Source organism: Corallococcus sp. CA049B (assembly GCF_003611685.1).
GTDB lineage: Bacteria > Myxococcota > Myxococcia > Myxococcales > Myxococcaceae > Corallococcus > Corallococcus coralloides.
The window spans coordinates 1-57671 of sequence record NZ_RAWC01000009.1; the positions used below are offsets into that span (position 1 = coordinate 1).

Here is a 57671-nt window from a genome sequence, read left to right on the forward strand (position 1 = left end):
CAGCGGCCAGCCTGGGGGCGACGGGGGGCCTGCGGGTGGAGTTCGACAAGGGCAAGCCGACGCACCTGGTGAAGTCGGTGTCGTTCGAGGGCTCGGGCGCGGCGGGAGCGGCCACGGGGCTCAAGGGCAAGGCGGACCTCAACCTGGGCGGAGAGGTCAGCGGCTCGGTGAGCATCGAGACGAAGACGCCGCTGGATGCGAGCAAGCTGGACGGCAACGACGTGCTGTCGTTCCTGACGGGCTCCAAGAGCGATGCGCTCGTGGGGCCCTCGGAGACGAGCATCACCGTGGAAGGCTCGGTGGATAGGGGCAACCAGGGCCAGTACTTCACGGCGGAGGTGAGCGGGCTGACCGACAAGGAAGTGCAGTCGGTGACGGACAAGTTGAAGGCCGGCAAGTTCGAGAACGCCTTCGACGACCTGAAGAAGGAAGCAAAGGTCACCCAGGGCCGCTTCAAGGACCGTGAGCTGGGCGTGGGGGCGAAGCTGGGCGTGGTGGACTTCGAGCTCAGCGCGCGGCACCGCGACGTGACGGCGGAAGGCGGCGGCGGCGGGAATGGAAGCACCACGGTCAGTCTTGGCGGCGGCAAGCGGCGTGGGGGCAGCGACGGGCCGTCGGGGAGCCATGGCTCGACGGGAGGCCCCAACCGCTCGACGGGCAATGAAGCAACTGGCGGAACGGGACCGTCCACGAAGAAGCCTGGGAACACCTCGACGGGAGGAGATGGACAGCCCGGCTCGAAGGATGGGGAGAAGCCATCCGCGAAGCTCCCTGCGAACACGACGGAGGACCGGGAGTCGCCCACCGTGTATCGGGTGAATCCCGCGACGGGACGGCTCGGGCCCGTGCCGCCTCAGGATGGCGGGCCCTCTCGTGCAGGGAGGTCCGAAAAGCCGGGCGCCCCGGGGCCTGGTGCGGAGAGCCGTCCTCCGCGCACGGAAGAGCAGGGCGAGACGCGTCCCACCGCTGGGCGCCGCCCCGTGCCGGTCGTGAGGAACCCCGAGCTTCCCGGCCGCACCACGCACGTGCGCTACGACGACGGGAAGGTGCGCATCGAGGCCGGGCCGGATGCCACGGACAAGGACATCCAGGCGCACATGGAGACGGCGCGTGTCCTCCAGCGCTACGAGGGGGCCGTGGGGAAGGTGCGCCAGCTCATCGACAAGGTGAAGCAGGTCCTCACGGGGATGCCTGGCTACGGCAGTCAGGGCTTCGAGTCGCGGCTGGAGGTGAAGAAGCTGTCCAGCATCCTTCAGGACCTGGAGGCCACGCAGACGCAGTTCAACCGGGACATCGCAGGGGCGGCCGGAAGTGCAACGCCGCAGACGGCCGCGCAGCGCACGGAACTGGAGCAGCGTATCGCCAGCGTAGAGAGCCAGCTTCGCGAACACGCGGTGCAGGTGGACTCGCTGGCCAAGGGCAACGGCATCGTCGCAGAGCGGGATGACCGAGCGCCGACCACGACTGCCGAGGGCAAGACGCTCCCCCCGAAAGTTCAGCAGGCTGTGGAAACTGCGTGGGGCAATTTGACCAGTCCGGAGGACCGCCAGCGGTTGAGCACATTGCTCGGTAGCGACGGGTTGGCTGCGCTGGACCCAAGTGAGCAGGAGGCCATCTTCCGCATCGTAGGGGGGATGAATCCACAACTGTCACCGCCGATTCGTCGACAATTGTTTGATAATATCGATAAAGGCTATTTGGAATCGAATGAGTTCAATGACGTCAAGGACCAGGCTCAATACTTGAGACTCTTTGTTCCGCGGGCTGGAAAAGCTGTGATGGGCATGCCCACGGGCGACGACAAAGTTCCCACGGAGGTCTCACCCTACGCGGAGCGTCGAAAGAAGGCGCAGGAGGGGCCGGGGGTTCAGAAGACCGAGGTCGACGCCAACCCACCAACAAAGAAGTACATGGTGAGGGTGGGTGAGCAGGAGATTCCGGTGACGATGTGGCCAGCGGACCTTGTTCCTCAAGGACGGAAACTGCCGACCATCAAGCAAGTTGAAAATGCGATTGCTTCGCTGCCTGATTGGGCTCTTAAGGCCCTGGTTTCTGTCCAGGCGGACGTGCACCCGCATTTTCTCGACCGTCGGAACAGTGGTTCGAGTCCAGGGAAAGCTGACCCGACTCATGCGACCTTCATGGCTGCCGGTGCGGATGGAAAACTCACCATCCATCCTGTTTCAGACGTGGACGATCAGAATCGCATTGATGGAGAAATGGTTCACGAAATGGCGCACACGGTTTCCAAACAAGCCTGGTCAAAAAAGACGGACTGGGATCCTTGGAGAAAGGCGATGGGGAGCGACGCCATGAGTCCTTCGCGCTATCCCATCAGGAGGAAGGACAAGGCGATGGAACTCTCAATAGAGGACGGGCGAAAGCGTGCACTCGATGACGCGATGCAGGAGGACTTCAGCGAGGCCGTCAAGCTCTACGACCAAGCCATCAATAATCCCGATCCGCGCGTGGAGCAGGAGTTGCGCGCCCTGATGCCGATGCGGTTCGCGCTGCTTGAAGAATTCTTCAGAGAGCAGCCGTGGGTGAGCATGCAGACTGGCAAGAAGTGAAGCAGGCGCTGTCGCATCCCGAGGCGTGGGCTCACTTCCTCGTCTCCGCGACCTCCTCCCAAAGGCTTATACACTCCAGCGCCACGCCCAGCGGTGCTCGTCGTTCCGCAGTCCGGAGGAACACTGCGCGAGTTGGTGCGGTTCGTGTTCTCAATGTCTGTGCTCAGTGCGGTGTTTTTTGCGTGTGGTTCGTCCGCTGGTGTGGGATTCTGTCTATTGTCGCAGCCAGATGATAATGACCGTGCCAGCCATGGGGGGAGGCGCATCTGCGCAAAGAGCAATACGGCCAGAGCTGGAATCGTGAAGAAGTCCCTCCTGGGTGAGTTGATACGCCGGGAGCCGTTGCTCTTGTTGGAACGCCTCCAGCTTCCTTCTTGCATCGCGCATTAGAGATTGGGCTTTCCTGGCGGTCACGGCGTCCTCGAGGCGCATGGGGCGCCCTGAATGGCGGTCATACGTCACACAGGAAAGGCTGTTGTTGGCATGTGCGCCACCTGAATATTCTGAGTGGCCTGTGTATGCGGAGACGAAGCTTTCGCTTGCGTGAGCAATTTTGACCACTCGCTCCAGGCTGCCCTCTTCCTTCAGGATGTTCTTTTCATTCCGGGTGGGAGCCAGGGAGATCAGTTCGCGTCCGCTGCGGAGATCCTTCAGCCCGTCCAGGCAGGCGAGTCCCTCGCAGTGGCTCACGACCGCGACATTGTCTGTTTGCTCCCGCACCCCATCAGCAGGTTGCGAGCGCTGACGCACCATGGCTGTGCTGGGGAAGCGACTGCGGGGCGTGGGAGCGACCTCCTCGAGACTCACGAGGCCCACGTCGGCAGGAGGTGCGGGTACGCCTGCATCTGGTGGGAGCGGAGAGGGCTCCGGCACGACTTCCATCTCCGGGCTTGGGTTCTCCACCGTTATCGGGAGGCCCGCATCCATGCCTGCGTCAATTGACGGGGAGCCTGTGCCTTGAGCCGTCACGGATGGGCCGTGATTGCATCCCATGGTCCATGCAGCCATCCCCACGACGACAGCACGGAGCATATGTTGCTTGATTCGGGGAGGATTGAGCGTCGCAGTCATGAGTCACTCCAGTATGGGCAAGACCACAGCCGCGGCGGAAGTCCACTGTGCAGCGCGATGCACAAGTACGCGGCCTCATGCATACCGGGACGGCCGTCCTTCCCGCCGGGGTGGGTGCATGCGCTGGCACATGCGTTGCTCCAGACAGTTGGACATGGTCGATCTCATCGTGCTGTTCGTGTGCTTCATCGTCCTCTCAGGGCCCGTGTTTCTCGTGGCGGGAAGCGTCGACATGTCGAAGGGCTCCGGAACCCGTGGAGGCATCCTGGCGGTCCTGGGCGCCTCGACGATGGGGCTCGTGTACTGGGCCTACAGTGCAATCAGTTACATGAATTTCTCGAAGGGGCGCGTGCTGCGTCTCAAGGGGCGCGCTCGCGTGGCCCGCAGGGCCCTGGGCGGCGGCTGGGCGGACGACGCCACTCCAGGGCTGGAGGGGCTCACGCCCTGGCAGCGAACCGTGCTGGGGGAGGCTTGGCTGTACTCCGCGGGCATGGAGCACGCGTCGGTTCCAGCCTTCGCGAAGCTGTCGCTCAAGCTCTCCGCCCTGGGGGCGCCCTTGGAGCTGCTGGAGGCGTGTCACCTGGCGGCCCTGGACGAGGTCCGTCATGCCCGGCGGTGTTTCGCGCTCGCCCGGGCCTACTCGGGGCTGCCCTGGAGCGCGGGAATGATTCCGGAGCTGAGCCAGGACCGTCCCCAGCGTCCCAGTCCAGCCGAAGGGAACGACTGGTCGCGCTTGGTGCGCGGGTCGTTGCTGGATGGATGTCTGGGGGAAGGGCTTGCCGCCAGCGTCGCCGCTGAGGCGTCAAGGGGGGGCCAGCGACCCGGTCGTGCGTGAGATCCTGGCGGTCATCGCCGACGATGAGCGACGGCACGCGGAGCTGGCCTGGGACGTCATTGCCTTCGCCCTGGAGCGAGGCGGCGGCACGGCGAAGCAGGCGCTGCGTCAGGCATTGGAAGCGCTGGAGACACAACGCACGCCTTCACTCCCCAGCATCCCGGGAGTCGACGAGGCCTTCCTGGCGCGCAACGGTGTGTTGCCCCAGGCGGAGCTGGGACGGCTGATGGAGGAATGCATCCAGCGAACGCGGGCGCGGTCAGCACTGCTCCCCAGCTGAGGTATCAGCCCAGCGTCAGCAGCGCGCCGCAGACCATCATCCCCACGCCCACGACGAGCTTCCATGACATGGGCTCTCCCAGCAGGCCCCACGCCAGGACGAGCGTGAGGGCCAGGCTGAGCTTGTCGATGGGCGCCACCCGCGAGGCGGGAGCGAGCTGGAGCGCTCGGAAGTAGGCCAGCCACGACAGGCCCGTGGCCACGCCGGAGAGCGCGAGGAAGAGGAGCGTGCGGCGGCTGAGGGAGGGAAGGGCGGCGCCCTCTCCACGGGCCAGCGCGAGCGTCCAGGCGAAGACGAGCACCACCACGGTGCGCAGGGCGGTGGCGAGCGTGGACGGCACTCCCTCCACTCCCACCTTTCCCAGAATGGCGGTCAGCGCGGCGAAACCCGCGGCGGCCAGGGCGTAGATCCACCACGTCATGTGTGTGACTCCAGGGGCAGCGGCATGGACACCGAAAGCAGAAGCCCAGCAACCCGGTGGGGTTGCTGGGCCTCTGTACATCCACTTCCTGGCGGAGGACTACCGGACGACGGTCAGCGCCGTGTCATCGATGAAGAAGCTCGTCGCCAGCGACGAGTCCTCCGTGCCGTTGAAGTAGATGCGGACGGTCTGGCCCTTGTACGCGGCCAGGTTGAACGTCCGCTGGACGTAGGCCGTGCCCTTGTCCAGGTTGCTGTACGTGGCCAGCGTGGCCAGCACCGTGCCCGCGCTGTTGCGGACCTGGACGGCCAGCTTGTCGTAGGCCGTCGTGGTCGTCGTCTCGGACGAGGTGATGCGCGCCCAGAAGGTGAACGTGGCGCTGCACGCCGAGGCGGGGATGGTGACGTCCTGGTAGGCGAACTCGGTGCGCGTGGTGCCGTAGCCGTTCATGTAGGCCTTGTACGTGCCCGTGCGCGGCGCGCTGCCGGACGTGGTGCCGTCGATGACGCCGGACGACGTGGTCCAGCCCGTGTTGCCGCTCTCGAAGCCCTCGTTGACGAAGAGCTGCTCGGTGATGGAGCAGCTGCCCGTGCCGTTGTTCACCGTCACCGACACCGTGGAGGACGTGCCCACGTTGTTCGCCGCGTCATACGCCTTCGTGGTCAGCGCGTAGGTGCCGTTGGCCACCGTCGCCGTGTTCCAGGAGAGGCTGTACGGCGAGGCCGTCGCCGTGCCCAGCAGCGTGGTGCCCGCGTAGAACTCCACGCGCGACACGCCCACGTTGTCGGTGGCGCTGGCGCTCAGGCTCGCGGTGCCGCTCAGCGTGGCGCCGCCCGCGGGCGAGGTGATGGACGTCGTGGGCGGGGTGGTGTCGCTGCCGCCGCCGCCGGTGATGAAGAGCGTGTACAGCAGCTTGTTGGGAGAGCCGGTCCCCGGGCTGGTGACCTTGTTCGGCGTGGCGTTGTTCACCAGCGCGTCGCGCACCTGCGCGGGTGTCGCGGTGGGGTTGGCGCTCAGGTAGAGCGCCGCGGCGCCGGCCACGTGCGGCGACGCCATGGACGTGCCGCTCATGGACGTGCTGGACGAGTTGCCGGAGTTCGACGCGGAGGTGATGCTCGAGCCCGGCGCGAAGATGTCCACGCACGTCCCGTAGTTGGAGAACGACGAGCGGCCGTCGCTGCTGGTGGTGGAGCCCACGGTGATGGCGTTGGGCGTGCGGGCCGGCGAGTAGTTGCAGGCGTTGGCGCTGTCATTGCCGGCGGCGACCACCGTGGTGACGCCCGCGGCGATCAGCCGCTCCGTCGCATCGTCGATGGCCTGGATGCCCACATCGCCCAGGCTCATGTTGGCGACCGCGGGCTTGACGTGGTTGGCCGCCACCCAGTCGATACCGCCAATGACCTGCGCGTCGTTGCCGTAGCCCGTGCAGTCCAGCACGCGCACGCCGTGGAGGGTGACCTTCTTCGCCACGCCCCAGGTCGTGCCGCCCACCGTGCCGGACACGTGCGTGCCGTGGCCATGGCAGTCAGACGGGTCGCTGTCGTTGTCGATGAAGTCGTAGCCGTTGCCGATGCGGCCGGTGAACTCGGTGTGGGTCTGCCGGATGCCGGTGTCGATGACGTACGCGTGCACGCCGGTGCCGTCGACGTTGTACGTGTAGGAGCTGTTGCGCGGCAGGTCCCGCTGGTCGATGCGGTCAATGCCCCAGGTCGCGTTGGTCTGCGTCGCGGACACGTGGATGAGGCCGTTCTCCTGCACGTACGCCACGCGCGGGTCGGACAGGAGGCGGCGGGCCTCGGCCTCGCTCATGTTCGCCAGGAAGCCGTGGATGGAGTGCTCGTAGGTCCGCAGCACCCGGCCGCTGGTGGCGGACACCAGCTCCCGGGCGATGTTCGCCGCGCCCAGCTGCCGGACCTCCTGCGTCGAGTCGCGCAGGACGACGATGTACTCGTTGGGGATGGCCCGCTCGCGGCGGATCATCTGCGCCGTCTGACCGATCTGCTCGCTGTCGGACTCCGGGCCCTCCGGCATCGGGCCGCACGCCGCGGCCAGAAGGGAGATGGCGCTCACCGCCTGGGTCAGTTTCAGTTTCATTCGGCCTCTCAGGGAACGTGCGGGCACCGGGTCGGAAGCCCTCGCACAAGCCGCGAAATTAGCTATTCTTGAATAACGGGTCAATGCGGCTTCCGGCGCCGTGGCCCCGTGTGTGTGCCAGGCATCGTCTGGGGCCGCGCGAGGCGGCGCGAGCTGCCACACTGCGCTGCACATCGGTGCGCCCACGGGGAGGCATGGCCATGGATGACGACGTGTTTCTCGAACGATTCTCACGAGGGGAGCTGAGCGGGTTCGCCCATCTCGACCATGTGCGGGTGGTCTACCTCTACACGCTCAGGGCGGGGCGTGATGCGGCCGTCGAGCTCACCCGCGCGGGCCTGCGGGCGCTGACGGGCCGGCTCGGAGTGCCGGAGAAGTATCACGAGACCATGACGGTCGCGTGGGTCCAGCTCGTCAGTGCGCGGGCTGCGGCCGAACCGGGCAGGGACTTCAGCGCGTTCGTAGAAGACAACCCACGCTTCCAGCGCAAGGACCTCCTCGAGGACTATTACTCCCGCGAGGTCCTCTTCGGCGCCGAGGCGCGGGGCCGGTTCGTCGAGCCGGACCTGCGACCGCTCCTGGGAGAGCGGCTACCTGCCGGCCTCTGAATGGAAGGGCCCCGTGGAGCCGCACACCGTCCCCACCATCGTCTGCGAACAGCGCTGGGGAAAGGAGGGCGACCCCGGGGCCAGCGTCAGTGAATTCCGATACGCCGCGGAGCCCTGGGGCCCCGAGCTCGACGGCCTCTCCAGCGCGCACCGGTTTGGCGAGCTGTTGCACGGGATGTACCGCCTCCAGCCCCAGGGCCCACCCAAGCCAGAGCGGGTCATCCGACTGGAGGACTGGGGCGTCTGGTGGCGCGACGGCGGGTACTGAGCTCCTTGCATTGAGCGAGCGTTCATTCAAAGATTGGGGGCATGCCTCGTACGGCTGACGCCAATGCAGTCCTCCGGGAGAAGACGCGGGAGCGCGTGCTCCAGGCCGCGGTGCGGCTCTTCTCCCGGCACGGCTTTGATGGGACCTCTGTCCGCGCGCTCGCGCAGGAGGCGGACATCGCCGTGGGGCTGCTCTATTCGCACTTCGAATCGAAGGAGGCGGTGCTTTCGGCGCTGATGCAGTCGTCGATGCTGGACGTCGCGCGGACGCTGGAGGCCGCGGACCTCGAGCCCACCGCGCGGGGCTTCGTCACGGTCCTGCTCACGTCCGCCGTGGAGATGATGGACGCGCACCGGGACCTCTGGCGGCTGAGCCAGGGCCTGCGTCACCAACCGGAGGTGCTGGCGCGGCTGAAGCTGCCGTTTGAGCACTTCCTGGGGGCCACGCACCAGCGGCTGAAAGCGGCGCTGGCGGCGCGCGGGGTGCCGGAGGCCGACATCGAAGCGCGGGTGCTCTTCGCCCTGGTGGAGGGCATCTCCCAGCAGTACGTGCAGCACGAAGGCGGCTACCCCGCCGCCGCGGTGATCCGCGCCGCGGCCCGAAGGTGGCCCGCGACTCCCTCACGCAAGCGAAAGGCAGACACCCCATGAAGCGGCTGAAGGTTCCGGGCGGTGAGATGGCGTGGCATGAGGAAGGGCAGGGCACGCCGGTGGTGCTGGTGCATGGGACGCCTTCGTCGTCGCGCGAGTGGCGGGACGTGGCCCGGCGGCTCTCGCCGTCCTACCGCGTGCTCGCGCCAGAGCACCTGGGCTTCGGTGACAGCGAAAGGCCCGGGGACTGGCGCACCTATTCGCTGCCCTGGCACGTGGAGAACCTGCGCGCCTGGTTCGACCAGATGGCGCTGGGGCCGTTCCACCTGGTGGTGCATGATTTCGGCGGGCCCATCGCGCTGCCGCTCGCCATCGCGGCGCCGGAGCGGGTGCTGAGCCTCACCGTGGTGCAGAGCTGGCTGTGGGACCTGAAGGGCCCCAACGTCGACAACGCGCTGATGCGGTGGCTGTATTTGTCCTGGAACTTCTCCGCGCGGACGCTGGTGAAGATGTCCTGGGGGCGCCGCACGAAGCTGACGCGGGAGCTGCACCAGTCCTTCCTGTCGCGGTTCCCGGACCGGGCGTCGCGGATGGGGACCTGGGGCTTCGCGCGCTCCATCTCCCACGAAGGCCCGTGGATGGACGAACAGGGGCAGGGCCTGGGCCGGCTCGCGGACGTTCCATCGCTGGTCGTCTGGGGGAGGGCGGACAAGCTCGTGAAGCCCGAGCACCTGTCACGGTGGAAGCAGGTGCTGCCCCGGGCGCGAGTGCTGGAGCTGGAGGACGTGGGCCACTTCCCGCAACTGGAAGCGCCTGACGCGGTGGGTGCCGCGCTGCTGGAGCAACTGGCCCGTGTGGGTCAGCCCCGCTCCATTGACGCCGTGTCGCCAGCGCCCGTTTGATCCTCGGCGCCCGCTGCTGCCCCCCAGGAGTCACCCCGTGCCTCATCCCAATGCCGAGACGGCGCTGGACATGCTGGAGTACTGCCGCTTCGCCTACAAGGCGTACGCCCAGGGCTGTGTCTATCCGATGGATCCGTTCTACGAATCCCACGGAGCCGGGATGTGGCAGGGCGCGAGGGATCGCGTCCTGGCCCAGGTGCATAAGCTGCTCGGCAGCGAATCGGACATCCACAAGTTCGACCCCATCGAATACGACCTGAGGACGCCGCCGAACCCCCGGAGCGGGGTCGTGTACCGGGGCGGCACGGGCGCCGCTCCGTACATCCTGTTCCAGCCTCGGGAGCTGGACCGCTCCATCTCCTTCTCGAAGGGCGTGGACCTGGAGGGGGAGGACATCCCCATCAAGGTCCAGGAGCTCTTCGGGGAGCGGACGCTGCTGGGCCTGGAGCACTCCGAGGCGAGCGGCTCGAAGCGGTGCTGCTACTTCCAGGGCAAGACGGGGATGACGCAGACGCACCCCACGGCGGGCTGGCCCAGCTGGATGGGCGCCGCCATCTACGACCCCGACCTCGAGCGGCTGACGGTGGTCTTTCGCGGCAGCCGGAGCGGAAGCGGCGGGCGCGCGCTGGGGCAGGCGCTGGTCAACAGCGCGGGCAGCCCGGACTGGGTCACCGACATGAACCACCTGAAGGAGGTGGCGGTCGGCCGGTTCAGCAACGCGAAGCTCTCCGCCGGCTTCTGGTACGCCTACGCGAGCTGCCAGGAGTCCCTGGCGGCGGCCTGCCTGGAGGCGATGCACGGCCGCGTTCCTCGGGAGATCGTCTTCACCGGCCACAGCCTGGGCGGCGCGCTCGCGCAGTGCGCCTACCTGGACCTGGCGGGTGGTGAGCTCCTGGCGAAGGTCTACGCGAAGATCAAGAGCCGGGTGAGCGTCTACTGCTACGCCATCTCCGCGCCGCCCGTGGTGCTGGGAGAGAAGTCGAAGGAGAAGCTGGAGCTGCACATCGGCGGGCCCGCGCAGGTGTTCCACTACTTCTCGCCGTACGACGCCGTGCACAACAGCAAGAAGGTGAAGACCTCCGGGGTGACGGCCGTGAACTCGGTGGTGGGCGTGTTCACGCATCCGCTCACGTCACCGTGCCATCTGGGGCAGGAGATTCCCCTGAAGGATTGCACGCTTGCCTTCCCGGACGCGCATGAGCCCGAGGAGGTGCGCAAGGGGCTCGTCGGGCTCATCCGGAAGGAGAGCCGGATGGGCCTGCCCGCGGATCCGGGCTTCTGGCCCACGTTCGACTTCAATCCCACCGGGGCCTGGGGGGCTTCGGTGCGGCCGGGTGGGGATTGGGCCGCGGAGGCGCTCGCGGCGCACCTGAAGATCGCGCTCATCACCAGTGTCTCGGAGGAGCGGGCGCGGGTGCGCGCGCAGCTCTGGGCGGACGTGGTCAAGGGCAGTGGGAAGAAGAAGGCCGACTACGAGGTCTTGGACGACACGGATGGGGCCTCGTTCGATGCCTTCGCGGATGCGTGTGGCCTGGTGTCGGAGCTGAGCAATCCCTTCACGGACAACCGCTCACGCAACAAGACGCAGCTGCGGGCCCTGCGCAACGAGATGATCAAATCCTACCAGGGGGCCTCGGGCCACAAGGCCTCCTCCAGTGTCTACTTCGTCATGCTCCAGTACCTGACCGCCGCGCAGTACGGGCTGGACATCGTCTGAGTCGGGGTCCCAGGGGCGGAGGCATCACTTCCGGTTCGCGCAGAAGGGGGCGTCGAAGGTTCCCGACAAACCGGTCGTCATTCCGTCGGATTTTTCCTGGACCTGGACATCGAAGCTTCCAACGAGCCGGTCCGTCGTCGCGGTCGTCAGGTGGATGCTCCCGCTGGTGGCCACCGCGAGTGTCTCCGTTCCTCCGTCCGTGAGACTCCGCTGGACCTGGACGAACCCGGGGCCGGTGGCGGTGCCGACCTCGAAGGTCCCTGCCGCAGGGGGGCCGATGACCCAGACCGTCACGAAGCGGGACGGCGGGAGGACATAGCCGGCGTCCGCGGGGGTCGTGCAGAGCCCGGAGAAGTCGCTGTCGGCCAGCACGGCAATCGAGAAAGAGGTCCCGCCGTCGGGGCTGCGCGGCAGGAGTTCGCCGGACCAGGTCACCGGGAAGGCCGTGTCGCCCTGCAAGGACCCCACGCCCTCCGTCTGCTCCGACTTGGAGCCGCAGGCAGGAAGGATGAGCAATCCGATGACGGGAAGGAGGTTCAAGCGCATGGGCGTCCTCGATGAGCGGGCGGGGCGTGCTGGGGACTCTATGTGAGCAGTGGGAATCCCATCCGGCCATTGTACCGGGGACAGGGGCACACGCTCCTAGCGCGTCGCGACGATGAACAGCCGGGGGAAGGGCAACAGGACCGTCCCGTCGGGAAGCGCCGGGTACGCCTGGGCAATCCCTTCCTGGTAGCGGCCGAGGAAGTCTGTCTTCTCCCCCGCGTCGAGCGGTTCGAGGAAGGGCCGGAGTCCTGAACCCTTGAACCACTCCACCACCGCGCTGGCGCCTCCGGTCAGCGGGTGGAAGTAGGTCGTGCGCCAGACGTCCACCGTGGCTCCGGCGTCGCGCAGCGTGCGGAAGTACCAGTTGGCGTCATGGCGCTCGGTCCGGGCGCTCGCGGCTCCCTTCAGTTTGTCCGCCCAGGGACCCGCGCTGGCGGTCTCCCGCATCAGCCGGTGGGACGGCTCCTCCAGGTTGTCCGGCAGCTGCACCGCGAGGCTCCCACCCGGCGCCAGCTTGTGGAGGAGCGCGGGCATCAAAATGGCGTGGTCCGGCACCCACTGCAGCACCGCGTTCGCCAGGAGGGCGTCGTAGGGGCCCGGGTCGCTCCAGGTCGCGATGTCTCCCAGGTCGAACCGCACGTCCGGCAGGCGCTTGCGCGCCGCGGCGAGCATGTCCGGCGAGCTGTCCATTCCGGTGACGGCGGCCTTGGGGAAGCGGGCGCGCAGCAGCTCCGTGGAGTTGCCGGGGCCGCAGCCGATGTCCGCCGCGCGCTTCACGTCGGCCGTGGGAACCCGCGCGAGCAGGTCCCGGATGGGGCGGTTCCGTTCGTCCTCGAAGCGCGTGTACTGCGCCGCTGACCAGTCCATGGGCGTCCCCTCTTTTCTTGGGAACCTACCGCGTCATGGCGGTGTCATGGATGGTCCATGTCTTGGCGGGCATGCGCCTGCCATTCGCGGATGGGTTAGCGTTCAATCATGCGCCTTTATCGTGCTTCCGCTGTCGTGTTGCTGATGGGGTTCCTCGCCTCGGGATGCAAACGGGACGCGGACGTTCCTCCACCCAAGGCCGCCGCCCCGAGTGAAACACCCGCGCCCTTCATCCAGGCGGGACTGACGGCCCCCGCCACCGTCGCGGGACAACCGGACACGGGCGAGGTGGACCTCGCGGCGCTGCGCGACTCCGTGGCGGATCCGAAGGTGCTCTCCGAGGAGGAGGTCGCGGCGCTCTCGCGAGCCGCCGCCCGTCCACCGGAGGACCTTGCGCGCGTGGCCGCACCCGCTCCGTCACGCTCGCGCGCCCTTGAGGCCCCGGGGCTGGGGGAGGCGGAGCTGTTGGACGCCACGATGGGTGAGCAGATGGAGCGCCGCCAGAGGGATGCTCGCGCGGACCGTGCACGGCTCGCGGCCATGCCCGCCGCGCGGGCCCCCGCTGAGCCGGAAGCGGATGGAGTCGAGGGCGGTGTGGCCGGCGGTGTCGTCGGAGGCGTTGTTGGAAACATGTTCGGAGCGTCGCCCCCCTCGGGCGCGCCACCTCCTTCGGAGCAGCGCCGCCGTGAGATCATCCAGATCATCAAGGGCAGCGGTGGCGGTGGCGGTGGCAGCGCCGCTGGCGGCTTCGGCTCCGGTTCTGGGGCGACGCCCGCGAAGAAGCAGGCCGCCAAGGCGGATGAGGCCCCGAAGCCCGTGCTGCCTCGCGTAGAGGCCGCTCCTCGCGCCGCCAAGGTGCTGGTCATGGGCGATGACGGCCGCTACCAGCCCCTCAAGGCCCGAGCCGTGCGCGTCGTCACGTACATCCAGGGCGCCCGCGCGCGGACCGTGGTTGATCACCTCTTCGAGAACGACTCCGGCCGCAGCCTCGAAGGCACGTTCTATTACCCGCTCCCCGGCGGCGCGACGGTGGCGGGCTTCGCGCTGTACTCGGGGGCGGTGGCGGTGGACACGCCCTCGCTGTTCCAGTCGCCGGACCTGCTGCCTCCCCTGGGGGATGACTCGGAGGAGCTGGAGCGGCTCGCGGCCTCCGCGCCGCCCTCGCCCCGTGGCGCGAAGCGCTCCTGGGGCGACATCCAGGAGGCCCGCGTCGTGGAGCAGAAGCGCGCGCGGGAGGTGTACGAAGACGTCGTGCGCCGCAACGTGGACCCCGCGCTGCTCGAATGGTCGGGCGCGTCCACCTTCAGCGCCCGCGTCTTTCCCCTGCCGCCGAAGTCCCTCAAGCGCGTCGTCATCGCGTATGAGCAGACGCTCCTCTTCGACGGAACCCACCTGCGCTACACGTGGCCGCTGCCTCCGGGCGCGGGCAAGGAGCTGCGCGTCTCCGCCCGCGTGCACGTGGATCCCCACCAGGTCTCGCAAATCCTCGTGGAGCCGGAGGGGGTGGTCACGAAGCGCAGCAAGCTGGACCCCTGGTGGGTCCACGACCTTCCCACGCTCACCGGGGACGGCGCGCTGAGCGTGGCCCTGGCGCCTCGGGAGAAGGACGCGGACGTGCTGGTGGGCTCGGACGACGCGGGACTTCCGGGCCGCGCCTTCCATGCGCGGGTGCGGCTGCCGGAGCAGCTCACCTCGGGTGCGGAGGGGCCTCCCACGGGCCGCGCGGTGCTGGTGGTGGACACCTCGCTGTCCGCCGAGGACGGCAACGCCTGGGCCATCCAGGCGGCCACGCTGCGCGCCCTCCTGGAGAAGGACGCGACGTTGAAGGAGTACGCGGTGCTCCTCTTCGACGTGCGTCCGCGCTGGCTGCACGGACCGGGCTTCCGGCCGAACGACGCGGCGAACCGCCAGGCCAGCTTCGCGGAGCTGGAGCGCGTCTTCCTGGAGGGCGCGTCACACGTGGACGGCGCGTTGGACGAGCTGGACCGGGCCGGGCGTGAGTGGCTCAAGCCCGCCGCCGCCGGGGAGCGGGTGACGGCCTTCCTGCTCTCCGACGGCAACATCACGTGGGGGCAGAGCCGCGTGGACGCGCTCCTCTCCCGGCACCCGTGCGTGGAGTCCCTGCGCTGGGTGACGTACCGCTTCGGCGAGGCGGCGGTGAACACGGAGCTCTTCGATGCGCTGTCCCGCTCCAGCGGCGGGCGTGTCGTGAACGTCCTGTCCGCGGCGGAGGTGGATGCCGCGGCGAAGGCGCACCGCGCGGCGTCCGTGGTGCTGTCCCGCGTGTCGGTGGTGGGCGCGGACGTGAAGGACCTGGTGGTGGCGGGCCGGCCCCGGCTCGTCTTCCCCGGGCAGGAGCTGCAGGTGGCGGGGCGGCTGCCGGGCAAGGGCGAAGCGGCGCTGGAGGTGGTGACCCAGGCGGGCACCGGGCCCGAGCGCACGCTGCGCATCCCCCTGCCGGTGGACGCGAACAGCGCGTTCGCGCCCCGGGCGTGGGCGGAGCTCTTCGTGTCCCAGCTGGTGTCGCTGGATGACGAGCGATTGGACCGGATGGTGGTGGCGCTCAGCCAGCACTACCGGCTGGCCAACGCCCGCGCGTCCATGCTCGTGCTGGAGTCCGAGGGCGACTACACGCGCTACGCCGTCCGCGACGAGCAGGTGGACCTGGCGAACCTGGAGTCGCTGCGGCGCCGGGAGGAGGACCAGCGCCGCGACAAGCTCCTGGGCATCGCGCTGGACGACGTGCCCGCCGAAGGCCGCGCGGTGGTGGCCCGGCTCGCCGAGCAGAAGGGCCTGCCCGCGCTCCTGCGACGCCAGCCGCTGAAGGACGCGCCCTACGCGGGCGGTGACGAGCGGCTCCAGGCCGAGCTGGCCTATCGCAAGGCGCGGCGGGCGAACCGGGACGACGTGATGATCTACGAGGCCGTGGCGCGCCGCCGTGCCTTCTCCGGGGACACCTGGGGCGCGGTGCGTGCGCTGTCGTCGCCCGTGGAGCTGCGGCCCCGCGACGCGGAGGCGCTGCGGCTGGTGGGGTACGGCCTGCTGGCGCTGGGGCAGTACCCGGCGGCGGCGGAGCTCTTCGAGCACGTGCGCCTCAGCCGTCCCTTCGAGGCGCAGGCCTTCCTGGAGGAGGCGCTCGCGCTGGACGCGGCCGGGCGCTATTCGGAGGCCGCCCGGAACTACGAGATCGTCCTGGCGCGTCCCTGGAAGCGTCATGGCGACGAGCTACGGACGGTGGCGGGCTTCCACTACGCCCGGATGCTGGCAGGGCTGGAGCGGCAGCCCCGGCTCGCGGAGGTGGCCTCCGTGCTCAAGGCGCGCCGCGCCGTGCTGAGGGGGCCCGGTGGAGCGGGGATGTTCGCGGAGGCCCGGCCCATCGACTATCAGCTCACCACGCACTGGAACTCGGACAGCACGGACATCGACCTGTGGGTCATCGAGCCGGACGGGGAGAAGTGCTTCTACCAGCACAAGCAGACGTCGCTGGGCGGGCAGCTGTACTGGGACATCACGGACGGCCTGGGGCCGGAGCTGTACCACGCGCGCAAGGCGGCGCCGGGGCCGTACCACGTGCTGGTGCACTACTACGGCAACCGCTCGTCGCGGTACGTGGTGCCCACCGCGCTGCTGCTCGTGAGCGACCGGAACGTCTTCACGGCCGACGACATGGCCCAGCGGCGCTTCCAGGTGCGCATCCTGCCCAACACGAACGCGCGCCTGTTGTTGCGGCGCGAGGAGCTGGTGGCGTCGAAGGACCGCGTGGCGGCGCAGCCCTCACCGTGAGGGCTGTGCGCGCGGGGCCTTCTCCTGATTGAGCAGCCAGGTGGCGATGGCTCGCTCACAGGCCTCGTGGTGGTCCAGGAATGCGAAGTGCCCGCTGTCCACCTCGAACCAGGTCGCGCGCCTCCCCAGGCGCGTGGCCACGTCCCTCGCGATGCGCGCGGGCATCATCGTGTCACGGGTGCCCTGCACGAGCAGGACGGGCACCCGTGGCGCTGGCGCCCGCGCTTCGGCGCCGGAGATCAACACCAGCCCTCGCAGCTCGATGCCAGCAGGCACGGCCCGGCCACCGAGCACGTGCGCGCCCACCGCGCCGTTGGACAGTCCGGCCAGGTACACGCGGCGGATGCCCTGGCTCCGGAGCCAGAGCAGGGTGCGTTCGAGCGTCTTCGCTCCGTCCGCGCTCCACCAGTCTCCCCGGGGACCCACGGACGGGCAGACGGTCCTCGCGGAGATGGCCCGGGCGGCGCGGGCCAGCTGCCAGCAATACACGGTGAAGTTGCCGGCAAAGCCATGGATCATCACCACGGCCGTGTCGAGGCTCGGCTTCCCGGGCGTGATGACCACCGTGTCGAAAGCCTCCGGTGACTGGAGCCCCAGCCACGTGGAGATGGCGGGCGTCGCCACCAGCCCCTCCTCCTGGGCGAGCCGGTCGAACGCGGACTCCAGCGCGGGAATGAACTCCGCCGCGTCCGAGGCGGGAATCCTCCGCGTACGCCAGAGGACGTGGGCCGCGAGGAGCGTGCCGTCGCGTTCGTCCACCAGCCGGTTCAGGTAGCGCGTTCCCGGCGCTGGCAGCCGCCCGGTGCGCACCCGCGGGCCATCCGCCCCTGCGAGCCGGACCGTCGCGACCGCGACGAGGAGCCCCAATCCCGCGCGTGTCAGGCCGCCCCGTCTTCGCCAGGGCCTGGTGAGGAGCCCCAGCGAAAGCACCACGCCCCCCACCGCATAGGCCCAGCCCGACGCCGACGCGCCAATACAGGCCGCCAACACGAAGAGCGCGACGGCGAGAGGGCCCACGAAGAGCCCGAGGACGAAAGCCGCCCACGCGCGCGGATGCCTCGATGCGTTCATGCCACGAGCATCGCGGGGGCCTCCGTCTGGGAGCGATTCCCGCGCCCGAGCGGCTCCACGTCACGGGTGAGCGGTCGTTTCCCCGCTCCGTCCAGGGGCCGCTATCGGCTCACGCCATCACGGGCACTGCGAGATGCAGAACGCGCGGTAGCTGTTGCAGTAATAGGGGTCGCCGCCGCCAAAGTAACACTGGTAATACTTCTGGTCGCACGCGTCGGTACAGGCGCTCGGGACCGCCATCTCGACGACGCGTTGGGTCTCCTCGGGGCTCATGGGCTCCATCTCCTCGGCGCCGCCGCAGCCCGCAAGCAGTCCAACGGCCATCAGTCCGGCAATGATTGCCACGCGCATTCGCTTCTCCTGGTCTTTGGGGGAATGGGTGCTGCCCCGCCAGGATAGCGTTGCCTGTCAATGCAGGACAATGGGCAGGCGTCTCCAGGAAAGCCTCGCGGTCCCCGGAGACCCCTTCAAGGCCCCACGGGGCGAGGCGGTTGCTATCCTCCAGTACCCTGCGACAGGAAGGATGGATCGCCATGACGAGGACCCCCGCCACCCGGACCGGATTGAGGGAGGACCTGCGGCGCTTGGGCCTGGAAGAGGGCGACCTCGTGATGGTCCATGCCGGTCTCCGGAGCCTCGGGCCCGTCCTGGGGGGAGTGAACACCGTGGTGCAGGCGCTGCAAGACGCGGTGGGCAGCCGGGGCGCGCTCATGGCCTACCTGGACTGGGAGATGGGCGTGGAGCCGGAGGACTTCGAGGACGCGCGCCTGCGCGACGAAATCCCCACCTTCGACAAGCGCACCGCGCGGGCCACCCGCGACCACGGCATCCTCGCGGAGACGCTCAGGACCTGGCCCGGCGCGGTCCGCAGCGACCATCCGGACGCGGGCATGGTCGCCATCGGCGCGCGGGCGGAGTGGCTCTGCGCGGACCACTCCTTCCACTATGGCTATGGCCCCGGCTCACCGCTGGCCCGGCTGGTGGAGGCGGGGGGGAAGGTGCTGATGCTCGGGGCGCCGCTGGAGACGCTCACGATCCTGCACCACGCGGAGCACCTGGCGGACCTCCCGGGCAAGCGCGTGATCCGCTACCAGCGGCCGCTCCAGGTGGGTGGCGAGCGGCGCTGGGTGGACTTCGAGGAGTTCGACACCCGCGAGCCGGTGACCGACGCCCTGCGCGCGTCCAGCGTGGACCCCTTCACGCGCATTGGAGAGCAATGCCTCGCGGAGGGAATTGGCCGCTCCGGAAGCGTTGCCCGGGCCGTGTCACATCTCTTCGACGCACGGCGGCTGCTGCGCCGTGGCATCGAATGGCTGGAGGCGTACCCCCGCTGAATGGCGCCGTGACTCAAGGACAGCCGGAGCTGACCTCGAGCGCGTCGTAGGCCATCCACCCGTTGCGGCGCGTGCCGGTGGCGGCGATGACGTAGCCGTAGATGAACTTCAGGGTGCCGGACTGCTGACGGTAGCGCCCCGCGCTGTCCAGCACCCAGAGCGGGATGTCGATGGAGGGGGCGCCCGAGTTCGTCGGCACGTCCAGGCGCTGGAACTTCGTGCCCGCGGGGAAGTGGTCCACCGCGACGCCGCCCAGGCCGAAGCCCGGCACGTTGAAGGTGAGGTTCGCCGAGCGCAGGCCATTGGCTCGCACGAGCGGCAGGTAGTCCCCCGCGCGCTCGTGGGTCGCCGTGCTGTCGTAGACCACCTTCTTGAGCTCAAGGTGGGTGTCGTGCCAGTTGCGCACGGCGTAGCACGCCATCTTGCTCAGCCCGGAGCTCAGCGCGGAGACGTGGCCGACCTTCTGCTCGAAGGAGGTGAGGCCCAGGATGGCGGACATGGGCAGCCAGCCGGCGCTGGAGTTGGACGTCGACGTCGCGAAGGCGTGCAGCTCGCCGGCGAACGTGCGCGTCTGGCCGTAGTTGAAGAGGGAGCGCGTCCGGGTGGACGTGCCCACCACGGTGCCGTTGCCGTCGCGGATGGGCACGCCCGTGGTGATGCCCCAGGAGTCATCATCGTCCGGGTCGTTGGTCTGCACGCGGTTGCCGCCGGAGGGCCGCAGCTTGCAGTTGTACGGGCTCTCCTCGCACACCGTCCCGTTCACACCGGAGAAGGCCGCCTGCCGCGTGGTGGACAGGTCCTCCGCCGCGACCTGCTCACCCTCGAAGGCCTCGCCGCCACAGGCGACGGAGGCCAGCACCACCGTGCACAACATTGGCTTTTTGAAGTTCATGTTAAAAACGGAAAACGGATTTTGCTGGTTTTGTCAAATGGCGCGGCCGAGCCAATGCCGGGTGGGCGGCATGGCCGGGATGCGTCGCGCACGCGCAGTGCGTTCAGCGATTGTTCCGGGGGGGAAAGGCCAGGGCGTGGAGGTGTTCGGGCAGATGCTGGCGCTGCCAGTCGCGTTCCCGGGCGGTGGCTTCGGCGGCGTCCGAGACTTCGGCCACGCCATGGGCGGCGGCGGTGGCCGCGAAGGTGGCGGCCTGTGACGCATGGCTTGCGGCGTGGGCGGTGGCGGCGGCGTGTCCAGCGGCGCGGGCCGCGGCGCATGCGGCGGCGTGCGTGGTGGCATCCGAGGCAGCGGCGTGCGCTGCGAAGGCGGCCGCAATCGCGTCTGTGATCAGCAGTTCTCCCCGTTGCCACGCTCGGGCTGCCTCGATGGCGTGGCGGGGACGGTGGTCCTCCAGGAACTTCTGTTCGAAGAAGGGGAGGACGCGCTCGGCGCAGTCAGCGGCCCAGCGGGCCAGGGTTTCGTGGTCGGACCTGTCGAGCTCCATGCTCCGCTCCTCCCTGCGTCACACTCCTTGCGTATTCACTGTCATTCCGGCCTCGCAGGTCAATGTGTGGCTAGAATCCCTTCCATGGTCAGGAACGCGTGGTGGATCGCGGTGCTGGTGGGATGCCTGGCGGTGCCGACAGCGGGGTGGGCCTGCTCATGTATCCGTCGCACGCAGGGACTTCCCGGCGCGCTGAAGGAGGCCCGGGACGAGGCCGGGTTCATCTACCTGGGGCGGGTCCGAAACTCGGAGGACTCGTCCGAACGCTTCGCCACCGTGGACGTCCTGGAGACGTTCAAGGGCAGCGTCAAGGCAGGTGAGGTGTTGCAGCTCCCCTACGGGAGGGGCGGTGACTGCGTCCTGAACCTGCCCCGTGGCGAGACATGGTTGATTTATGCGGACGACACCAGCCCGGAGGATGCCTGGAGCTGCATGCGAAGCCGCAGGGTTCTTTCGTCCGATGACAGCGAGCTGACCTGGCTCCGCACGGGCGTCCTTCCGCCGGTGCCCGTGGCGCTTCAGCGAGAGATCGTGAGCTGCGAAGTGTGTGACAGCGATGTGGTTGGGGGCCGTCTGCTGGCTCCCCCTGAGATGCCTGCCGCCAAACCGGCTCTTCAGCCGGAAGCGGAGGCGCTGTGGAAGGCGGGCCAACCGTTCTTCACAGCGGGGTACGCGGAGGGTCGCCGGGTGATGCTCGGGGTGTCGCGGGAGGGCCGCGCGTTCGAGTTGACCGAATTCGCTGAGTCGTCCCAGGTTCGAGAGGCTTGCGCGCGGCGGGTCCAGCTCCGCTGGTGCGCGCGATTGGAACTTCGCCAGAGGACGCCAAAGGTGTCTGACTTCCACTGTGTCGGCCCTGGCGAGCCACAGGAGGTCTGCGACGAGCGACGGAGCCGGAAGTCGGAGTGGTTTCCGATGGAGCGTCTGCCGGCCAGGGCGTGCGATTGGGCCAACCCCTCCGCGCCCTCGTGTGAGTTGGCCGAAGGCCGCTTCCCCTTTCCCTCGGGCGCCCCACCGTTGCCTGTCCTCGCCTGTCACCCCCGGACACCGGGAGCCCGCTCCGGTACCTACGCCTGTGAGGTGAAGACGGCGCCCGAGCCGTGAGCCTTCAGCGCTCCGGCTCCTCGCCTTCGTTCAGGAGGCCGTGCTTGCGGAGCTTGTCGTGCAGCGTCGCGCGGCCGATGCCCAGCGCCTTCGCGGCCTCCGTGCGCTGACCCTTGGAGGCCGCGAGCGCCGCGAGGATGAGCTCGCGCTCGTGTGCATCCAGCTTCTCGCGCAGGCTGGTGCCGGTGGTGGCCAGTGCCTGGGGCGTGGGCGCGCTGGCGCCTCCGGGCAACAGCTCCAGGTCCAGGGTTCCGTCGGCGGACAGCACCACGGCGCTCTCCAGGGCGTTCTCCAACTCGCGCACGTTGCCGGGCCAGGCGTGGGCCGTGAGGCGCTCCAGGAGGGCGGGCGTCAGGGCCACGGGTGGCATGTGGAAGCGCTCGGTGTGGCGGGCGAGGAAGTGCCTCGCGAGCGCGGCGATGTCCTCCGGGCGGCTTCGCAGCGGGGGCACCTGGAGCGTCACGACCTTGAGGCGGTAGTAGAGGTCCTCGCGGAAGCGGCCCTCCGCCACGCGCTGGGGCAGGTCGCGGTGGGTGGCGGCCAGGACGCGGACGTCCACCGGGAAGGAGCGGTCCTCGCCCACGGGCCGCACCTCGCCCTCCTGCAAGACGCGCAGGAGCTTCGCCTGGAGGGGCAGGGCGAGCTCTCCCACTTCGTCCAGGAGCAGCGTGCCTCCGGAGGCCTCGCGGAAGAGGCCGGGCCGGGCTCGCACGGCACCGGTGAACGCGCCTCTCGAATGGCCGAAGAGCTCCGCCTCCGCGAGTTCCGGCGTGAGGGCGGCACAGTTGAAACGCACGTAGGGCTTGTCCGCTCGCGGGGAGGCGCGCACCAGGGCCTCGGCGACGCGCTCCTTGCCGGTGCCGCTCTCTCCTGTGATCAGCACGGTGACGTCGCGAGGGCCTACGCGTTGGATCAGCAGGGCCAGCCGCGCCATCGACGGTGACACGAAGACCAGCGAGCGCAGCAGGTTCACCTCGCCGGACAGCCGCTCGTTCTCCGCCTCCAGGCGGACCATCCCGAGCGCCCGGCGCACCACGGCCAGCACGTCGTCCACGTCGAAGGGTTTGCGGAAGTAGTCCAGCGCGCCCAGCTTCATCGCCTCCACGGCGTGACGTTCCGAGCCATGCGCGGTGATGAGGATGACGCGGGGCGCATGCGGACGCGCGGCGACGCGGCGGAGCAGTTCCATGCCATCCACACGCGGCATGCGCAGGTCGCTGAGCACCAGATCCACGGGCGGCTCGGAGTCCAGCCGCGCGAGCGCGGCCTCGCCGTCCACGGCTTCCTCCACGGTGAGCCCGTCATCCTCCAGCAAGCCGCGCAGCGTGTAGCGCACGCCCGCGTCGTCATCCGCTACCAGCACGCGGGCCTTCATGGCAGGGCCTCCTTTCGCGGTGATTGCGCGGCCGGGAGGCTCAGCTCCGCCACGCAGCCTCCGCCCTCACGGGCGCGCAGGTTCAACTCTCCACCGTGCTGGCGCATCAGGGCTCGTGACAGGGCCAGGCCCAGGCCGGAGCCGTGGGGCTTCGTGGTGATGCCCGGCTCGAAGACGCGCTCGCGCACCTCCTCCGCGAGCCCGGAGCCCTGGTCCCGCACCTCCACGCGGACTCCGCCTTCCGGGGACGTCCATGCCTGGAGCTCCACCGTGCTGCCCCGGGGCGCGGCGTCCAGCGCGTTCTGCACCACGTCGATCAACACCTGCCGCACCTTGCGCGCGTCACACCACGCCTCCACTGGCGGCCCCTCCGCGACCCGCAGCCCCACGCCCCGTTCTCCCGCCATGCCCTCGTGCAGCTCCGCCACCTGCCGGCACAGGCCATCCAGCGGCACGTGCGCTTCGTTGAGCGGGAGCAGCGGCCGGGAGAAGTTGAGGAACCCTTCGAGGATCTCCTGCATCCGGTCCACCTCCCGGCGCAGCACCGCGAGCCGCTCCGCGGGCCGGCCCTCCACCTCGCGGGCAATCATCGCGGCCAGGCCCTTCACGCTCGCCAGGGGGTTCTTCAATTCGTGGGCAATCTCGCCCGACAGCGTGGTGAGCGAGCGCACCCGTTCCTCATGTGCCTTCAAGGCTTCATCCCGCGCGTCCAGCGCCGTGCGCACCATGCCCCGGAACGTGCGCCGCAGGTTCGTGCCGACGAAGTTCGTCCACATGATGAGGAACACCGTCACCGCGAGCATCGTCAGGAGCAGCGCGTTGTTGTGTCCCGCGCGCGGGCCTCCACCGAAGAGCGGGGGCACCAGGTCCTCCACCATGCCGGTCAGCGTCACCGCCGCCTGCACGCCCACCAGCGCGAGCAGGTAGCCCGCCCACCTGCGAGCCCGCGCGGGAGGGAAGAGGATGGCCGTGGCCAGGGACACGGGCAGCACGAGAGGAATGAGCGGGCTCTCCAGTCCCCCCAGCGCCAGGTTCACCACCGTGAACAGGGGGAACGCCACCAGCGGCAACATCCTCCCCGACTCGTGGGACACCACCGGCTGACGCCGCCACACCACGACGGCCCCCACCCCCGCCACCACGAGCCCCAACGCCAACGCCACGCACCACCGGCGCCATGCGGACGTGTCACCAATGAGCCCCAGCGACACCATCACCACCGGCAGGGGACTCAGGAACGACAGCACCTTCGTCACCTGCCGGAACATCCGCGAGAACGCCTCGCGTTGGACCTGCTCGACTCCGGCGGCCGTGGGCTGGGGTAGGGAATGCAAGGCGCGTCCTCCTGGACCGTGGGCGCTACCCTATGCCCAAGCAAGGCGGATGCCCCAGCCCGTGTGCCCTGGGGCCTCCTCCTCTCCGCCCCCTCCGTGTTCGGAGACCCGGCACCGGGCGTCGGAAATCCGAACACTCCCGGTGCCGAGGGCGGTCGCTACTTCCGGATGCGCAGCGTGACGGAGGTGAACACCTCGACGCTCTTCCCGTTCTCCTGGACGAAGCTGCTCGTGTAGCCCACCGGCTTGATGAAGATGTCGCTCGCTTTGTGCTCATTGACGGACTTGGCGCCGAACCGCGCCAGCTGCATCGTGCCCATGGCCATGCCCGTGCAGCCCACGCACTTGGGGGCCTGGTACGCGAACACCGTGCCGCCTTCGATTTGATTCGTGCCGTTGAGGCGCGGCTTCGGGACGGCGATGAACAGCCGCTGCTCGGTGCCAGGAATCTCCCAGACCGCGCCCAGCGGGAGGCTGCTGGTGCTGTCCGCGTTGGTGCCCACCGGACGGAGGGTCACCTCGGTGGAGCCACTGCTGTCGATGGCCGGGTTGATCCTGACGAGCTCCTCCTTCTTCGTCCACCCCAGCCAGTGGAGCTGCGGGAGGTTGTAGTTGTCCGCCGCGAAGGTGCTCATGAAGCTGCTTGAGTCGGCGGATGACTTGACCACCTGGGTAGAGGGGTCTCGCACGTTGCTGTGCGCGAGGCCGAGCACGTGCCCGATTTCGTGGGCATAGTCCCGCACCAGGGTGCCCTTGAGGAAGACGCTGCGCGAGCCGGCGTTCGAGGTGGAGCACATCCCGCCGGGCAGCACGAACACCGTGAGGAACGCGCTCGAGTTGGCCTTCTGGCGGGCCTGGTTCTTCGCCGTCGTGCAGTTGCTGCTCGTCACCTGCACGGTCTGCGAGCCGGTGAACTCCAGGCTCACCTGGCCGTGAGACGCGACGGCGTAGTGGCGGTACACGTCACGGATGGAGTTCTGGATGGCGCTGAGGGCGGGCGTCGTCCTGCCATCCAGGGTGATGCGGACGACCTTGACGGTGTGCTTCTTGTTGATGGCGGCCAGTCTGTTGGCGTTGTTGTTGTTCTTGACGCAGGTCGACTCATCGCCAGCACAGTCGTAGCGGTGCTCCGAGGTGGGCGCCTCGACGTCTTGAATCCGGAACGAACGCACCTGGTCGTTCGCGCTCGCGCCGCTCCCGAACGAGGTCTCACAGAGGTTCGTGTCGGTCTCGACCGTGACCGAGTCGCCGGTGCAGTCCCCAGCGGCATGGAGCGTCACGGCCTTGCCGATGGGCACGTCGACGAAGGAGGCGCCCGCGGCCTGCGGGAGGGTGTGGCAGCCGTTGGATGGAGCCTCCTGAATCACCTGGGAGCCGCCGTTACAGCTTTCACGCACGCGGACGAGCGGCACGCGCGGGGCGATGAGCTGCTCGCGCAGCGCGGACCAGTTGGCCGCCGTGCAGTTCTCTGCCTGCACCTCATCCAGGAAGAGGCCGTCCTCGAGCTCCGCGTGCTCGTAGGTCTGGCACGTCTCCCACAGCTCGCTCCAGTGTGCCCAGTCGCAGGTCCCCGCGCCGACATAAGTCTCGACGCACGTGAGCGACGCCGCGAGCTCCGGGGAGACGACCGCCTGCCGCGTGGCGGTGACGGCTGCCTCGGCGCCGCCGGGCTGTTCGTGGGGGGGCTGCTCCCAGTCCTCACCCTGACACCCGGAACCCAGTACGCCGAACAGCATCACGCCCATCATGGACAGCTTCCGCATACCTCTCCCTCGCAGCCAATGGCCGCATGACACCGCGAAACATGTGCAGTGGATCAAAACTCTCTTTACACGACTTCCATGTAAAAAATGACAATCCGAGTGGTATGTTTTGGCGCGCTGTGTGTCTGGAATTCCGGCGACCCGGCACCCTGCGTCGGAAATCCGAACAGCGAAGGGCCTGCCCTCGAGGGCTCCCCTGGCGTTCAGTGCTGGCACGTCTGGTGCTCAAGGTGACGCCAGGACACGGGTTCAGGACAGGCCCGTGCGCCGGACGCGGACCCCCTGGGCGAGGCAGGCGTAGCGTGGCCCCGCCGCGCTCGGGGGGGCGCTCCAATCGCGGCGAGGCCGCGCCAGGAGGCACGGGTGTCGGGACCGGGCAGGAAGAGGAAACACTCGAAGCGCGGCATCGTCGCGGGGGCGGTGCTGGTCGCCGTCATCATCAGCGGCATCCTGTGGCTGCGGCGGCCGGCCCCGGAACCGTCGCCGCGCTTCACCGGCTTCGTGGTCAGCGACAACGTCTACCTGTCCTCGCCAGTGGCCGGCATGGTGGCGTCCGTGTCGGTGGAGCGTGGACAACGCGTGGAGGTGGGCACGCCGCTGTTCCGCATGGATCCCACGTCGCTGACTGCGCGGGCAGACCAGGCGCGGGCGCAGGTGGGGCAGATCGAAGCGCAGCTGCTCGCGCGCCAGTCGGATGTGGCCCGCGCCCGCGCCTCGCTCGTCGCCGCGCAGGCGGAGGCGGACCGCGCGGACGCGGAGCTGGCCCGGCTCGTCGCCGTCCAGAAGGCCATCGAGGGCGCCGTGACGCCCCAGCAGCTGGACCTGCTGCGCGCGACGGCGACACGCGCGCATGCCCAGCGCGACGTGGCCCGCACGGACGTGGCGGCGGCGGGCGCGCAGCTGGAGGTCGTCCGCGCCCAGCTCGCCAGCGGACGCGCGGGCGTCACCGCCGCGCAGCAACAGGTCGTGGAGCTGGCGCCCGTGTCTCCCGTCGTGGGCCGCGTGGAGGACGTCCTCTTCCAGCAGGGCGAGTGGGCCATGCCCAACGCCCCCGTCGTCAGCATCATCCCGGACGCGAAGCTGAAGGTGCGCTTCTACGTGCCGCAGGGGAGGGTGGCGTCCTTTCCGCCAGGCACGGACGTGGCCATCGCCTGCGACGGCTGCGACACCGGGATGACGGCGCGCGTGGACTACGTCGCCTCGCGCCCGGAGTACACGCCGCCCATCATCTACAGCCTGGAGACGCGGCAGAAGCTGGTGTTCCTGCTGGAGGCGGTGCCCTCCGCGCCCACGCGCCTCTTGCCCGGGCAACCCATCGACGTGACACCGCTGAAGCAGGCACCCGTGGAGGCGGACCGATGAACGAGCGGGCCATCGACGTGCGCGGGCTCAACAAGTCCTTCGGCGACCGGCACGTCGTGCGGGACGTCTCCATCGCCGTGGACTCCGGACGCATCACCGGCTTCCTGGGCCCCAACGGCTCCGGCAAGACGACGACGCTGCGGCTGCTGTGCGGACTGCTCACGCCCGACAGCGGCGAGGGCACCGTGCTGGGCCTGGACTTCCGCGCCCGGGGCGACGCCATCAAGCGCCAGACGGGCTACATGACGCAGAAGTTCTCCCTCTACGAGGACATGACCCTGGAGGAGAACCTGGCCTTCGTCGCGCGCGTCCACGGCCTGGACCAGCGGCGCGAAAGGGTGGAGGACACGCTCCACCGGCTGGGCCTCTTCGACCGGCGCGACCAGCTCGCGGGCGCGCTCTCCGGAGGCTGGAAGCAGCGCCTGGCGCTGGCCGCGGCGACGCTGCACGAGCCCCGCCTGCTGCTCCTGGACGAGCCCACCGCGGGCGTGGACCCCAAGGCCCGCCGCGAGTTCTGGGACGAAATCCACACGCTCGCCGCGGGCGGGCTCACGGTGCTGGTGTCCACGCACTACATGGACGAGGCGGAGCGCTGCCACGACATCGGCTACATCCTGTACGGGCGCCTCATCGCGAGGGGCACGGCGGACACGCTCATCCGCGACTCCGGGCTGGTGACGTTCCTGGGCGAGGGGCCCGGCATCGACCGCGCGGCGCACCTGCTGTCCCAGGCGGACGGCGTGCTCAGTGCCTCCGCGTTCGGCGCCGCCGTGCACGTCAGCGGGCTGAAGCGTGACGCCCTGGAGGCCGCGCTCGGCCCCTGGCGCAAGGAGCCCTACCGGTGGAGCGAGGTGACGCCCTCCCTGGAGGACGTCTTCATCCAGCTCATGGGTCGCGAGCGCGACGAACGGTACACGTCATGACGGGCTCGCTTCCGCGCATCCTGGCCGTGCTGCTCAAGGAGTTCACGCAGCTGCGGCGCGACCGCATCACCTACGCGATGATCCTCCTCATGCCGGTGATGCAGCTGCTCATCTTCGGCTACGCCATCAACATGGATCCCCGGCACCTGCCCGCCGCGGTGCTGTCCCACGACACCAGCACCCTGGCGAACTCCGTCGTCGCCGCGCTGGAGCGCACCGGCTACGTGGACGTGCGCTACCTGCCTCGCTCCGACGAGGAGCTGGATCAGCTCATCCGCCGGGGACAGGTGATGCTCGGCATCACCATCCCGCCGGACTTCACCCGGCGGGTGCTCAAGGGCGAGCGCGCCCAAATCCTCGCGGAGGCGGACGCGTCCGACCCTCAGGCCGCGGCGGGGGCGCTCGCCGCGGTGAGCGTGCTGCCCATGGAGGCGCTGCGGAACGAGCGGGTGGGGCTGGGGGCGCTCCGGGCGGCCGCGCCCGCCTTCGAGGTGGTGGTGCACCGGCGCTACAACCCGGAGAGCCGCTCGCCGGTCCACATCGTGCCGGGCCTGCTGGGCATCATCCTGTCCATGACGCTGGTGATGATGACCGCCATGGCCGTCACCCGCGAGCGCGAGCGCGGCACCATGGAGACGCTCCTGTCCACGCCCGCAACCCCGGCGGAGATCATGGTGGGCAAGCTCACGCCGTACGTCGTCGTGGGGCTGGTGCAGACCGCCGTCGTGCTGGGCATGGCGCGGGGGTTGTTCTCGGTGCCCATGGCGCGCTCGCCCGCGGGATGGCTGGCCCTGGCGTGCGGCATCGTGCTGTTCATCGTGGGCAACCTGTCCTTGGGCTACCTCATCTCCACCGTGGCGCGCAGCCAGCTCCAGGCGATGCAGATGTCCATGTTCTACATGCTGCCGTCCATCTTCCTCTCCGGCTTCGCCTTCCCCTTCCTGGGGCTGCCGCCGTGGGCGCGGGTGCTGGGCGAAATCATCCCCGTCACGCACTTCCTGCGCATCGTCCGGGGCGCGCTGCTCAAGGACCAGGTGCTCGCGGACATGGGGAACGACCTGCTCGCACTGGGATTGTTCGTGCTCGCGGTGGCCGGCGCGGCACTCGCGAGGTCACGCACGACGTTGGATTGATTGACGCCACACGTCGAGCATGACGCAGCCCGCGAAAGGAGGGGACCTGGACGTCCGGACGATCCACTCGGACGGCCGTTTGCAACCTTACTTCCGCACCGGAGCCACGCCCCGCGTGGTTTCGCGGGGTTCAGTCCCGCCTCCGGTCTGGAGATGCCCATGTCCCGTGACGACTCCTGGAGGGTGACCCTCCCCTTCGTGCTCCTCTGCGTGGCGACCTTCGCCGCCGGCTGTGGGGACGATGATGATGACTGCGTGCCCAGGACGTGTGAGTCGCAGGGCTTCAACTGCGGTGACACGTCGGATGGCTGCGGTGGCACCGTCTCCTGCGGCACCTGCGCGGCGCCCGCCACCTGTGGCGGCGGCGGCGAGGACAACGTCTGCGGCTGCCCCGACATCAAGACGGCGTGCAGCCCCGGGAACGAGTGCGGCACCGAACCCGATGGCTGCGGTGGCACCGTCTCCTGCGGCACGTGCGCGGCGCCGGAGGTGTGCGGTGGGCGCGGCGTGGCGCAGACCTGCGGCATCCCCGCCGAGAACCGCGAGTGCAGTGACGGCTGGTGCTGGGAGTATCCGCTGCCCCACGGCTACAGCTTCAAGGGCGCGCACTTCAGCGCGGCCAATGACGGCTGGGCCGTGGGCGAGGACGGCTTCATCCAGCACTGGGATGGAACGCGGTGGACGCGCGTGGCCAGCGGGACGCTGACCACCCTGCGCGGCGTGCACGCGCTCTCCGCGACGGACGTGTGGATGGTGGGGGCGGGCGGCGCCGTGCTCCACTCCACGACGGGCGGGGCCTTCTCCGCCGTGAGCTCCGGGACGGCGCGCGACCTGAACTCCGTGTGGGCCGCTGGTCCGGGCGACATCTGGGCCGTGGGCGCGAGCGGCACCGTGCGGCGCGAGCGGGGCAGCGGCTTCCAGGGCGTGGACGCGGCCACGACGAAGGACCTCAACGGCGTGTGGGGCAGCGGGCCTTCGGACGTCTGGATGGTGGGGCAGTCCGGGACGCTGCGCCGGTATGACGGCAGCGCGGTCTCCGGCATCGACGCGGGCACCACGGACATCGACTTCCACCAGGTGACGGGCACCGGCCCGAACGACGTCTGGACCGTCGCCTCGGATGACCCCTGCATCTTCTGCGATGACTTCGGCCAGGTGTTCCGCACGACGCCCGCGGGCATCGAGCAGTCCCTGCGCTCGTCGGATCAGCTGTTCTACGTGTACGCCGCGTCGCCCTCGCTGGTGCTGTCGGGGGGAGAGGACTTCGGCTACGTCTACAACGGCACGAAGTGGACGGACACGGACGAGGACGCCGTGGGGCCCATCACCGGCAGCGGGCCTGACAACGTGTGGTCCTTCGGTTCGGGCGGGCAGGTGCAGAAGTGGAGCGGGCAGGCGTGGACCTCCCAGGCGCCGCTGCGCACCTTGAGCGTGGCGAGGGCCATCCATGGCACGGGGCCGTCGGACGTCTGGGCGGTGGGCTCCCCGGGCCGCGTGCTGCACTGGACCGGTGGCGGATGGATCGAGCCCCAGCTGGACTTCTCCCCCGTCGACAGCGTGTCGGGCGTCTACGCGGCCTCCCCGACGGAGGTCTGGGTGACGTCCTCGTTCCATGACCGCATCTACAAGTTCGACGGGGCCCGCTTCATCACGCAGTACCAGTCGGAGAACTCCCAGGCCCTGAATGCCATCCACGGTTCGTCCGCGGCGGACGTGTGGGCGGTGGGCGACTCCGGCCAGGCCATCCACTTCGACGGCACCGCCTGGACGCGCAAGCCCGTGGAGGGCACGGCGGCGCTCCAAGCCGTCTGGGTGCAGGGGCCCTCGCTGGCCATCGCGGTGGGCGATGCCGGCACCATCCTGCGCTGGGATGGCACCGCCTGGAGCACGATGACCTCCGGCACCGACAAGGGCCTGAAGGCGGTGTGGGGCAGCGGGCCCTCCGACGTCTGGGCCGCGGGCGCGGGTGGCACGCTGCTGCGCTACAACGGCTCGCTCTGGCTCCCCACGGCCAGCGGCACGACGTCCCAGCTCAACGGGCTGATGGGACGCTCCGCCACCGAGGTCTGGGCGGTGGGTGACAACGGCACGCTGCTGCGCTTCGACGGCGGCAAGTGGAACGCGGAGACCACCGGCACCCGCCGCGTCCTGCGGGGCGTGTGGGCGCCGTCCTCGTCGGAGCTGTGGATGGTGGGGGACACGGCCGTCCTGCACAAACCCTGACACCACGCGAGCAGGCCTGAGCGCGTGGCGCCGCATGGGTTCCCTGGCGACCGGGGAGCCCATGCCGTGCCGTGTCCCGAGCACGGTTCGCCGCCATCACCATCGTCTTCTGGTACCCCCTTCAGAAGGAGAACGGTGATGTGCTGCAACACCCGAATCTGGCATTCCCACCACTGCATCCTGCCGCCGTACGTCAGCCGGCAGATTGCGCAGAACGGCTCAGCGCAGCAGCGCACACGGGCCCTGCGGACACTCTCCATCGACAACACCCTGCGCTCCATCCGCCTGTCCACCAGCGGCGCGCCCCAGGCGGCGAAGCGCATCATCCCCCCTCCCATGGTCGTGGAGAGCGCCAAGCAGCGCACCATCTACGACGTGAAGAACACCGAGGCCCTTCCGGGGACGGTGGTCCGCACCGAGGGGTCGGACGACGTCAGCGACCAGGCGGTCGACGAAGCCTACGTCGGCCTGGGCGCGACGTATGACCTCTACTGGCAGGTCTACGGGCGCAACTCCATTGACGGCAACGGCATGCCGCTGAACGGTCACGTTCACTATGGCAGCGGCTACGACAACGCCTTCTGGGACGGCGAGCGCATGGTGTTCGGCGACGGCGACGGCGAGCTCTTCAACCGCTTCACCATCTCCGTGGACGTCATCGGGCACGAGCTGACCCACGGCGTGACGGAGCACGAGGGGCCTCTTGCCTACTTCTCCCAGGCGGGCGCGCTCAACGAGTCCCTGTCAGACTGCTTCGGCTCCATCGTGAAGCAGCGTCTGCTGAATCAGACGGTGGACCAGGCCGACTGGCTCATCGGCGCGGGGCTCCTCACGGACAAGGTCCAGGGCAAGGCCCTGCGCTCCATGAAGGATCCGGGCACCGCGTTCGATGATTCGGTGCTGGGCAAGGACCCGCAGCCGGCCCAGATGAAGGACTTCGTCAACACGTGGGAGGACAACGGCGGCGTGCACATCAACTCCGGCATCCCCAACAAGGCCTTCTGCGTCGCGGCCATCAACCTGAAAGGCTACTCGTGGGAGAAGGCGGGCCTCATCTGGCTGGAGACGCTGCGCGACCCGAGGCTGAAGCCCAACGCGTCGTTCCTCTCCTTCGCCCGGCTCACCGTGATGGCGGCCTCCAAGCTCTACGGCAGCGGCGAAGAGGAGCAGATCGTGCGCGACGCCTGGAACCAGGTGGGCATCAAGGTCTCCAAGGAGCGGGCAGGCCAGCCGGCCTGGACGCCGCAGGTGCAGAAGCAGGCCACGCAGCCGGTGCAGCGCAAGCACTAGGCCCTGGGGTCGACGTGATGCGAATCGAGCTCAGACGGGAGGGAGGCCTCGCCTTCTTCCCGGGCCTCGCCAGGCCCCGCACCGTGGACCTGGCGGCCCTGCCTCCCGCCACGGCGGAGGCGCTCCAGCGGGAGGTGCGGGAGGCCCGCTTCTTCGAACAGCCGGCCACCGTGGGGGCTTCGCCCCAGCGGGGCGCGGACCGGACGAGTTACTCCGTCACCATCGAGGACGACGGAGGGAGGAGGCACTCGGTCCGGCTGGTGGAGCCGGTGACGGAGCCGCACCTGCGCTCCCTGCTGGAGCTCATCCAGAAGGCCGAGCGGGAGCAGCGCGCCCCCTAGGTCCTAGTAGCGCGGACGGGTGGGCAGGTTCAGGTCGTCGCGGAGGACGTTCTCCCCGGGGCGGCCGCCCTGCACCACGTCCGGCGTGGACGGGTCCTGATCCAGGTCGATGGGCAGGCCCACGGCGGACGTCTCCCGGTTGTTCACGCCGTTCTTCTCACCGAGCGCCAGCGTGCCGTTGGCGTAGTCCGAGGCGTGCACCAGCTCGTGGAACAGGGCGACGACGGGCGGGCGGTTCATCCAGTCCTCGCTGCCCAGCGAGATGCGCGTGGTGTTGTAGTTCACCGTGCCGTTGGTGCCCTTGCCCGGCGTGCCGTCCGCGTTGAACCAGGCGTCGTCCTTGTTCTGCGCGGACGCGGAGTTGCCGCTGGACGTCTCCTTGATGGTCGTGGTGTGGCCGCTGTCATCCAGCGTGCGCAGCAGCTCCTGGCCCGAAGGCAGCGAGCGCATCGCGTCCAGGTCCGACTGCACGCGCGCCTGGAAGTCCGCGCTGCCCGACACCGTCACCGAGCGGCCGCGCTGGTCGGCGTCCGTCATGTCGACGATCTCTCGCTCACCCTCGGCCGCGTCGCAGGTGGCCTCGTTCTCCTCCACGTAGAGCTTGTCCGTGCCCGTGCCGCCCCGGACCGTGTCCTGGCCCGCGCCGCCCGCCACCGCGTCGTTGCCCGAGCCACCGGACAGCGTGTCGTTGCCGCGCCCGCCGATGACCTGATCATCCCCCGCGCCGCCGGAGGCCCGGTCATCGCCCGCGCCGCCGTCGATGTAGTCCCGGCCGCTGCCGCCGGACAGGGTGTCGTTGCCGTCCAGGCCGTACATCACGTCGCGGCCCTCGCCACCCTGGATGCGGTCATCGCCCGCGCCGCCCTCCAGGTAGTCGTCGCCGTCCAGGCCCTTCAGCGTGTCGTTGCCGTCGCCACCCAGGACGGTGTCGTTGCCCGCGCCGCCGATGAGCGTGTCGTTGCCCGCGCCGCCCGTGAGCTTGTCATCGCCGTCACCGCCATCCAGGGTGATGTCTTGCGTGACGCTCTTGTCCACGGTGATGGAGTCGTTGCCGGCGCCGCCGTTGATGACGGCTCCCTTGGCCTGCTCCGCCGTCAGCGTCACCGTGTCGCTGCCGGACTTGATGGTCAGCCCGCCGTCCTTGTTCTGCGACACCGTCGCGGTGTTGTTGCCCGCGCCCAGGTCCACCACCGTGCGGCCGTCCGCGTTGGTGCTCACCTGCGGCCCGGCGAGGGCGCTGCCCACGCGGCCCGCGAGCTTGCCCAGCGCTTCTCCGATGCCGCCGGCCGCCTTGCCCGCGGCCTTGCCCAGGGCACCACCGACGCCCCCGGCGCCCTCACCGGAGCGGATCTCCGCGGACAGCACCGGCCGGGAGGCGGCGCCCGTGCGGGGGCCCGCGTCGAAGCCGTCCTTCATCCGCTGCGCGACGGCGGCCTTCACCGCGTTGGGCTTCGCCGTGGCGGGCGCCTTCACCGGCTGCGTGCTCACGGGGGACGAGGTGGGGCGCGAGCCAGGCTTTCCAATCGAGGTCATGTCGCTTCTCCCAGGTGACGGAGACACCCGGTGCGGGCCCGGCGGACGGCTGCCGGGGAGCGGATGAATGCCGCCCGAAGGGGATTGTCGCGAAAGCGTGACGCCGGTTGCCTCGGCCCCGCTTTTCCAGGCCAACCCCTGGGAATGACTCGTTCAAGGCGTGGGCGGCAGGGGCATGTCACGGGCGTGTGACACGGCTCGCTCGTTCGTGTGACAGGACCGGGTCGCCGGTAACGGTGTGGCAACAACAGGGGGCGGTGCGTGGCGGAAGGCGGCGCCATTCGGTAACGGAAGCGCCACATCGGGACCGGGCGGGTCCTTCCCTGTTCCCCGCCCGGCTCCCACGCACCCATGACCCTCGCCTCGTCCCACCGCTCCGTCCTTCAGGCCCTGCTGGCTGGTACCGCGCTCCTCTTCTCCTCCTCCGCCCTGTCCCAGGCCCAGGAGACTCCGCCCGAGCCCTCGCCCCAGGGTGAGGTCGCGCCCCCCGCGGAGCCCTCCGCGCCCGTGCCTCCCGCCGCGCTGCCGCCTCCCGCGGAGGAGAAGGAGAAGGAAAAGGAGAAGACCAAACCCTGGTACGAGACCCTCCGCCTCCGGGGCTACACGCAGGTCCGCTACAACCGGCTGCCCAGCTTCCGGGTGAACGACTCGCTCATCAACGATCAGGGCGACCGCTTCCTGGGCAAGGACACCGGCTTCGGCATCCGCCGCGCGCGGCTCGTCATCTTCGGGGACGTGCACCCGCACGTGTCCATCTACCTGCAGCCGGACTTCGCCTCCGTCATCGGTGACCAGTACAACGTCGCCATCATGCGGGACTGGTACGCGGACATCTTCGTGGACGCGAAGAAGGAGTTCCGCTTCCGCGTGGGCCAGTCGAAGGTGCCGTTCGGCTTCGAGAACCTCCAGTCCAGCCAGAACCGACTGGCGCTGGATCGCAACGACGCCATCAACAGCGCGCTGAAGGACGAGCGCGACCTGGGCGTGTTCTTCTACTGGGCGCCCGCGCACATCCGCGAGCGCTTCAAGTTCCTCGTCGACAGCGGCCTCAAGGGCTCTGGCGACTACGGCGTGGTGGGCCTGGGCGTCTACAACGGCCAGACGGCCAACCGCGCCGAGCGCAACAACAGCCCCCACGCCATCGCGCGCGTCACCTATCCCTTCCTCTTCGGCTCCCAGTATGTGGAGGCCGGTGTCGGTGGCTACTACGGCCGCTTCAACACCACCGCGACTCCGCGCGATGACGCGGCCTATGCGCTCGCGCGGGGCCCCAACATGGTGGATGCCCGCGGCATCGTCAGCCTGACCATCTACCCGCAGCCGCTGGGCTTCCAGGCGGAATACAACTTCGGGCGCGGTCCGTCGCAGGGCTCGTTCCCGGACGAGGCGCTGCTCATCGACAGCCGGAACCTCCAGGGCGGCTACGCGCAGCTCATGTACAAGCTGGACGGCGTGGTGGGCGTGTCGCTCATCCCCTACGTGCGCGGCACGCTCTACAAGGGCGGCAAGAAGTTCGAGACCAACGCCCCCCGCTATGACGTGCGCGAGCTGGAGCTGGGCGCGGAGTGGCAGATCTGGAAGGCCCTGGAGCTGACGGCCGCCTACGTCATCGCGGACCGCACCTCGTCGCGCTACCCGTATGTGCAGGAGCAGGGGCACGTGACGCGCCTCCAGCTCCAGTTCAACTACTGAGTCAGAGCCGCGGGTCGACGGGCTCGCTCTCCAGGGCGAGCACGCCGAACACGCACTCGTGCACGCGGCGCAGGGACTCCTTCTTCGTGAAGCGCTCCAGTCCCTCCACGCCCAGCGCGAACTCGCGCAGCGCGAGTGAGCGCTTGGTGCCCAGGCCGCGCTGGCGCAGCCGGTCCAGGTTCGCGGGCGCGGTGTACTCCGGACCGTAGATGATGCGCAGGTACTCCGGGCCCCGGGACTTGATGGCGGGCTGCACCACGCCCTTGCGTCCGCGCACCGCGAAGCCGAAGGGCTTCACCACCATGCCCTCGCCGCCACGCGCGGTGAGCTCCTCCCACCACCGCACGCCGCCGGCCACCGCGTCCGCGTCCTCCAGCGCCACGACGCGGTAGGGCGTGGCCACCAGGAACGACGGATCCGCGCGGCACACTCGTGCCAGCGTCTCCATGTGCCAGACGTGGTCCTTGTCCACGTGGGCCGCGCCCTCCGTGGCCAGCAGGTGGAACGGCGCCAGGCGCACGTCGTCCAGCGACGTCACCGGCCAGCAGTAGCGCCGGTACGCCTCCACGTAGCGCTGCACGTGGGTGGCCTTGTCCGTGAAGCGCGCGGACAGCTCACCCAGCGGCAGTCCCCGGGCGGTGGCCTGGCCCAGCACGGACACCACGTCCGTCAGCGCCGCGCGGGAGGCCGCCCCCACGGCGGCGTACGGGTCGCGCAGCAGCTCCTGGGCCTTGAGCGACCAGGGCATCAGCTCGCAGTCCAGGCAGGCCCAGTCCGTCTTCAGCTCCTCCCAGAAGCCGGACGCGTCCAGCGCCGCCCGGACGCGCGCGAGGAACGCGGCCTCCAGGGCGTCGTCGGTGAAGAAGCGCCGGCCCGTGCGCGTGTAGCAGACGCCCGTCTCTCCAGCGGTGACGCCGAAGCGGCGGCGGGCGGCGTCCGCGTCGCGCGCGATGACGACGACGGCGCGCGAGCCCATGTGCTTCTCCTCGCAGACGACCTGGGCCACGCCCTCCTTGCGGTAGTAGTCGAACGCCTGCTGGGGATGCTCCAGGAAGCCGGGCAGGGTGCTCGTCTCCGACGGCGACATGGTGGGCGGCAGGTAGATGAGCCAGCGCGGATCCATGGCGAAGCGGCTCATCGCCTCCAGCGCGGCGGTGGTGTTCTCCTCGCGCAGGGTGACGTGCGCGGCCAGCCGCGTGGAGATGATGCGCTTGCCCCTCACGTCCTCCAGGTCCAGCACGTCATCCGCCTGCTGCTGCGCGCTCAGGCCGGACGGGGCCGGGGTGCCCAGGGGCTTCACCGGCTCGCAGTACACGCGCTGCGCGGGCACGGACACCAGCTCCCGCTCCGGGTAGCGCAGGGCGGTGAGCTGGCCGCCGTAGACGCAGCCGGTGTCCACGCACAGCGTGTTGTTGACCCACTCGGCCTCCAGCACGGCCTGGTGGCCGTACACCACCGCCGCGCGGCCCCGGTACTCCGCCGCCCAGTTGAAGCGCACCGGGAAGCCGTACTCGTCCGTCTCGCCTGTCGTCTCGCCGTAGAGCGCGAAGGTGCGCACGCGGCCGGAGCCCCGGCCCTGCATGCTCTCCTTCAGGCCCGCGTGCGCCACCACCAGTCGCCCGTCGTCCAGCACGTAGTGGGACACCCGGTCGTCGATGAACTTCGCCACGCGCTGGTGGAACTCCGGCGGTTCCTTCTCCAGCTGCTCCAGCGTCTGGGCCATGCCGTGGGACACGTTGACCTTGCCGCCGCGCAGCTTGCGCAGGAGCTTCATCTCGTGGTTGCCCGGCACGCACAGCGCGGTGCCGGCCTCCACCATGTCCATCACCAGCCGCAGCACGCCCGGGATGTCCGGGCCCCGGTCCACCAGGTCGCCCAGGAAGACGGCCTTGCGGCCTTCGGGCGGACGCACGTCGAAGCCCGGCGTGCCGTCCGCGCGCGGTTGCAGCTGGTAGCACAGCTTCGCGAGCAGCGCCTCCAGTTCCTCGCGGCAGCCGTGGATGTCTCCGATGATGTCGAACGGCCCGCGCTCGTGCTTGAGGTTGCACCAGAGCGGCTGGCGCTCCAGCACCACGCGTTCGATGGCGTCCGGCTTGAGGACGTGGAGGTGGCGGAAGCCCTCGCGCTCCAGGCCGCGCAGGGAGCGGTGCATTTGCGAAACCTGGTTGCGCACGAAGCGGAAGCTGGCGGCGCGGTCCGGCCGCTGCTGGTTGCGCTCGATGCAGGTGCGCTCCGGCACGTCCAGCACCAGCGCCACGGGCAGCACGTGGTACTCGCGCGCCAGCTCCACGAAGGCCTTGCGGGACTCCGGCTGCACGTTGGTGGCGTCCACCACGGTGAGCAGGCCCCGCGCCAGCCGCTTCGCAGCGACGTAGCGCAGGGTTTCGAAGGCGTCCTTCGTCGCCTCCTGGTTGTTCTCGTCGTCGGACACGAAGCCCCGGTAGGTGTCCGAGGAGAGCACCTCCGTGGGCTTGAAGTGCCGGCGCGCGAAGGTGGATTTCCCCGAGCCGGAGGGGCCAATCAGCACGACGAGCGACAGCTCTGGAATGTGGAGGTTCATCGCGTGAACACCGCCATCTGCGTCGGCGCGCCGACCTCCGCGTCGTTCTCTCCCACCGGCAGGAAGCGCACGGTGTAGCCGTAGCGCTCGCACATGCTGGCCGCCCACGCCTCGAACTCGGCGCGGGTCCACTCGAAGCGGTGGTCGCGGTGGCGGAAGGTTCCGGCGGGGAGCGAGGTGAAGCGCACGTTGTACTCGGCGTTGGGGGTGGTGAGGAGGATGAGGCCCGGCCGCGTGTACTCGAAGAGTGCGCGCTCGAAGGCCGCGAGGCGCGGCATGTCCAGGTGCTCGATGACCTCGATGACGGTGGCGGCGTCGAAGCCCGCGAGCCGCTGGTCGCGGTACAGGAGCGAGCCGTGCAGCAGCTTCACGCGCTGGCGTTGCAGGTCCGGCATCCGTTCGATGCCGAGCCGGTCCTGGGCAATCTCCAGCGTGCGGTGGGACACGTCCATGCCCACGAGTTCCGTGAAGCGGCGGTCCTTCAAGAGGGCCTTGAGGAGCTTGCCCTCGCCGCAGCCCAGGTCCACCACGCGCGCGGCGCCGTGCTCCTGGAGGGTGGTCATCACCGTCTGGAGCCGCTGCTCGTTGAGGCTCAGGCGAGACTCGAGCACGGCCTCCTCGGCGTTGCGCGCCTCCTGGCGTTCCTCGGGCTCGGGGGCCTCGTCGCCCGCGAGCCGCTCCAGGGCCTCGCGCGCCAGGCTGTGGCGGTGGCGCAGGTAGCGGCGGGCAATCTGCTCGCGCTCCGGGTGCGCGGCGAGCCAGCCCTCACCGTGGCGCACCAGCTTCTCCACCTCCTCGTCGCCGACCCAGTAGTGCTTGTCGTCGTCGAGCACCGGGATGAGCACGTACAGGTGCGAGAGCAGGTCGCCCAGGCGTACCTGTCCCTCCAGCGTCACGGTGAAGTAGCGGCTGTCTCCCCACGCGGGCACCGTCTCATCCAGCGCGTGGCGGGTCGCGGTGACGGTGTAGCCGAGCGGTTCGAAGAGGCGGCGCAGGAAGGCTTCACCGCCCCGGCAGGGCAGCACCGACAGGCGGGCGGAGAGGGGGATGGGCTGTTCTGCCAGCTCCGGCCGGTCCTTGCTGCGCCCGGACAGCGCGGTGCCGAAGACGCGGGACAGCGCCACGCTCATGAAGGACGACGCCACGTAGGGCCGGTCGTTGACGTACTGCTCCAGCGGACCGCCCTGGCCGCCGCCTGACGACGGCCGGCCGCGCACCAATGCGACGGGGTCCACCTCCAGGAGGAGCGCCGCCGTGGTGCGGCTGACGGAGGCCTCCGGGTAGAAGACGTGCGCCAGTCCGAAGGGCAGCTCGAAGGACTGGGGCCGTTCCGGGTTCTTGTGCAGCAGGTAGCCCAGGTCCGTCGCGGGCGAGTGGGTCGTCGAAAGGGTCAGGAGCATGGGAGGCGCGCGTGAATCCTGCTGCGCGCCGGACGGGCGGAACAAGGGGCCCTGACGGAAAGGGGCCCCTTCTTTCCCCGCCTACCCGCCGACCGCCTGGTCGATGGCGCCGAAGATGCTGGCGCCCGAGTCGTCCCGCATCTCGATGCGCACCCGGTTGCCGCGCTTGAGGAACGGCGTCTTCGGCGCGCCGTCCCGGAGCGTCTCCACCACGCGCACCTCCGCGATGCACGAGTAGCCCGCCCCACCCGCACCCACCGGCTTACCGGGACCGCCGTCCGGACCCCGGTTGGACACCGTGCCGGAGCCGATGATGCTGCCCGCGCACAGCGAGCGCGTCTTCGCCGCGTGGGCCACCAGCGTGCCGAAGTCGAACGTCATGTCCACGCCCGCGTCCGCGCGGCCGAAGGGCTCGCCGTCGAGGAAGACCTCCAGGCGGCGGTGCAGCTTGCCTTCCCGCCACGCGGTGCCCAGCTCCTCCGGCGTGACGAACACCGGCGAGAACGCCGACGCGGGCTTGGACTGGAAGAAGCCGAAGCCCTTCGCCAGCTCGTTCGGAATGAGGTTGCGCAGCGACACGTCGTTGACCAGCCCCACCAGGACGACGGCGCCCAGGGCCTGCTCGCGCGTGGCACCGAGCGGCACGTCGCGGGTCACCACCACGACCTCGCCCTCCATGTCGCAGCCCCACGCCTCGTCGGCGAGCGGGATGGGCTGGCGCGGCCCGAGGAAGCCGTCGGAGCCGCCCTGGTACATCAAGGGGTCGGTCCAGAAGGAGGGCGGCAGCTCCGCGCCGCGCGCCCTGCGCACCAGCTCCACGTGGTTCACGTACGCGGAGCCGTCCGCCCACTGGTAGGCGCGGGGCAGGGGGGCCGCGCACCGGGCGGGGTCGAAGGGCGCTCCCGGAACCTCTCCGCGCTCCAGCCGCTCCGCCAGCGCGCGCAGGGCTGGCGCATGGCGGTCCCAGTCATCCAGCGCGGCCTGGAGCGTGGGCGCGATGGCGGACGCATCCGCCTGCCGGGACAGGTCCTTCGTCACGACGACGAGCCGTCCATCCCTTCCTGTGTCGAGCGAGGCGAGCTTCACGGCTGGCCTCCTCCCGAGGACGAAAGCTTCGCCTTGGGCAGGTCCGCCCAACAGGCGTCGTAGTCCTTCTGGAGGACGGGGCTCTCTATCGCCTGTCGCGTGGGCGCGATGACCCAGCGGGTCTCGAACATGAAGGCGAGCGTGTTGTCGATCTTCTTTGGCGTCAGCTCCGCGGCGACGGCGGCTTCGTAGGTCTTGCGGTCCGGGCCGTGGGCGCTCATGCAGTTGTGGAGCGACGCGCCGCCGGGGAGGAACGCGTCCGCCTTGGCGTCGTAGACGCCGTGCACCAGGCCCATCAATTCGCTCATCACGTTGCGGTGGAACCAGGGCGGCCGGAAGGTGTTCTCCGCCACCATCCACCGGGGCGGGAAGATGACGAAGTCGCAGTTCGCCGTTCCCGGCGTGTCACTGGGCGACGTGAGCACCGTGAAGATGGACGGATCCGGGTGGTCGTAGCTCACGGTGTTGATGGTGTTGAAGCGCGCCAGGTCGTACGTGTACGGCGCGTAGTTGCCGTGCCATGCCACGACGTCGAATGGCGAGTGGTCCAGCGTCGTCTCCCAGAGGTTCCCCTGGAACTTCTGCACCACGCGCGTGGGGCGCTCCACGTCTTCATACGCCGCGTGCGGCGCCACGAAGTCGCGCGGGTTCGCCAGGCCGTTGGAGCCGATGGGCCCCAGCTCCGGGAGCCGGAACTGAGCGCCGTAGTTCTCGCAGATGTATCCGCGCGCGGGGCCGCCGGGCAGCTCCACCCGCATGCGCATGCCGCGCGGGATGAGCGCGACGTGGCCGGGCGGAACCTCCAGCACGCCCAGCTCCGTGACGATGCGCAGCGTCCCGGACTGGGGGACGATGAGCAGCTCCCCGTCCGCGTTGAAGAAGGCCGTGTCCGTCATGGACGCGGTCGCCGCGTAGAGGTGCACCGCCGCGCCCGCGTTCTCTGCCGGGGAGCCGTTGCCGCCCAGCGTGAAGAGGCTCTCCAGGAAGGTGGTGGGCGTGGTGGGCATGGGCGCCGGGCTCCACCGCAGCCGGTTGGGCGAGGGAGGCACCTCCCGGAACGGTCCGCTCCTCAGCGAGCGGGCCTCCACGGGCCGGTACGCCGGGTGGCCCGCGCTGGGCCGCAGCCGGTACAGCCACGTGCGCCGGTTCACGCCGCGCGGCGCGGTGAACGCGGTGCCGGAGAGCTGCTCGGCGTAGAGGCCGAACGCGACGCGCTGGGGCGTGTTCTGGCCTACGGGGAGCGCACCGGCGACAGCCTCCGATGCGTGCTCGTTTCCAAAGCCTGTCAGGTGGCGGACGTTTTCCATGGCGTCCGAAATAGTAACAGATGTAACCAAACCGGCAAGGCTCAGGGGCCGGGCTTGAGGGCGCGGATGGCGGCGCGCTCCACGCGCTCCAGCAGCGAGCGCAGCACCTGTCGTTCAGAGGGCGACAGCTCCGCGAGCACCTCCGCCTCCGCTTCGAGCGCGGCGGGGGCGATGCGCTGGTAGAGCCTGCGCCCGGAGGCGGTCAGCGTCAGGCGCCGCGAGCGGGCGTCGCTCTGGCTCGTGGCGCGCCGCACCAGTCCGCGCTCCTCCAGCGAGCGCGCGGCGCGGCTCACCGGGACTTTCTCCATCCGCGTGCGCCGGACGAGCTCCAGCTGCGAGCGCTCGCCGTCCTCGCCCAGGACGGCGATGAGCCGCCACTCCTGCGTGGAGAGGCCGTCCTCGGCCGCGTACACGCGGGCGATGCGCTGGCTCACGACGTTGTCCGCGACCGACAGGCGATAGGGGAGGAACTCATCGAGGGTGAGGCTCGCGGTGCGTGCTTTCTTCATCGGGCTTCCGACTATAGCCAGCGCGGCCCGCGTGCCATGGCTCGTGTGGAGGACGGTGCTGGTGTCGCGCGCCCCTCCGTCCTCGGAAGGAGTTCCCTGCATGCTGTCGCTGCTCGCCCGTCAGTCCATGTCCTCCAGGGCGATCTCCGCCAGTTCGCGGTAGAGCGGCACCACCTCTACCGCGAGCAGGTCCTCCATCACCTTCCGAGCGCCCGCGGTGTCTCCTGCCTGCCGGAGCCGACGGACCTCGGACCGCGCAGCCATCATCCGCATGGAGCTGCTTCGGATTCGCCCCCGCTCCTCGCGGAGCAGGGCCGTCGCGGTGGTGACGTCCTGGATGGCTGCCTGGGCGTCGGCCTCGGAGATGGCCACCTCGCGTGCCGTGCGCAGCAGCACTTCGCGCACGCCCTGGGTGAGCACCAACGCTTCGCCCGCCTCCACGCGGGCGGCGAGGGCTCGCACCTCATCCCAGTTGACGTCCTCGGACATGCTCAGCGCCTCTTCGGAACCCGCGGGCCCGCCGCGATGGTCCGCGCTCGCGGCAGTGGCGGGCCCTCCCCTCCATCCCCCTCCTCGCCGTGAATTTCTAGTAGGCGCAAGCGCGGTTGTTGCACCACCCCTGCGTCGTGCCGCAGACGCAGTCCGAGTCGTCGATGCAGCGGGTGGACGGGCACGTGGGGCCGCCACCGCCGCCGCCACCGCCCGAGAGCTCGTAGGAGCAGGCGTTGCGCGTGCACGAGACAGACCGCGCGTTGGGACACGCGTTCCAGCAGTCATCCTCCGACGAGCACCGGACGGAGAAACAGATCAGCCCCGCGGCCTCCTCGGGCGTGGGCTCGGAGCTCAGGGCTTCGGAGGACTCGGTGGCGGCGCACACCGCCTGCGTGGCCATCTCCAGGGCCGGCGCGGACGGCTCCGCGAAGGCTGCGGTGGCCGCGAAGGACAGCAGGACGGCGACGCTCCAGGACAGGCTTCGGCGGGACGACGACATGGCGGCGGGCTCTTTTCTCCCAGCGAAGCCATGCGGCACTGCATGGGGATTCCTGGGAGCACCAATTTAACACGGCTGTCATAGCTGGGGCTGGTTCCGCCGGATGCGTCCCGGGCGAGGGGTTCATCGGTTGGATTGATCCCCGGCCTGGGCCCGATTGCCGCGTGCGCCAAGTCCCCCCATCGTTCCCGGGAGACCGCAGGCCGGGGGGGACCTCATGCGCGCGCAATTCCTGCTCATCCTCATCCCGTCTTTGATTGTTCCGGGGACGTATGCCGGAGCACAGGACGCCAGCTCGGCCGCGCACGGGGCGCATGGCAAGCCTTCCGCGTTGTCGAGCCTGAGCTCGCTTGCCCAGGGCGCGGTGCTCTTCGATGACCTGGGGACCTTCCAGCGGAAGGTGACGACCCGGTCGCCCGAAGCGCAGGCCTTCTTCGACCAGGGGATGCGGCTCACGTATGCCTTCAACCACGACGAGGCCGCGCGCTCGTTCGCCCGCGCCGCGCAGCTGGACCCGTCCTGCGCCAGTTGCTACTGGGGCGTCGCCCTGGTGCTCGGGCCCAACTACAACGTGCCCATGCTGCCGGACCGGGCCGCGACCGCGTGGACGGCCCTGCAAAAGGCCCAGGCGCTCGCCCCCACGGCGACTCCCACGGAGCAGGCGCTCATCGGCGCGCTGTCCCATCGCTACGGCGGGCCGGAGCCCCGCACGCCCGAAGAGATGAAGCCCTTCTCCCAGGCCTATGCCAACGCCATGCGCGACGTGGCGAAGCGCTTCCCGGATGACAACGACGTGCAGGTGCTCTTCGCCGAGTCCCTGATGAACCTCAACCCGTGGAAGCTGTGGACGCTGGAGGGCAAGGCGGAGCCGGGGACGGGAGAGATTGTCTCGCGGCTGGAGACGGTGCTCGCGCGCGCGCCGAACCATCCGGGCGCCAATCACTATTACATCCACGCCGTCGAGGCCTCGGATCACCCCGAGCGCGCGCTGGCTTCCGCGGACCGGCTGCCGGGGCTGATGCCCGGCGCGGGACACGTGGTGCACATGCCGGCGCACATCTACCAGCGGGTAGGCCGGTACGCGGATGCCTCGGAGAGCAACCGCCGCGCCGTCCAGGCGGACAACGCCTATCTGCGCAAGGTGGAGCCCATCGGGTACTACCCCATGTACCTGGCCCACAACTGGGGCTTCCTGTCGTTCTCCTCGTCCATGGAGGGGCGCGCGGGGGAGTCCATCCGCGCCGCGCGCGAGTCCGCGAAGGTCCTGCCGCCGGAGATGCTGACGGAGATGCCGGGCATGGACTTCTTCGCCTCCGAACCCCTGCTCGCGATGGTGCGCTTCGGGCACTACGACGATTTGCTCACGGAGCCCCGGCCGGATCCGAAGTACCCGGTGCTGACGGGGCTATGGCTGCACGCGCACGGGCTGGCGCTCGCGGCGAATGGGGAGTTCAAGGAGGCCCGCGCGGAGCACGCGGAGCTGGTGAAGCTGGCCGCCAGCGTTCCCGACACGATGACCGCCGGAAACAATTCGGCGAAGGACGTGCTGGACGTGGCGGCCCGCGTGCTCGACGCCTCCATCGCCGAGCGCCAGGGTTGCGCGGATGCGCTGACGCGCTGGGAGGATGCGGTGCGCGCCGCGGATCAGCTGGCCTATTCGGAGCCCAGTGACTGGTTCTACCCCGTGCGCCACTTCCAGGGCGCGGCGCTGCTGGACGCGGAGCAGTACAAGGCCGCGGAGGCCGTCTACCGCGAGGACCTGCGCCGCAACCCCGGCAACGGCTGGGCCCTCTTCGGACTCGCCCAGTCGTTGAAGGGGCAGGGGCGCACGGCCGAGGCCACCGCCGTGCAGCAGCGCTTCAAGAAGGCCTGGGCGGGCGCCGACGTCGCGCTCACCCGCACGGCCTTCTGACGTCAGAAGCGGGCCTGGAGCAGCACGTTGACGCCCACGGCGTTCGCGGGTTGGAAGACCGGCCCTGAGACGCCCGTGACGTCGTCCTCGAAAATGGTCCGGTTCGGGTCGTGCGTGTAGGAGACCTCCGCCAGCACGCCGGCCACCTTTCCCAGGTCCCAGCGCGCCGTGGCCTTCACCGTCACCACCAGCCGAGGGTCCTCGCCCGCGGGCAGGATGCTGATGAGGTTGGGCCCCTGGAACACGGCGGTGTTGTCACTGAGCAGGGGGCTCTCCGGTGAGTTCCGCAGCGAGGCGGGGCGGGTGACGCGCAGGAGCAGCCCAGGCGTCAGCCCCCAGTCCTGGAGGTGGTAGTCACTGCTCAGCGTGCCGGAGACCTCCGCGCGGGTCTCCGCGTCGCTCATGAAGGCCAGGTACGGAGGGAACCCGGGGATGTCAGCCTGGATGAACGAAAGCGTGCGGACATAGGCCAGTGCGTGCGCGCGCCAGAAGCCCTGCTTCACCCGCGCCTCCAGGGCCCCTGCGCCCCCTGTCTGCGTGCTCCGTTGAGGATAGCCGGCCTCCGGATCCACGAGCCCCTGGGACACGAGGCTGCCCTCCAACGACACTGACGCGGCGAAGCCTCCGGGGTACGTCTCCGGAAGGAAGAAGCGTTCGAAGAAGGTCGGGTCGCCCTGGTACAGCGCCAGGTCGACGTTGTTCCCAACAGGGGCGCCGTGGTGCCAGACCGCGCCCAGGGAGGCCCCCTTCACGGGGACGTGCAGCTCGACGCCCTGGTTCGCGACGGCGGGGACCTGCCCTCGATTGAGCACGGTGCCCTTGAGGGCCAGTCGCAGCTCGGGCGTGACGTCCAGGAAGCCGCCCGCGAGCAGGGCGTAACGGCGCGAGGACTCCAGCCGCAGGTCATCGGCGACGGTGGCGGACTTGAGCGCCACGAAGGCATCCCAATGCCGCCGGGACAGGCGCAGCTCCAACGCGGACTCGCTTCCCGAACGGCGGGGGAAGGCCTGCCGTTCCCAGGTGACCGGGTACGTGAAGCCCATGTACAGCCGCGACGTCGTGATGGGGTGGACCGCCACGGCGAGCCCCTCGCCGGACTCCCATCCCGAGGGCCGGTAGCGCAGCCGCACGTTGCTGCCGAAGTCCTGCAAGGCAATGCCCGTGGCGCCCGGCGTGGAGAGGAAGAACGACAGCGTGGCTTCCGCGCGCATGCCCGACGCGAGCTCCGGCGTATGGCCTTCCAGCGCCGCGTGAAAGTACGTGCCCGACCCCCCGGCGTCGATGTCCTCGTCGAGCCCCTGGAAGGACAGCCGCGCCTGGAGGGGCGGTTCGGTGGGCGTGGCTTCAGGGGCCTGTCCCAGCAGGAGCAGCAGGGGAATCGTCAGGAGAGGAGACGCCATGGGCGCGCGCGTCTAGCACGTATCAGGACGCGGTGTCCGGGACGGGGTCGATGCGGCTGTGGCGCCGCGTGTCCGGCATCACCGTGTAGACGAGCAGCGAGCAGAAGATGCAGGCCGTGACGTACCAGAAGAACCACGTCTCTTTCCCGGCCAGCTTCAGGCGCGTGCCCACGTACTCCGCGGTGCCTCCGAAGAGGGACACCGTCAGCGCGTAGGGCAGCCCCACGCCCAGGGCGCGGATGCGCGCGGGGAACAGCTCCGCCTTCACCACGGCGTTGATGGACGTGTAGCCGGAGAGGATGACCAGCGCGGCGAGCACCAGCAGGAACGCGGTGAAGGCGTCCTTTGTCCGCGTCAGCGCCGTGAGCAGCGGCACCGTGCACAGCGTGCCCAGCACGCCGAACCCCATCAGCACCGGCCTGCGCCCCACGCGGTCGGAGACGTACCCCAGCACCGGCTGGAGGAACATGTAGAGGAACAGCGAGCCCGCGGAGATGAGCGTGGCCTCGTCCCGCGTCAGTCCCACGGAGTTCACCAGGAACTTCTGCATGTAGACGGTGTACGTGTAGAAGGCCAGCGTCCCGCCCATCGTGAGCCCCACCACGACGGCGAGCTCCTTCGGGTGGCGCAAGAGCTCCCGCATGGGGTGGTGGTCGGACTTCTTCGCGGCCTCGCGGGTGAAGGCCTCCGTCTCCACCATGTTGCGGCGCATGTAGAAGCCGAAGATGGCCAGCGCCGCGCCAATGCCAAACGGGATGCGCCAGCCCCAGGCCTCCAGCTGCGGGCCCGTCAACACCAGCCGCTGCAACACCAGCAGCGTCAGCGTGGCCAGAAGCTGTCCCATGATGAGCGTGACGTACTGGAAGGAGCTGTAGAAGCCGCGGTGGCGGGAGGTGGCCACCTCGCTCAGGTAGGTGGCGCTGGTGCCGTACTCGCCGCCCAGGGAGAGCCCCTGGAGCAGCCGCGCGAGCATCAGCACCACGGGCGCCGCCACGCCGATGCGCGCGTAGGTGGGGCACACGGCGATGACCAGCGAGCCCAGGCACATCAGCGTGACGGACAACGTCAGCGCGGACCTGCGGCCCTGGAGGTCCGCGTAGAGCCCCATCAGCCAGCCGCCCACCGGCCGGATGAGGAAGCCCAGCGCGAACACCCCGGCGGTGTTGAGCTGCTGCACCAGCGGATCCGCGTCCGGGAAGAACGCCTGCGCGAAGTACAGCGAGAACGCCGAGTAGACGTAGAAGTCGTACCACTCGATGAGGTTGCCCACCGAGCCGCCGAAGATGGAGAGCAGCCGCTGCCGCAGGGGGGACATCGGGCTCAAGGCTCAGGCCTTCAGCGTGCGGCCGAACAGGTCCTCGAGCCTCTTCCAGTGCGTCTGCGCGACCTCCGCGTTGAACTGGGGCGTGCCCGGCACCGAATAGCCGTGCTGCGCGCCGGGATAGAGCTCCGAGCGGTACTTCACGCCCGCGTCCTTCAGCGCCGCCTCCAGCGTGCGGATGGCGTCCGCGGGCATGGAGTTGTCCTGGTCCGCGTGGCCGAAGTACAGCTCGGCCTTCACCTGGTTCACCAGGCGGTGGGGACTGTCAGGTGAGTCCGTGGCCAGACGGCCGCCGTGGGAGGACGCCACCGCGCCGATGCGGTCCGGGAAGTCCGCGCCCATGCGCACCGCGATGCCGCCGCTGAAGCAGTAGCCGGCCACGCCCGCCTTCGGGCCCTTCACGAAGGGCTGCCGGGCGAGGAAGTCCAACTCAGCGCCCGCGTCCAGCTTCAGCCGCTCCGGCGTCAGCGCGCCGATGAGGCCGTAGAGGCGCTTGCGGAACGCCTCGTCCGCGAAGGAGCCCTGGAGGTCCAGCTTGGAGGTGTGCCCGTCCCGGTAGAACACGTTGGGCAGCAGCACGACGTAGCCGGACTTCGACAGGCGCCGGGCCATCTCGTCGAAGACGGGGCGGATGCCAAAGGCATCCGGAATCATGATGACCGCCGGCCACGGGCCCGAGCCCTCCGGCTGGAACAGCTTCGCGTCCATCACTCCATCCGCGGTCTTGATGTCGACGTCCTGCATGGCGTGGGTGACCTCCAGCGCGGGCGGTGCATGCGCCCGGCAGGAGGGTGACACCACACGCGAGCGCGATGCGCCATCCGTTTCGCGGCGGGCCCCCACCGCCCCGCGCGAAACGGACATTTGCTTGGACTACTTGACGCAGTTGCTCCAGCCGCGCTTGCTGTTGCTGACCGTCATCTCCCAGTAGCGGGTGCCGCTGTTGTAGTCGATGGAGACGCCGTCGTTGAAGTCGCTGGTGCTGAAGTTGCCGCCGATGCCGGACAGCAGGCAGGCCACGCCGCCAGGGTTGTAGTCCAGGTTGTGCGTGAAGGTGCCCGGGTTGCCCGCGATCCACAGCCAGCCGCCCTGGGCCGTGGGGACGTCCACGCAGATGGCGCGCGCGCCGCCGGACGCGCCCAGGCTGCCGCCCAGGTACCAGTTGTAGCCGTCATTCCAGACGCGGGCGTAGTCGGAGTTGGACGTGAAGCCGCCCGCGGCCTCCACCTGCGTGAGGAAGCAGCGGCGGTCCGCGGTGACCGCGCCCAGCAGCTTCGCCGCCTGGCCCTTGTACCAGGCTGCCTCCGGGGTGCGGTTGGTGGCGGTGTTGAGGCACTGGACGCCGGTGCCCAGCGCCTTGCTGTTGGAGTGGTTGACGAAGAGCTGCCAATTGCCGGCGTACTGGTACACGCCCGCGCTGGCCCAGCTGGTGCCCTTGAGGTTGCCCTGGATGCCGGTCAGGAAGCAGGTCCGGCCCGTGGTGGTCCCGATGGCGGTGGAGGTCAGGCCGTTGTTGGAGGTTCCCCACCAGTAGGTCCCGCCCAGGGTGACAGCCTGCTCGCTCGTCGCGAGGGACGCGTCCTCGGGAGCGGCCGGGGTGGCGGTCTCGGTGACGGCCTCGCCCGGCGCGGCCTCACCCATCATGGACTCGTCCATCATGGGGTCGCCGCCACAGCCCACCGCGAAGAGGCAAAGGGGGGCCGCCAGGGACAGCTTCCGCGCGAAGTGATTCGTGTGCATGTCGCTTCTCCGTTCGTCGTTCGGGAATGCCAGCGATGCGTCCGGCTGGCCGGGGTTCGTCCCGGCCGGGTCGCCAGCGGGGAACGTGGCGGGCCATGAGCAACGGGGATGCCAGCGCCGTTTCCCTGGGGCGCGTGTCGAGGGCGGGCGCGGGGAACGGCAAGCCTTGCGCTTCCACGACGCGTGCGGGACGGCAAGGCTTGCACGGACGGCAAGAGTTGCACGGCCGGGAGGTGTGTCCGCGCGGGGCTCCTGGCAGGATCGCGCAATCAGTCTACGGAGCGGGAGGGCAAGGTGGTCATGCATCGCGAAGGCGCGGCCGTGGTCCGGATGCTGGTGGTGCTGGGCGCGCTGTGCGGTGCCGGCGCGCGGGCGGAGGTGACGCGCGCGGAGTTCCTGGTGCCGTCGGAGGAGGGCATCGAGGTGTCCGTGCGCGAGGTGAAGGACACGGGCATGCAGGTGGCCAACCTGCCGCCGCTCATCCTCCTGCACGGCGCGCGGGTGCCGGGGCGGGCCTCGTTCGATTTGCCCGTCGAGGGTGGCTCCATCGCGGAGGAGCTCGCCCGCGCGGGGCACGCGGTGTACCTCCTGGATGCGCGCGGCTATGGCGGCTCCACGCGGCCCCTGGCCATGAGCACGCCCGCGAAGGGACGGCCCCTGGTGGGCTCACATGAAGTCGTCCAGGACGTGCACGCGGTGGTGGGCTGGGTGAAGGCGCGCACGGGACAGCGCCGCGTGGGGCTGGTGGGCTGGGCCACCGGAGGTCACTGGGCGGGCATGTACGCCAGCCTCCATCCGGACAACGTCAGCCACCTGGTGATGCTCAACGCGCTGTACGCGGGCAGCGCGGAGCACAAGATGCTGGGCAAGGGCACGGACTTCGAGGACCCGAAGCGGCCGGGGCACTTCAACGCGGAGGGCATGGGCGCCTACCGGTGGAGCACGGGCGCGTCGCTGATGGCCGTGTGGGACCGGCAGCTGCCCGCGGAGGAGGAGGAGCGGGTGAAGTGGAGGGATCCGGAGGTGGCGGCGTCGTTCCAGCGCGAGGCGGTGACGAGTGATCCGCTGGGGCCGTCACGCACGCCGTTCGCCTTCCGGGCGCCGTCCGGGGCGCTGGAGGACAGCTTCTACCTGGCCACGGGCCGGCAGCTGTGGGACGGAGCGTCCATCACGGGGAAGGTGCTCATCCTGCGCGCGGAGAACGACTTCTGGAGCCGGCCGGAGGACGTCACGCGCCTCCAGGAGCACCTGAACCACGCCGCCAGCGTGAAGGCCGTGGTGCTCCCGGGCGCGACGCACTTCGTGCACCTGGAGCGGCCGGAGCGGGGCCGCCGCCTGCTCATGGACGAGCTGCTGCGCTTCACCGGCGCCCGCGTCACCCCCGCGCCGAAGCCCCCGAAGCCCGTAGCGCCGTGAGCCGCTAGACTGGTGGGGATGATTTCCATCCGGAGACTCGAACAGGCGACCCCCGAGGAGCGTGAGGCGCTGGCCGAACTGCTCATCGACTCCGTCGACGGAGGCGCGTCGGTGGGCTTCCTGCCGCCGTTCTCACGGGACGCGGCGGTGGAGTACTGGCGGGGCGTGCTCGCGGCGCTGGGGCCGGGGCTGGTGCTCTGGGTCGTGGAGGTGGACGGGCGCATCGCCGGCACCGTGCAGCTCGCGCCGTCGCTGCGTCCCAACGGCCTGCACCGCGCGGAGGTGCAGAAGCTGCTCGTGCACTCGCGGGCTCGCGGACAGGGGCTCGCGTCGCGGCTGCTCCAGGAGGTCGAAGCGTACGCGCGGAGCGCGGGGCGCACGCTGCTGGTGCTGGACACGCTGGCGGGCTCGAAGGCGGAGGCCGTCTATCAGCACTGTCAATGGCAGCGCGCCGGAGAGATTCCAGACTGGGCGCGGCACACCGACGGTGAGCTGCACCCCACGGTCCTCTTCTTCAAGCGCCTTACGCCCTGACGCTCTCTGCTCCTTCAGGGATGATAGGGATAGCGCCCTCACCGGCGCTTCTCGCCGCCTTGGAGGAGGGACTAAGCTGCGCGGACCTGCCCCGGGAGGAACAATGCCAAAACGCTCCGGTAAGCGCGTGGTGCGCTACGTCGCCATCCGGTACGGCGTGCTCGACCCCCGGGCCAATCCCTACACGGTCCGCACGGTCACCCTGGACCTTGGCGATTGTCTCGGCGCCAAACGCCCCATCCGCGTAGACCCCCAGCGCGTGAAGCAGGAGGTCTGGAACAACGTCATCTTCCGCTCCGTCACCCGGGATGCCTACGACTTCATCCTGGTGAAGGTTCCCGCCGCGTGCGTGAACGCCGTGCTGAAGAACGGGGTGGAGCTCAACGGCCAGCGCTTCCGGGTGGACCTCATGTCCGGCTCCCTGTTCAAGCCGGATGACCATAATTTCCGCACGCTCATCGGCATCCCAGACGAGGCGAGACAATTCTTCGCGAACCTGCTGGGCTTCGAGGAGTCCGTCTACTACGCGTCGCGGGCACTCTTCGCCCGGCACCTCACGGGGGTCCGGGGCAACATCCGGGGCCGCGCCTATCCTCTCTCGGACGAGCACCCGCCCGTCATCGAGCTGACCCATCGCACCAGCGGCCAGAAGCTGTCCCTCATGGTCCATGACGGCTGGGGCTATGTCCGGGGCTCGGTCGCGCAGGACATGGAGAGCCAGCTCTCCCAGTGCAAGCGGCGCCACAAGCCGGGCGGCAACTCGAACTACCAGATGTTCCAGTGGTTCAAGGACGAGCGGCCCGAGGTGGTCTCCGAGCTGGTCTCCTCCGCGAACCGCCACCTGTCACCTTTCCTATCGAGCAAGGTGCGATACAGCGCCCTCACGACAGGCCGTCCCACGATGCAGCTCGGCGTGGCGATGCCCACCCCCGGGCGGTGCGTGGTGTTTCCCTCCGGCCAGGAGCGCTTCGAGGCCGCGGCCCAGGGTGGGCTCATCCTCTCGCGCTCACCGGCGGACAAGCCGAACTGCCATCCGGTCCACTGGGATGACGTCGAGACCGTGGGGCCCGCCTCGGACTTCCTCGCCCAGATGGAGTGCCTCCAGTACACGTGGACGGGCTTCGACCGGGGCCACCTGACGTTCTTCAAGGGCATGCTGGGCATCATCCCCGAGGCGTGGTGGCCCGCCGAGTGGGAGAGCCGCAGCGTCATCGTCTGCGCCAAGGATCGCAAGCTCGACGAGCGCTGGACCACCGAGGAGCAACGCGACGAGGCCCATGCGCTCCAGGAGGACTTCCTGCTCGAAGACAGCAGCCTGGTGGCGGTGGACTGGTTCGAGGCGGGGGAGGCCATCGGCGTGCCGTATGACATCCAGTCGTGGCTCGGCGGCGACTACGACGGCGACGAAGTCCAGGTGTTCTTCGAGAAGTACAACCCGCGCCTCTTCCAGCAGGTCGTCGATGAGTTCGACCGCGAGGCGCTCAACCCCAAGCTCGCCAAGCGCTTCAGCCATGCGCCCGGCCGCACGCGCCGGGGGCGGCTGCTGGCCATGACATCGAAGAACACCGGGTTGTGGTCGGTGATCGCCGCCACGGTGAATGCATTGACGGAGACGCAGCGAGGGATGCTGGCCACCTCCCTGGGGTTCACGGGGGAGAACGCCGAGGCCGAGCTCTGGGCGACCATCGAGCGGGGCATCAAGGTCGGGACCGACAGCTACAAGACCTCGGAGGATGTGAGGACCTGGGAGGCGCGCGCGCGCCAATATCAGGAGGTCCTCCGCAAGCAGTTCGGCACGAGCCGGTTGCCCTACAGCAAGGCCCTGCGCGGGCTCCTCGAACAGACGGCCCAGCCGGTGCTCACCGATCCGGAATGGCGCGGCGTCTACTTCCAGTGCATCAACACCTACCCGCTGCCGCTCCTCAAGGGCGCCCTGGCCTTGCGCGGCGTGCCCGCGAGGGTGTTGGGGCATGTGCTTCATCGGCTGCTCCCGGCGGAGCAAAGGACTCCCGAGGCCCTCCAGGGCTTCTTCGAGCAATGGCTCCGCGAGCGCTCCCTTTCCACGGAGGAGGCCCACCGGATCGCCACCAGCCGCGAGGTCCAGGAGATGTTCGCCACGCTCCTCAAGGACTTCGCCCAGGCGGAGGCAGGGCCGGTGAAGAACCGCTCCGCGTATGTGCCACGGCCCTCGACACGAGGCCCCCTGGGCTGGAGCAGCCACCTGCGAAACGTCCACGGCTACATGCCCAAGACCCAAGGGGTGCTCGGCGTGCTGGACGTCCTGTTCCTGATGGCGGACTCCGGGGAGGAAGGAGGCCCCGCCTCGTTCTGGCAGGCGTATCAGCTTTTCGTCCGGGACCACCCGCAGCACCGCTACATGCTGTCCCCGGTGGACGTGATTCGCTGGAAGAAGGGCATCTCCCCCACGGGGCTGTACATCGTGGCGGGCCGCGAGGAATGGGCCGAGTACGAGCGCTTCAAGCAACAGCACCCCGAGTTCGAGTACTCGCACTGAGCAGTTCCAAGGCCTACCGGCACAGTTTGTCGGCTCAGTCCGCCCGGAGCACGACCGCGGGGGGCACGTGCGCGGCCCTTCGTGCTGGCAACAGGGCCGCGAGGAACGCCACCGCGCCGAGCACCGCCACCACCAATCCATACGTGAGCGGATCCGTGGGACGCACGCCGTTTAGCAGGTGCGACAGCGCGCGGCTGGCTCCCCATGCGAGCCCCAGCCCCAACACCAACCCCACCGCCGTGAGCCGCAGGTAGTGGCTCAACACCATGCCCATCAGCTGGCCCGCACGCGCCCCCAATGCCATGCGGATGCCCAGCTCGCGCGTGCGCTGGCTCACCGTGTACGCCAGCACGCCGTACAGCCCCACGCCCGCCAGCGTCAGCGCGAGCACCGCCATGGCCGTGAGCAGGCCGCCCATCACCCGCGTGCGGCCCAGGCTCTCCTCCACCACCGCCTCCAGGTCGCGCACCTGGACGAGCGGCAGGTCTGGATCCACCGCGCGAAGCTGTTCGCGCAGCGCGGGCAGCAGCGCCTGCGCGTCCCGGGTAGCGCGCACGGCGAGGACCATGAACAGGCCCTCGAATTGATCCATGGGCAGGTACACCTCCGCGCGCGGCTCCTCCGCGAGGCTCGCGTGGTGCACGTCGCCTACGACGCCCACCACCTCCCGGAACGGCTCGCCGTCGAGCGTCAGCCGTGCGCGCTGGCCCAACGCGGAGCCCTTCGACAGGAAGCGCCGCGCGAAGGTCTCGTTGACCACCATCACCGGCGCCGCGCCCGCGCCATCCGCGGCGCTCACGTCGCGGCCCTCCTTCAGCGGGATGCGCAGCGTGGAGAAGTAGCCGTCGCTCACCGCGCGGAAGTTCACGGGCTCGCGCGCCTGGGCCTCGTGCCCGGTTTCACCTGGCAGCACCACCGCGCTGAAGCCGTTGCGGTTCCACAGCGGCAGCGTGCTGGCCAGTCCCGCCGCCTGCACCGCCGGCAACGCCCGCACCCGCGCCAGCAGCTCCGCGCTCACCTGCCGCCGTCGGGTGTCATCCCGCCCGTAGGCCTCGCGGGGGAAGGACAGGTCCATCGCGCTGACGCCTCGCGGGTCGAAGCCCGGCGTCACCGCGTGCAGCGCATGGAGCGTGCGCAGCATCAGCCCCGCGCCCACCAGCGGCACGAGCGCCAGCGCGACCTGCGCCACCACCAGCACGGCCCGCGCCCGCATGGGCCCGGTCGCGCCCTTCCCTCCGCGAAGCCCCCCGAGCGCCCCCTTCGCCTCCGCGCGGGAGGCGCGCAGCGCGGGCACCAGGCCGAAGAGGACGCTGGTCGTCAGGGACAGGCCCGCCGCGATGGCGAGCACGTGCGGCTCCAGCCGGAGCTCCTCCGGCGACACGACCTCCACGGGGACGAACACGCGCAGGAGGTCCATGCCCCACAGCGCCAGCAGCAGGCCCACCGCGCCGCCCATCAGGGCCAGCACCGCGCTTTCCACCAGGAACTGCCGCACCAGCTGTCCCCGGTCCGCGCCCAGCGCCGCGCGCACCGCCACCTCGCGCTCCCGGGCACTGGCGCGCGCGAGCAGCAGGTTCGCCACGTTGGCGCACGCCACGCACAGCACCAGCGCCATCACTCCGGCCAGCAGCCACAGCTGCTCGCGCGAGCGCTCCACCACCTGTTCATGCAACGGCACCAGCCGCACCCCGGGGGCTGCTTCATTCCCGCCCATCGTGGCGGCCCAGGCGCGTGAGTGTTCCTCCAGCTCCGCGCGGGCGCGCTCCAGTTGGACACCCGGCCGCAGCCGGCCCACGCCACGCAGGTAGAGCTCCTCCGAAGCCTGCCCCGGGCGCGCGGGTGGCAGGGGCTTCCACAGGTCCACTCCCGGCCAGAAGCGGAACGACGCGGGCAGCACGCCCTGGACGACGTGGGGCGCGCCATCCAGCGTGAGCGTCTGGCCCACCACGTCCGCGCGCCCACCGAAGTGGTTCCTCCAGAAGGCGTGAGACACGAGCACGGCCTGGTCGCGCCCTGGCCCCTGGGACTCCGGTCCGAAGTCCTGTCCACGCTCGGGCCGCACGCCCAGCAGTGACAGCAGGCCCGGGGTCGCGAGCCCCGCGCGCACCCGCTGCGCCGCGCCCGTTCCGGTCAGCGTCTGGTCCATGGCGGTGACGCCCTCGATGGCCTGGAACGCGCCCGGGCGCTCGCGCCACGCCTGGAGGTACGAGTACGCCACACCGCCCCGCTCACGCTGCGGCGTGGATTGGTAGAGGCGCAGCAGCTCCTGGGGTTCGGGGTACGACAGGGGCTTGAGCAGCACCTGGTACACGAGGCTGAAGACCGCGGTGGTGGCTCCGATGGCGAGCGCGAGCGTGGCCACCACGACCGAGGTGAACACGGGCTCGCGGCGCATCCGGCGCAGCGACAGGCGGACGTCTTGGAAGAGCTGGGACATGAGGTCGGTCCGGGGCGGCTGCAACTCTAGCGCCACGGCGGCTCAGCGGCTCCGAGGGCCCGGGGGCGGACGCGCGG

General features: G+C 69.7%; 46 protein-coding genes and 1 pseudogene. 22 read left to right on the plus strand and 25 right to left on the minus strand.

Annotated elements, in window-relative coordinates; translation table 11 throughout:
* Positions 1–2570: pseudogene (locus tag D7W82_RS03185) on the plus strand (hypothetical protein); the annotation flags it as partial.
* Between the two features lie 213 nt (positions 2571–2783).
* Here the strand turns inward: D7W82_RS03185 and D7W82_RS39935 are convergent.
* The gene (locus D7W82_RS39935; RefSeq protein WP_147439208.1) at positions 2784–3641 is read right to left on the minus strand and encodes a hypothetical protein; all 858 of its coding nucleotides are present in this window, start codon (positions 3639–3641) and stop codon (positions 2784–2786) included.
* A 154-nt stretch (positions 3642–3795) separates the two neighbouring features.
* Between D7W82_RS39935 and D7W82_RS03195 the strand changes: the two genes are divergently transcribed.
* Together D7W82_RS03195 and D7W82_RS41260 are read left to right on the plus strand one after the other, a co-directional pair.
* Positions 3796–4476, plus strand: coding sequence for a hypothetical protein (locus D7W82_RS03195; protein WP_233587267.1), 681 nt, complete (start codon positions 3796–3798; stop codon positions 4474–4476).
* The gene (locus D7W82_RS41260) at positions 4469–4756 is read left to right on the plus strand and encodes a hypothetical protein (RefSeq protein ID WP_233587268.1); all 288 of its coding nucleotides are present in this window, start codon (positions 4469–4471) and stop codon (positions 4754–4756) included. Before D7W82_RS03195 ends, D7W82_RS41260 begins: the two co-directional genes overlap by 8 nt.
* A gap of 4 nt (positions 4757–4760) precedes the next feature.
* On the opposite strand, the gene D7W82_RS03200 is transcribed toward D7W82_RS41260, so the two are convergent.
* The gene (locus D7W82_RS03200) at positions 4761–5177 is read right to left on the minus strand and encodes an EamA family transporter (protein ID WP_120563698.1); all 417 of its coding nucleotides are present in this window, start codon (positions 5175–5177) and stop codon (positions 4761–4763) included.
* Between the two features lie 99 nt (positions 5178–5276).
* Positions 5277–7271, minus strand: coding sequence for a S8 family serine peptidase (locus D7W82_RS03205; RefSeq protein WP_120616902.1), 1995 nt, complete (start codon positions 7269–7271; stop codon positions 5277–5279).
* A gap of 200 nt (positions 7272–7471) precedes the next feature.
* Between D7W82_RS03205 and D7W82_RS03210 the strand changes: the two genes are divergently transcribed.
* The 5 genes from D7W82_RS03210 to D7W82_RS03230 are packed head-to-tail and all read left to right on the plus strand — an operon-like array spanning position 7472 to position 11356.
* A complete protein-coding gene (locus tag D7W82_RS03210; RefSeq protein WP_147439209.1) occupies positions 7472–7879 on the plus strand; it encodes a hypothetical protein in 408 nt (135 codons plus the stop codon).
* 13 nt (positions 7880–7892) lie between these two features.
* Positions 7893–8147: a DUF6068 family protein gene (locus tag D7W82_RS03215; protein ID WP_120616904.1), complete on the plus strand. Its 255-nt coding sequence runs from the start codon at positions 7893–7895 to the stop codon at positions 8145–8147.
* Between the two features lie 41 nt (positions 8148–8188).
* Entirely contained in the window at positions 8189–8797 is a 609-nt protein-coding gene (locus D7W82_RS03220; RefSeq protein WP_120616905.1) for a TetR/AcrR family transcriptional regulator, read from the plus strand.
* Entirely contained in the window at positions 8794–9639 is an 846-nt protein-coding gene (locus D7W82_RS03225) for an alpha/beta fold hydrolase (protein WP_120616906.1), read from the plus strand. Before D7W82_RS03220 ends, D7W82_RS03225 begins: the two co-directional genes overlap by 4 nt.
* A 37-nt stretch (positions 9640–9676) precedes the next feature.
* On the plus strand, positions 9677–11356 hold the full coding sequence (locus D7W82_RS03230) for a hypothetical protein (RefSeq protein ID WP_199727667.1): 1680 nt from the start codon (positions 9677–9679) through the stop codon (positions 11354–11356).
* Positions 11357–11380: 24 nt separating this feature from the next.
* Here D7W82_RS03230 and D7W82_RS03235 read toward each other — a convergent pair whose 3' ends face one another.
* Positions 11381–11902 (minus strand): hypothetical protein, encoded by a 522-nt coding sequence (locus D7W82_RS03235; RefSeq protein WP_120616907.1) that lies wholly within the window; start codon positions 11900–11902, stop codon positions 11381–11383.
* A gap of 96 nt (positions 11903–11998) precedes the next feature.
* Positions 11999–12769: a trans-aconitate 2-methyltransferase gene (gene tam, locus D7W82_RS03240; protein ID WP_120616908.1), complete on the minus strand. Its 771-nt coding sequence runs from the start codon at positions 12767–12769 to the stop codon at positions 11999–12001.
* Between the two features lie 108 nt (positions 12770–12877).
* Here tam and D7W82_RS03245 point away from each other — a divergent pair, with 108 nt between their 5' ends.
* Positions 12878–16552 carry a VIT domain-containing protein gene (locus tag D7W82_RS03245; RefSeq protein WP_120616909.1) on the plus strand — a complete coding sequence of 1225 codons (3675 nt, stop codon included), beginning with the start codon at positions 12878–12880 and terminating at the stop codon, positions 16550–16552.
* On the opposite strand, the gene D7W82_RS03250 is transcribed toward D7W82_RS03245, so the two are convergent.
* Positions 16544–17623 (minus strand): alpha/beta fold hydrolase, encoded by a 1080-nt coding sequence (locus D7W82_RS03250; RefSeq protein WP_120616910.1) that lies wholly within the window; start codon positions 17621–17623, stop codon positions 16544–16546. The two genes, D7W82_RS03245 and D7W82_RS03250, sit on opposite strands and share 9 nt — an antisense overlap.
* A gap of 117 nt (positions 17624–17740) precedes the next feature.
* The gene (locus D7W82_RS03255) at positions 17741–17974 is read right to left on the minus strand and encodes a hypothetical protein (protein ID WP_120616911.1); all 234 of its coding nucleotides are present in this window, start codon (positions 17972–17974) and stop codon (positions 17741–17743) included.
* A 182-nt stretch (positions 17975–18156) separates the two neighbouring features.
* Between D7W82_RS03255 and aac(3) the strand changes: the two genes are divergently transcribed.
* Positions 18157–18957 (plus strand): aminoglycoside 3-N-acetyltransferase, encoded by an 801-nt coding sequence (gene aac(3), locus D7W82_RS03260; protein WP_120616912.1) that lies wholly within the window; start codon positions 18157–18159, stop codon positions 18955–18957.
* 13 nt (positions 18958–18970) lie between these two features.
* Here the strand turns inward: aac(3) and D7W82_RS03265 are convergent, their stop codons facing one another.
* Positions 18971–19831, minus strand: coding sequence for a hypothetical protein (locus D7W82_RS03265; protein ID WP_233587269.1), 861 nt, complete (start codon positions 19829–19831; stop codon positions 18971–18973).
* Between the two features lie 121 nt (positions 19832–19952).
* Complete coding sequence (locus D7W82_RS03270; RefSeq protein ID WP_120616914.1) at positions 19953–20396, minus strand: putative immunity protein; 444 nt, start codon at positions 20394–20396, stop codon at positions 19953–19955.
* Between the two features lie 84 nt (positions 20397–20480).
* Between D7W82_RS03270 and D7W82_RS03275 the strand changes: the two genes are divergently transcribed.
* Positions 20481–21497 carry a hypothetical protein gene (locus D7W82_RS03275; protein ID WP_120616915.1) on the plus strand — a complete coding sequence of 339 codons (1017 nt, stop codon included), beginning with the start codon at positions 20481–20483 and terminating at the stop codon, positions 21495–21497.
* 4 nt (positions 21498–21501) lie between these two features.
* On the opposite strand, the gene D7W82_RS03280 is transcribed toward D7W82_RS03275, so the two are convergent.
* The 3 genes from D7W82_RS03280 to D7W82_RS03290 all read right to left on the minus strand — a co-directional run bounded on the left by D7W82_RS03280 (position 21502) and on the right by D7W82_RS03290 (position 25969).
* The gene (locus tag D7W82_RS03280; RefSeq protein WP_120616916.1) at positions 21502–22872 is read right to left on the minus strand and encodes a sigma-54 dependent transcriptional regulator; all 1371 of its coding nucleotides are present in this window, start codon (positions 22870–22872) and stop codon (positions 21502–21504) included.
* Entirely contained in the window at positions 22869–24206 is a 1338-nt protein-coding gene (locus D7W82_RS03285; protein WP_147439210.1) for a PAS domain-containing sensor histidine kinase, read from the minus strand. Before D7W82_RS03285 ends, D7W82_RS03280 begins: the two co-directional genes overlap by 4 nt.
* Before the next feature lie 158 nt (positions 24207–24364).
* Positions 24365–25969: a hypothetical protein gene (locus D7W82_RS03290; protein ID WP_233587270.1), complete on the minus strand. Its 1605-nt coding sequence runs from the start codon at positions 25967–25969 to the stop codon at positions 24365–24367.
* A 363-nt stretch (positions 25970–26332) separates the two neighbouring features.
* On the opposite strand from D7W82_RS03290, the gene D7W82_RS03295 reads away from it, so the two are divergent.
* From D7W82_RS03295 to D7W82_RS03320, 6 genes are all read left to right on the plus strand, one after another.
* On the plus strand, positions 26333–27331 hold the full coding sequence (locus D7W82_RS03295) for an HlyD family secretion protein (protein WP_147439211.1): 999 nt from the start codon (positions 26333–26335) through the stop codon (positions 27329–27331).
* Positions 27328–28254 carry an ABC transporter ATP-binding protein gene (locus D7W82_RS03300; protein WP_120616919.1) on the plus strand — a complete coding sequence of 309 codons (927 nt, stop codon included), beginning with the start codon at positions 27328–27330 and terminating at the stop codon, positions 28252–28254. The genes D7W82_RS03295 and D7W82_RS03300 overlap by 4 nt, the downstream gene beginning before the upstream one ends.
* A complete protein-coding gene (locus D7W82_RS03305; RefSeq protein WP_120616920.1) occupies positions 28251–29387 on the plus strand; it encodes an ABC transporter permease in 1137 nt (378 codons plus the stop codon). Before D7W82_RS03300 ends, D7W82_RS03305 begins: the two co-directional genes overlap by 4 nt.
* 159 nt (positions 29388–29546) lie before the next feature.
* The gene (locus tag D7W82_RS03310) at positions 29547–31610 is read left to right on the plus strand and encodes a hypothetical protein (RefSeq protein ID WP_120616921.1); all 2064 of its coding nucleotides are present in this window, start codon (positions 29547–29549) and stop codon (positions 31608–31610) included.
* 138 nt (positions 31611–31748) lie between these two features.
* The gene (locus D7W82_RS03315) at positions 31749–32900 is read left to right on the plus strand and encodes a M4 family metallopeptidase (RefSeq protein ID WP_120616922.1); all 1152 of its coding nucleotides are present in this window, start codon (positions 31749–31751) and stop codon (positions 32898–32900) included.
* A 17-nt stretch (positions 32901–32917) separates the two neighbouring features.
* Complete coding sequence (locus D7W82_RS03320; RefSeq protein WP_120616923.1) at positions 32918–33241, plus strand: protealysin inhibitor emfourin; 324 nt, start codon at positions 32918–32920, stop codon at positions 33239–33241.
* A gap of 3 nt (positions 33242–33244) precedes the next feature.
* Here the strand turns inward: D7W82_RS03320 and D7W82_RS03325 are convergent, their stop codons facing one another.
* Entirely contained in the window at positions 33245–34774 is a 1530-nt protein-coding gene (locus D7W82_RS03325; protein WP_120616924.1) for a M91 family zinc metallopeptidase, read from the minus strand.
* 351 nt (positions 34775–35125) lie between these two features.
* On the opposite strand from D7W82_RS03325, the gene D7W82_RS03330 reads away from it, so the two are divergent.
* Positions 35126–36466, plus strand: coding sequence for a porin (locus D7W82_RS03330; RefSeq protein WP_120616925.1), 1341 nt, complete (start codon positions 35126–35128; stop codon positions 36464–36466).
* A gap of 1 nt (position 36467) precedes the next feature.
* On the opposite strand, the gene D7W82_RS03335 is transcribed toward D7W82_RS03330, so the two are convergent.
* The 7 genes from D7W82_RS03335 to D7W82_RS03365 all read right to left on the minus strand — a co-directional run bounded on the left by D7W82_RS03335 (position 36468) and on the right by D7W82_RS03365 (position 44319).
* Complete coding sequence (locus D7W82_RS03335) at positions 36468–39026, minus strand: polynucleotide kinase-phosphatase (protein ID WP_120616926.1); 2559 nt, start codon at positions 39024–39026, stop codon at positions 36468–36470.
* Positions 39023–40426, minus strand: coding sequence for a 3' terminal RNA ribose 2'-O-methyltransferase Hen1 (locus D7W82_RS03340; RefSeq protein WP_120616971.1), 1404 nt, complete (start codon positions 40424–40426; stop codon positions 39023–39025). The genes D7W82_RS03335 and D7W82_RS03340 overlap by 4 nt, the downstream gene beginning before the upstream one ends.
* Positions 40427–40507: 81 nt before the next feature.
* Positions 40508–41512, minus strand: a complete 1005-nt coding sequence (locus D7W82_RS03345; RefSeq protein WP_120616927.1) for a fumarylacetoacetate hydrolase family protein — start codon at positions 41510–41512, stop codon at positions 40508–40510.
* Positions 41509–42819 (minus strand): homogentisate 1,2-dioxygenase, encoded by a 1311-nt coding sequence (gene hmgA, locus D7W82_RS03350; protein WP_120616928.1) that lies wholly within the window; start codon positions 42817–42819, stop codon positions 41509–41511. Before hmgA ends, D7W82_RS03345 begins: the two co-directional genes overlap by 4 nt.
* Positions 42820–42860: 41 nt before the next feature.
* Positions 42861–43328, minus strand: a complete 468-nt coding sequence (locus D7W82_RS03355) for a MarR family winged helix-turn-helix transcriptional regulator (protein ID WP_120616929.1) — start codon at positions 43326–43328, stop codon at positions 42861–42863.
* Positions 43329–43448: 120 nt separating this feature from the next.
* Positions 43449–43817 (minus strand): DUSAM domain-containing protein, encoded by a 369-nt coding sequence (locus D7W82_RS03360; protein ID WP_120616930.1) that lies wholly within the window; start codon positions 43815–43817, stop codon positions 43449–43451.
* A gap of 97 nt (positions 43818–43914) precedes the next feature.
* Complete coding sequence (locus D7W82_RS03365) at positions 43915–44319, minus strand: hypothetical protein (RefSeq protein ID WP_120616931.1); 405 nt, start codon at positions 44317–44319, stop codon at positions 43915–43917.
* A gap of 217 nt (positions 44320–44536) precedes the next feature.
* On the opposite strand from D7W82_RS03365, the gene D7W82_RS03370 reads away from it, so the two are divergent.
* Positions 44537–46231 carry a tetratricopeptide repeat protein gene (locus D7W82_RS03370; protein ID WP_120616932.1) on the plus strand — a complete coding sequence of 565 codons (1695 nt, stop codon included), beginning with the start codon at positions 44537–44539 and terminating at the stop codon, positions 46229–46231.
* A gap of 2 nt (positions 46232–46233) precedes the next feature.
* On the opposite strand, the gene D7W82_RS03375 is transcribed toward D7W82_RS03370, so the two are convergent.
* The 4 genes from D7W82_RS03375 to D7W82_RS03390 all read right to left on the minus strand — a co-directional run bounded on the left by D7W82_RS03375 (position 46234) and on the right by D7W82_RS03390 (position 50692).
* Positions 46234–47631 (minus strand): hypothetical protein, encoded by a 1398-nt coding sequence (locus D7W82_RS03375; protein WP_120616933.1) that lies wholly within the window; start codon positions 47629–47631, stop codon positions 46234–46236.
* A gap of 22 nt (positions 47632–47653) precedes the next feature.
* A complete protein-coding gene (locus D7W82_RS03380; protein WP_120616934.1) occupies positions 47654–48946 on the minus strand; it encodes an MFS transporter in 1293 nt (430 codons plus the stop codon).
* 12 nt (positions 48947–48958) lie between these two features.
* The gene (locus tag D7W82_RS03385; protein ID WP_120616935.1) at positions 48959–49696 is read right to left on the minus strand and encodes a dienelactone hydrolase family protein; all 738 of its coding nucleotides are present in this window, start codon (positions 49694–49696) and stop codon (positions 48959–48961) included.
* Between the two features lie 129 nt (positions 49697–49825).
* Positions 49826–50692, minus strand: coding sequence for a hypothetical protein (locus D7W82_RS03390; protein WP_120616936.1), 867 nt, complete (start codon positions 50690–50692; stop codon positions 49826–49828).
* Positions 50693–50992: 300 nt separating this feature from the next.
* Here D7W82_RS03390 and D7W82_RS03395 point away from each other — a divergent pair, with 300 nt between their 5' ends.
* The 3 genes from D7W82_RS03395 to D7W82_RS03405 all read left to right on the plus strand — a co-directional run bounded on the left by D7W82_RS03395 (position 50993) and on the right by D7W82_RS03405 (position 55157).
* Entirely contained in the window at positions 50993–52108 is a 1116-nt protein-coding gene (locus D7W82_RS03395; protein WP_120616937.1) for an alpha/beta fold hydrolase, read from the plus strand.
* An 18-nt stretch (positions 52109–52126) separates the two neighbouring features.
* Positions 52127–52642 (plus strand): GNAT family N-acetyltransferase, encoded by a 516-nt coding sequence (locus D7W82_RS03400; protein WP_120616938.1) that lies wholly within the window; start codon positions 52127–52129, stop codon positions 52640–52642.
* A gap of 103 nt (positions 52643–52745) precedes the next feature.
* Positions 52746–55157: a hypothetical protein gene (locus D7W82_RS03405; RefSeq protein WP_147439212.1), complete on the plus strand. Its 2412-nt coding sequence runs from the start codon at positions 52746–52748 to the stop codon at positions 55155–55157.
* 34 nt (positions 55158–55191) lie between these two features.
* On the opposite strand, the gene D7W82_RS03410 is transcribed toward D7W82_RS03405, so the two are convergent.
* Entirely contained in the window at positions 55192–57594 is a 2403-nt protein-coding gene (locus tag D7W82_RS03410) for an ABC transporter permease (RefSeq protein WP_120616940.1), read from the minus strand.
* Positions 57595–57671 lie beyond the last annotated feature (77 nt).

Coding starts and splice junctions, on each gene's coding strand:
- D7W82_RS39935 (WP_147439208.1), bottom strand. CDS start 3,641: ATGACTGCGACGCTCAATCCTCCCCGAATCAAGCAACATATGCTCCGT.
- D7W82_RS03195 (WP_233587267.1), top strand. CDS start 3,796: ATGGTCGATCTCATCGTGCTGTTCGTGTGCTTCATCGTCCTCTCAGGG.
- D7W82_RS03200 (WP_120563698.1), bottom strand. CDS start 5,177: ATGACGTGGTGGATCTACGCCCTGGCCGCCGCGGGTTTCGCCGCGCTG.
- D7W82_RS03205 (WP_120616902.1), bottom strand. CDS start 7,271: ATGAAACTGAAACTGACCCAGGCGGTGAGCGCCATCTCCCTTCTGGCC.
- D7W82_RS03210 (WP_147439209.1), top strand. CDS start 7,472: ATGGATGACGACGTGTTTCTCGAACGATTCTCACGAGGGGAGCTGAGC.
- D7W82_RS03220 (WP_120616905.1), top strand. CDS start 8,189: ATGCCTCGTACGGCTGACGCCAATGCAGTCCTCCGGGAGAAGACGCGG.
- D7W82_RS03225 (WP_120616906.1), top strand. CDS start 8,794: ATGAAGCGGCTGAAGGTTCCGGGCGGTGAGATGGCGTGGCATGAGGAA.
- D7W82_RS03235 (WP_120616907.1), bottom strand. CDS start 11,902: ATGCGCTTGAACCTCCTTCCCGTCATCGGATTGCTCATCCTTCCTGCC.
- tam (WP_120616908.1), bottom strand. CDS start 12,769: ATGGACTGGTCAGCGGCGCAGTACACGCGCTTCGAGGACGAACGGAAC.
- D7W82_RS03245 (WP_120616909.1), top strand. CDS start 12,878: ATGCGCCTTTATCGTGCTTCCGCTGTCGTGTTGCTGATGGGGTTCCTC.
- D7W82_RS03250 (WP_120616910.1), bottom strand. CDS start 17,623: ATGAACGCATCGAGGCATCCGCGCGCGTGGGCGGCTTTCGTCCTCGGG.
- D7W82_RS03255 (WP_120616911.1), bottom strand. CDS start 17,974: ATGCGCGTGGCAATCATTGCCGGACTGATGGCCGTTGGACTGCTTGCG.
- D7W82_RS03265 (WP_233587269.1), bottom strand. CDS start 19,831: ATGTTGTGCACGGTGGTGCTGGCCTCCGTCGCCTGTGGCGGCGAGGCC.
- D7W82_RS03270 (WP_120616914.1), bottom strand. CDS start 20,396: ATGGAGCTCGACAGGTCCGACCACGAAACCCTGGCCCGCTGGGCCGCT.
- D7W82_RS03275 (WP_120616915.1), top strand. CDS start 20,481: ATGGTCAGGAACGCGTGGTGGATCGCGGTGCTGGTGGGATGCCTGGCG.
- D7W82_RS03280 (WP_120616916.1), bottom strand. CDS start 22,872: ATGAAGGCCCGCGTGCTGGTAGCGGATGACGACGCGGGCGTGCGCTAC.
- D7W82_RS03290 (WP_233587270.1), bottom strand. CDS start 25,969: ATGCGGAAGCTGTCCATGATGGGCGTGATGCTGTTCGGCGTACTGGGT.
- D7W82_RS03300 (WP_120616919.1), top strand. CDS start 27,328: ATGAACGAGCGGGCCATCGACGTGCGCGGGCTCAACAAGTCCTTCGGC.
- D7W82_RS03305 (WP_120616920.1), top strand. CDS start 28,251: ATGACGGGCTCGCTTCCGCGCATCCTGGCCGTGCTGCTCAAGGAGTTC.
- D7W82_RS03310 (WP_120616921.1), top strand. CDS start 29,547: ATGTCCCGTGACGACTCCTGGAGGGTGACCCTCCCCTTCGTGCTCCTC.
- D7W82_RS03315 (WP_120616922.1), top strand. CDS start 31,749: ATGTGCTGCAACACCCGAATCTGGCATTCCCACCACTGCATCCTGCCG.
- D7W82_RS03320 (WP_120616923.1), top strand. CDS start 32,918: ATGCGAATCGAGCTCAGACGGGAGGGAGGCCTCGCCTTCTTCCCGGGC.
- D7W82_RS03325 (WP_120616924.1), bottom strand. CDS start 34,774: ATGACCTCGATTGGAAAGCCTGGCTCGCGCCCCACCTCGTCCCCCGTG.
- D7W82_RS03330 (WP_120616925.1), top strand. CDS start 35,126: ATGACCCTCGCCTCGTCCCACCGCTCCGTCCTTCAGGCCCTGCTGGCT.
- D7W82_RS03335 (WP_120616926.1), bottom strand. CDS start 39,026: ATGAACCTCCACATTCCAGAGCTGTCGCTCGTCGTGCTGATTGGCCCC.
- D7W82_RS03340 (WP_120616971.1), bottom strand. CDS start 40,426: ATGCTCCTGACCCTTTCGACGACCCACTCGCCCGCGACGGACCTGGGC.
- hmgA (WP_120616928.1), bottom strand. CDS start 42,819: ATGGAAAACGTCCGCCACCTGACAGGCTTTGGAAACGAGCACGCATCG.
- D7W82_RS03355 (WP_120616929.1), bottom strand. CDS start 43,328: ATGAAGAAAGCACGCACCGCGAGCCTCACCCTCGATGAGTTCCTCCCC.
- D7W82_RS03360 (WP_120616930.1), bottom strand. CDS start 43,817: ATGTCCGAGGACGTCAACTGGGATGAGGTGCGAGCCCTCGCCGCCCGC.
- D7W82_RS03365 (WP_120616931.1), bottom strand. CDS start 44,319: ATGTCGTCGTCCCGCCGAAGCCTGTCCTGGAGCGTCGCCGTCCTGCTG.
- D7W82_RS03370 (WP_120616932.1), top strand. CDS start 44,537: ATGCGCGCGCAATTCCTGCTCATCCTCATCCCGTCTTTGATTGTTCCG.
- D7W82_RS03375 (WP_120616933.1), bottom strand. CDS start 47,631: ATGGCGTCTCCTCTCCTGACGATTCCCCTGCTGCTCCTGCTGGGACAG.
- D7W82_RS03380 (WP_120616934.1), bottom strand. CDS start 48,946: ATGTCCCCCCTGCGGCAGCGGCTGCTCTCCATCTTCGGCGGCTCGGTG.
- D7W82_RS03385 (WP_120616935.1), bottom strand. CDS start 49,696: ATGCAGGACGTCGACATCAAGACCGCGGATGGAGTGATGGACGCGAAG.
- D7W82_RS03390 (WP_120616936.1), bottom strand. CDS start 50,692: ATGCACACGAATCACTTCGCGCGGAAGCTGTCCCTGGCGGCCCCCCTT.
- D7W82_RS03395 (WP_120616937.1), top strand. CDS start 50,993: ATGCATCGCGAAGGCGCGGCCGTGGTCCGGATGCTGGTGGTGCTGGGC.
- D7W82_RS03400 (WP_120616938.1), top strand. CDS start 52,127: ATGATTTCCATCCGGAGACTCGAACAGGCGACCCCCGAGGAGCGTGAG.
- D7W82_RS03405 (WP_147439212.1), top strand. CDS start 52,746: ATGCCAAAACGCTCCGGTAAGCGCGTGGTGCGCTACGTCGCCATCCGG.
- D7W82_RS03410 (WP_120616940.1), bottom strand. CDS start 57,594: ATGTCCCAGCTCTTCCAAGACGTCCGCCTGTCGCTGCGCCGGATGCGC.